Raw genomic sequence first — 54930 nt, forward strand, 5'->3', positions numbered from 1 at the left:
CGGCGCGCGGCTGATAGAAGGCGCCGATCATGTTCTTGCCCAGCGGGTGGTTGATGCCGGTCTTGCCGCCCACCGAGGAATCGACCTGCGCCAGGAGCGTCGTCGGGATCTGCACGAAGGGCACGCCGCGCATATAGCTAGAGGCGGCAAAGCCGGTCAGGTCGCCGATCACGCCGCCGCCCAGCGCCACCAGCGTGGTCTTGCGGTCACATTTATGTTGCAGCAGCGCGTCGTACACCAGGTTCAGCGACTGCCAGTTCTTGTGCTCTTCGCCGTCGGGCAGCACGATCTGTACCACGTCGCGGCCCGCCGCGCGCAGGTGGCCGGCCACCTTGTCCAGGTAGAGCGGCGCCACCGTGGTGTTGGTGACGATGGCGACCTTGCCGCTGCCGATGTGGCGCGCCAGCAGCGCGGCGTCGTCCAGCAAGCCGGGGCCGATCGCGATCGGGTAGCTGCGGTCGCCGAGGTCGACGTTGATGGTGATGCAGTCCTGTTCGTTCATCGATGTCCTTGCATGCCGGCGCGCGCGTGCATTCTCTTGCGCCGCCAGCTGGTCCAATATGGTTTGTACCATCGATTGTACGTTAGGACGGCCGGTGTCGATGACGAGGTCCGCAATCTCGCGGTACAGCGGATCGCGCTCGGCCCACAGCGTCTCGAGCTTCGCGCGCGGGTCGGCCGTCTGCAGCAGCGGGCGGTTCTTGTCGTGGGCGGTGCGCTGCAGGATGCTGCCGATCGAGGCGCGCAGGTAGATCACGGTGCCGCGCTCGGCCAGCAGGGCGCGGCTGTGCGGGTTCAATACGGCGCCGCCGCCGGTGGCCAGCACCAGGCCCTGCTGCCCGGTCAGGTCGCGGATCACGTCCGCTTCGCGGCGCCTGAAGCAAGCCTCGCCCTCGATCTCGAAAATCCAGGGAATGGTGGCGCCGGTGCGCGTCTCGATCTCGTGGTCGGAATCGACGAAGCGGCGATTGAGCTTGCGTGCAAGCAATCGACCGATCGTGGTCTTCCCTGCCCCCATCAGGCCAACAAGGAAGATATTGTCGTTCTTGGGATGTGGCACTACCAAACCCGCTCAAATGAAAAGACGGCCAGTATAGACTGGCCGCCTGTCAATCCGCGAATTTTATGGACAAGTGAAGTTCAGCGAGAACGGCAGCGAACTGACGTCGCCGCGCGGCGTCGTGACGCTCACATTGAAGGTCGCGCGGGCGCCCGCGGTGCAGGGCTTGGCCCCGGTGGCGCTCAGGGTGATCCGGTGCGACGAGCCCTGCGGGCCGGTGCCCGCGCCGGCGAAGATGCTCGGTACCCGGGCCGGGCTGATGTCGACCAGGGTCGCGTTGACCAGGCCGGTGACCGCCACGGTCGAATCGGACGGCAGCGGGTTGCCGTTCAGGTCGGTCAGCTGGACCACGAACACTTTCGGGTCGTTGGCGCTGGCGCTGCCCAGGTTGCCGTTCGATGGTGTTGGGGAATTGTCGACGTAGGCACGGGCCAGGCTTTCGTCGCTGAACGTGATCGTGGTCTTGACGAACTGGGTATTGCTGCCGTCGGTCGTGCTGGCGCAGATCGTCGCCACGCCCGGACGGGTACTGTCCGGGGTCGCGTTCGGGCCGGTATTGCATGGCGTGGCCGGGGTGTTTGGCAGCGCGACGCGCGGCTCTTGCGTGCGGAACGGGACCGAGCAGCCGCCGTTGACGGTAACGCAGCCACCCGAGCTCGAGGTACCGATGGCGCCGATATTGGTCTGGAACACGATCGGCGTGCCATCCGCCACCGGATTGCCGAACTGGTCGGCCAGCAGCACATTGACGGTGGCGGCCGGGGTCGTGGTGCCGCTGTCGAACGACCAGCCGTCCACGTTGCCGCTGGTGGTCGAGATCGAGAACGCGCGCTGGGTCGGCAGGCCGGTGGTCACGACGATCGAATCCGAGGTGGTCGAGATGACGGGCGTGGTCCCCGGCAGCACGGCGTGCACGCGGAACGAGGTCGGCACGGTGCCCGAGTTGACGGTGGTGATCACCTCGCCGTTCTGGTCGGTGCGGTCGGTCCTCTTGTTCAGGGTGACCAGGTTCTCGGGTTCGGCGATGAAGTCGACCTGCTTGTTGGCCAGCGGACGATTGAACAGGTCGAACACGCGGAAGCGCAGGGTCGCGGTCTCGGTGCGGTTGATGCCGCCCTGGCCGCGGATCACGATCGACTTGTCGGTCGGCAGCGCTTCGACGAACTGCACCGACGAGGCGCTCGGCTGGGCGACCGTGAGCGCCCCCGAGGCCGGGGTTGCGACGCCGTCGGCGGTGACGGTGATGACGTCGGTGTTGCCGCAACCCTGGTCGCGATAGACCGTCTCGGCGGTGCCGTTATTGGTGGCGACGACGGCCGCCAGCGTGGCCTTGCCGGCGCTGGCGCAGGCCGAGCTGAAATTGACGTTGGCCTGGCCGGCGTACTTGGCGCCGTTGGCGAGCAGGTCGACCGAGATCCGGCTCGAATCGTAGGCATTGATGCTGGCCGGCTCCAGGCGCAGCGCGCTGAAGGTCAGCGCGGTCGCGTTGACCGAGTAGTTAGCGGCATTGGTGACGGCGGTGCCGGCCACGGTGGCGCTGGCCGTGACGCTGCCCGCGCCGCCGGCCGCCAGGCTGGCCACGCGCATGGTGATGCTGGCGGTGCCTGTGGCATCGGTCAGGGCGGTGCCGGCGCCGGGCGCGAACAGGGCCAGCGTGTCGTCGGTGGTGAAGGTGACCAGCGCATTCGGCACCGGCTGCTTGTTCGCGTCGAGCACCAGGGCGCGCACCGTCAGCGGGGTGGCGCCAGAGAGCGAGCTGCTGGCGCCGCCGCTGGCATTGACCAGGCTGACGCCGACGGTCGGCGCGGCCGGCGCGACCGGCGTGCCGCCATTGCCATTGCCGCCGCTGCCGCCCGGGGTGCCGGGACTGCCGCCGCCGCCGCCGCAGGCCGAGAGGGTCGCGGCCAGGATCAGCGCCAGGCTGCCGTACTTGATGTGCTGGTTGTTCATTTGTTGTTATCGCTTGTTGTTATCAGGGTTGTTGACTGGTCAGCGGGCGCCCGCCACGTTCTCGTTCACGATCTTGGGCGTGATGAAGACCAGCAGTTCGGTCTTGCTGCTCTCGCGGCCGCTGGTCTTGAACAGGTAGCCCAGCAGCGGGACGTCGCCCAGCAGCGGCACCTTGGTCACGTTGTTGCGCTCGGTCTGCTGGTAGATCCCGCCCAGCACCACCGTGCCGCCGTTTTCGACCATCACCTTGGTCTTGACGTGCTGGGTGTTGATCGCAAAGCCGGCGCGGGTTTCCTCGCCCTTCGAATCCTTGTTGACGTCCACTTCGAGCACCACATTGCCGTCCGGGGTGATCTGCGGCGTCACTTCCAGGCGCAGGTTGGCCTTCTTGAAAGAGATCGAGGTGGCGCCGCTGCTGGTCGCCTGTTCGTAGGGCAGTTCGACGCCCTGCTCGATCACGGCGACCTGCTTGTCCTCGGTGACCACGCGCGGGCTCGAGATGATCTTGCCCTTGCCGTCGGCTTCCAGCGCCGACAGTTCCAGGTTCAGGAAGCGGTTCGCGGCCGACGAGAACAGCGAGAACGCCAGCGACGATGCGGGGATGCCGCCGATGCCGGCCGCCGGCAGGTTGACCATGGTGGTGTTGGTATAGGCGTCGCCGTTGTCCGGGGTCTGGCCGGTGACCTGGCCGACGCCGGTCAGGTTGCCGCCGATCGCGACGCGCTCGTTGCCCTTGACCTGCCAGCCCGCGTCGCCGCCACGCAAGTTGCGCAGGTCGGCAAAGCCCAGCTTGGCGCCGAGGTTGCGCGAGAAGCCGTCGTTGGCCTCGACCAGGCGCGCCTCGATCAGCACCTGCTTCGAGGCGATGTCGGTCTTCTGGATCAGTTTGCGGATGTCCTCGATCTTGGACGCGATATCGGTCACGAACAGCTGGTTGGTGCGCGGATCGATGATCGCGCTGCCGCGTCGCGACAGCACGCGGTTGCGGCCACCCGCGTCGCTGCCCGCGGTGGCGCCGCCGGCGTCCAGGCCGAAGACATTGCGGAACGATTCCGCCTTCTGGTAATTGAGCTGGAAGATCTCGGAGCGCAGCGGCTCCAGTTCGGCGATCTGGGCGCGCTGCTCGAGTTCGAGCTTTTCCTTGGTCAGCAGTTCTTCTTTCGGCGCGATCCAGACCACGGTGCCGTTCTTGCGCTGGTCCAGGCCCTTGGCGGTCAGGATCACGTCCAGCGCCTGGTCCCATGGCACGTCCTTCAGGCGCAGGGTCAGCGAGCCGGTGACGGAATCGCTGGCGATGATGTTCAGGCCCGAGATGTCGGCCACCGCCTGCAGCGCGGCGCGCACCTCGACGTCCTGGAATTCGAACGACAGCTTCTCGCCACGGTAGCCCTGCGGGTTGTCGCGCGAGCCGGTGCTGTTGCGGTTCGGGTCCGCTTCGACCTTGCGCACCTCGACCACCAGCTGGGTATCGCTCTGGAAGACGGATTGCTCCCAGTCGCCTTGCGCGTCGACCGTCATGCGCACATTGTCGCCCTGGGCCTGGGTCGAGACGCGCGTGACGGGCGTGCCGAAATCGGTCACGTCCAGGCGCCGCCGCAGCGACTCCGGCAGGCGTGCATTCTGGAAGTCGACGATCACGCCGCTCGCGGTCTGGCGCACGTCGATCGCCACCTGGTTGGCGGGCAGGTCGACCATCACGCGGCCGGCGCCATTGGCGCCGCGGCGAAAGTCCAGGTCGCGCAGCTGCGGACGGGCGGCGCTGGCCACCGGCGCCGGTGCTGGCGCAGTGACGGCCGGCAGGCCGCTGGCGTCGAGCGCGCGCGCCACGCCGCCCGAGCCTTCCACGGTCACGATCACCGACTTGCCGTCGATCGCGGTGGCATAGTTGAGGGCGCGCGCCAGGTTCAGCACCAGGCGGGTACGCTCGCCGGCCTGCACCACGTTCAGGCTGCGCACGTCGCCCAGGTTCATCTCGTGCACCGCCTTGCCGGTGGCATTCGCGGTGGCGCCGAAGTCGAGGGCGATGCGGGACGGATTGGTGATCGCGAAGCCGATCGGCGCGCGCAGAGGCGCCTCGCGCATGGCCACGTTGATGACCACGTTGCTGCCCTGCTGGTTGGCCGTGATCGACTCGATCGCGTTGCCCTGGGCCAGGGCGGCGCCGGCGCACATCATGATCATGAGTGCGGCCGCGGCGCGCGCCAGCCATGCCGGCGGGGCGAAGCGAATCTTGGCGTGTTGGGTCATTTACTGCTCTCCTTATTTGGCTGCAGCGCGTTGCTGCAGCTCGATGTGGGCCATGCGCTCCACCCAGTCACCGGTAGCGTCCTGCACCGATTCCCTGATCTCGACGGCGCCTTCGCTCACTCGCGTGATGCGCCCGTAGTTCTGTCCTATCCTCTGCCCGCTGCGCACCCGGTGCAGGGTGCGCTCGACCTGCAGCAGCGCATACTTGACGCCGCCCTTCTCGATCGTGCCGACCATCCGCATCGTGTCGAGCGGGAAGTTCTCCAGCAATTCCTTGGGCCGCTCCAGGTCGGGCTGGTTGGCATTGCTGGCCTGGGCCATGCGCGCCATCTCGCCCAGCAGCTTGGCCTGGTCGAAGGGATCCTGGGCCTCGCGCGCAGCGTAGCCATACGGCTCGAAGGTCTTCGGCTCGGGCAGCGGCTTGACCTTTGGCGCGGTCTGCTTTTCGACCTGCTTCATCCAGGCCCGGGTCTCGCCTACGCCGCCGTCGCCGCAGCCGGCCAGCAGGCCGCTTGCCAGCGCCAGCACAGTCAATCGCGTGCGCATCATTTCTTGCCTCCGCTCTTGGCCTTGGCTGCGGCCTTCGATCTGGCCGATCCCTTGCCCTTGGCGCCCTTCTTCTTCTCGGCCGCGCGCGCCGCGCGCTGGGCCGCCAGCTCTTCCTGGTCGAGGTAGCGGAAGGTCTTGGCCACCGCCTGCATGCCCAGGCTGCCGTCCTTGGCGACCTGCAGGGCCAGGTTGTTCAGGGTGACGATGCGCGGCAGGTTCGCCATGTCGGCGGCGAACGCGCCCATGTCGTGGTAGTGGCCGTTCACCTTGATGTCGATCGGCAGTTCGGCGTAGTAGTCGCGCACCACTTCCTGGCCCGGCTTGAACAGCTCGAAGCGCAGGCCGCGACCGACGCCGGACTGGTTGATGTCGGACAGCAGCGAATACATCTCTGACTTGCTCGGCAACTGCTTCTCCAGGCGCACCACGTACTGGTCGACCTGGGCCTTCTGCGCCTTCAGGGCTTCGAGGTTGATCGCCTGCGCCATCTTGGTCTTGTATTCCTCGCGCAGCTTGACTTCCTCGCGCGCGCCCTTTTCCTGGGCCGCGAACTGGTCGTTCCAGTAGAAGTAGTAGCCCAGGCCGACGGTCGCCAGCAGCACGCCGGCGGCGCACAGCAGGCGCGGCGCCAGCGGCCACTGGCCGGGCTGGCGGCCCTGCAAATCCTGGAACTGCGCCGCCAGCCGGGCGCCGAGTTCTTTGATATCGATGTTCATGACTTCTCCGCCGCGCGCTTTGCACCGGCCGTGGCCGGCTTGTCGCCGTCGACAGCCTGCTCGCCCTCGTCGCTCAGGCGCGCGCGCTTGATCGACACGCCGAGCGTGAATTCGACCACCTGGCGCGCGGTCTTGCCCTGGGTCAGGGTGGCGGCGCGGACCTCGGTCAGGTCGGGGTTTTCGAGCCACTGCGACTGGCCGGACAGGTTGCGCAGCAGTTCGGCCACCCTTTCCTGCGACTGGGCGTGTCCGCCCAGGATCACGCGCTGGCCGCTTTGCTTGACCGATTTCAGGGACACGCCGTCCGGCGTCTGGCGCACCAGCTCGTCGAGCAGGTGCACCGGCTGGTTGCGGTCGCCCTGCAAATCCTCGACCGCCTGCTGGCGCGCTTGCAGGGCGGCGATTTCTTCCTTCAGGTTGGTGATCGCGCCGATCTTCTGGTCGAGCTCCGCGCTGGCCTTCTTGAGCACCTCGTTGCGCTGGTTCTGCACCGAGACCTGGCTGGCGTTATACGCGCCGACCAGCAGCACGATGGCGGCGCCGACCACGCCGCCCAGCGCCAGCAGGGCGATGAAGGCGGTCTGCTTCTGCTTGCGCTTGGCCTCGCGGTGAGGCAGCAGGTTAATCCGGATCATCAGCCGAACCTCCGCAGCGCCAGGCCGCAGGCGACCAGGTAGGCCGGGCCGTCCTGGCGCAGCTGGTGCTCGCGCACGCCGGCGCCCAGCTGCATGCCCTCGAACGGCGCCGCGAGCAAGGCCGGGATGCGGGTGCGGCCGGCCACGATGTCGAGGATCCCCGGCAGCAGCGCGCAGCCGCCGGCCAGGTATAGCTGGTCGATCCGGGTATACGGGGTGGAAGTGTAGAAGAACTGGATGGCGCGCGTGATTTCCAGCGCCGCGCTCTCGAGGAAGGGCGCGAGGATGTCGGCGCGGTAGTTCTCGGGCAGGTCGCCCGCCTTCTTGCGCGTCTCGGCTTCCTCGAACGCCATGCCGTAGGCGCGCACGATGTCCTGGGTCAGCGCATTGCCGCCGAAGGGCTGCTCGCGCTCGTAGACGGCTTCGCCACCCAGCAGCACCGAGACGTGGGTGGCGTGGGCGCCGATCTGGAACAGGGCCACGATCTGGTCCTGTTTCGGCAGCGCGGCGTGTTCGAGCGCGCCGCGCGCGGCGTACGATTCGATGTCCATCACGGTGGCCGTCAGGCCGGCCGCTTCGGCGATCGCGACCCGGTCCTCGACTTTTTCGCGGCGCGCGGCGGCCAGCATGACTTCCATGTCGTCGACCGAATTGACGGCCGGGCCGATCACGTCGAAGTCGAGGCTGACCTCATCGAGCGCGAACGGGATATACTGGCTGGCCTCGGACTCGACCTGCACTTCGAGCTGGTCTTCCGACAACCCGGCCGGCAGGATGATCTTCTTGGTGATCACGGCGGCGGGCGGCATGCCGAGCGCCACGTGGCGGGCGCGGGTGCCGCTCTTCTTCCAGACCCGGCGCACGGCGTCGGCCACCTGGTCCATGTTTTCGATATTGCCGTCCACCACGGCGCCGCGCGGCAGCGCCTCGGTGGCGTAGCGCTCGAGGCGCACGATACCCTTGCCGGCATCGGCCAGCTCGACCAGGCGAACGCCCGACGTGCTGATATCGAGGCCGACCATCGGCGGACTCGATTGTCCAAACAAGGAACCCAGATTGATCACCAATACACTCCCGTGGCTGTCTTTTGGACAGAATGAGCTTGAGAATTCACCATGAACGACTGTCATGGGTTGCTGTTGCCTTAAATGAAACAGCTATTTACTTCTTATAACTTCCTTTTAAAAATCCGGTACTTACGTGCAGCACCGCCTCGGATCGTAGCAACAAAGGATGACTACGGACAAGAAATTTCTGCACTGGAACACTCTGGGGCGGGGCGTACGCGCCACACTATGACGATTTCATTGCCAGGCCAATATTGCCCTTGAGTTCCGTTAAGCTCCGGCCAGTATCGGGCACCAAACCGCTGCCTTATAATGAGGCGGATCAACAAAGCGAAAGTCAGCATGAAAGAGAAACAAGCAGCATCCTCTTCTTCTTCGAAGTTCAGCCCCAAACGCCTGGTCCTGATGGCCGTCGCCGGCCTGTTCGGCCTGGGCGCCATCGGCGTGCTGGTGGTCGTGTTCGCCCTTGCGATGGCCTACCCCAACCTGCCGGCGCTGGACACGATCACCGACTACCGGCCCAAGATGCCACTGCGCATATTTACAGCAGATAATGTCCTGATCGGCGAATTCGGCGAGGAGCGCCGCACCCTGGTCCACTTCAAGGACATCCCGGACGTCATGAAGAAGGCCGTGCTGTCGATCGAGGACGACCGCTTCTACGAGCACAGCGGCATCGACTACCTGGGCATCATGCGCGCCGCCTTCCGCAACGCCACCGGCGGCGCGCGCCAGGGCGCCTCGACCATTACCCAGCAGGTCGCGCGTAACTTCTTCTTGTCGTCGGAGCAGACCTTCAAGCGCAAGGCCTACGAGGCCCTGCTGGCCTGGAAGATCGAGAAGAACCTGACCAAGGACCAGATCCTCGAGCTGTACATGAACCAGATCTACCTGGGCCAGCGCGCCTTCGGCTTCCAGTCGGCGGCCCAGATCTATTTCGGCAAGGACCTGCGCGACATCACCGTGGCCGAGGCGGCCATGCTGGCCGGCCTGCCGAAAGCGCCGTCGGCCTACAACCCCGTCGTCAATCCGACCCGCGCCCGCACCCGCCAGCAGTACATCCTGCAGCGCATGCACCAGCTCGGCTATATCAACGACGCCCAGTTCGCCCAGGCCAAGGATGAGCCGCTCAAGATCAAGACCGACAGCACCGCCTTCGGCGTGCACGCCGAGTACGTGGCCGAGATGGCGCGCCAGCTGGTCTACGAGCAGTTCAAGGAAGACACCTATACCCGCGGCCTGAACGTGTTTACCACCATCACCAAGGCCGACCAGGACGCCGCCTACCTGGCCCTGCGCCGCGGCGTGATGGACTACGAGCGCCGCCGCCCCTACCGCGGCCCGGAATCGTTCATCGAGATCCCAGCTGCGAAAACGGAAGCCGACGAGGCGATCGAGGCCGAACTGGCCGAGCATCCCGACAGCGACAACATCATCGCCGCTGTTGTTCTCCAGGCCTCCAGCACGCAAGTCCAGGCGACCATCGCCTCGGGCGACACCATCACCATTTCCGGCCAGGGCCTGGCCTTCGCGCGCGCCTGGCTGTCCGACAAGGCGGCCCCGAACCGGCGCCTGCGCCGCGGCGCCGTGATCCGCGTGATGCAGGACGACGAGTCGAAGTGGCTGATCACGCAGATGCCCGAAGTCGAATCGGCGTTTGTCGCGGCCGATACCGAGGACGGCTCGATCCGCGCCCTGGTCGGCGGCTTCGACTTCAACCGCAACAAGTTCAACCACGTGACCCAGGCCTGGCGCCAGCCGGGTTCTTCGTTCAAGCCCTTCATCTACTCGGCCTCGCTCGAGCGCGGCCTGTCGCCGGCGACCATCGTCAACGACGCCCCGATCAGCTTCGACGCCGGCCAGACCGGCGGCCAGGCCTGGGAGCCGAAGAACTACGACAGCAAGTACGAAGGTCCGATGACCATGCGGCGCGGCCTGACCTCGTCGAAGAACATGGTCTCGATCCGCATCCTGAACAAGATCGGCGCGCGCTACGGCCAGGAATTCGCCGCCCGCTTCGGTTTCGAGCCTGAGCGTAATCCCGCCTACCTGACGCTGGCGCTGGGCGCCGGTGCGACCACGCCGCTGCAGATGGCCGGCGCCTACGCGGTCTTCGCCAACGGCGGCTACCGCATCAGCCCCTACCTGATCTCGAAGGTCACCGACAGCGACGGCAAGGTGCTGTCCGAGGCGCGCCCGGCGCGCGCCGGCGACGAAGCGAACCGCGTGATCGACGCCCGCAATGCCTTCCTGATGGACAGCATGCTCAAGGACGTGGTCCGCTACGGCACCGCGAACAAGGCGATGGCGCTCAAGCGCACCGACCTGGCGGGCAAGACCGGCACCACCAACGACTCGATCGACGCCTGGTTCGCCGGCTACCAGCCAAAGGTGGTGGGCATCGCCTGGATGGGCTACGACAAGCCGCGCAACCTGGGCGCACGCGAAACCGGCGGCGGCCTGGCGCTGCCGATCTGGATCGGCTATATGCAGAAGGCGCTCAAGGGCGAGCCGAACGTCGAACGCGAGGTGCCGGCCGGGCTGGTGCAATACGGTTCGGATTACTACTACGCCGAGACGCCACCCGGCAGCGGGGTCGAGACGCTGGACGTCGGCCCGCCGCCGGCGCCGGAGCAGCAGAAGGAACGCGACGCGGTGAGGAACGAGTTGTTCTGATCCGGGTGGTGCAGCAACGACAAAGGCGGCCAGTGGCCGCCTTTGTCGTTGTTCGTTACAGGATCGACGGATCAGGTCAACGACACCGTCGCCCCGCCCTGCTCGCTCGCATACTTCGACAGCGATGCGAAGAACTCGCTGTCGTCGCGCGTATTGCGCCACTCGTCGCCCACGCGCTTGTAGTGGAAGCCGCCCGAGCGCGCCGCCACCCACATCTCTTGCAGCGGCGCCTGGCTGTTGACGATGATCTTGGAGCCGTTGTCGATGAACTCGATCTCCAGCACGTTGCCGCTGCGCTTGCATTCGACGTCGATCACGTCCTCGTCGTTCAGGCGATCGAAGGCTTCCTCGATCTGCTTGAGGGTCAGGTCGGCAAGGTCCAAAAATTCGGTTTCGGTCATGCTACACTCCAAAATCTGCTAATCAAACCGTGATTCTAATCGTGAAGTCCTCTCTCGTGCTTCTCCCGGCCGTTTTGCTCGCCGCCGCCGTGTCGGGCTGCGGCCAGACCGGCGACCTGTACATGCCGACGCCGCCCAACAGGCCAGCGCCGCCGCCGGTCGAACAACCGCTCCAGCCGGTTCCTTCCAACAACGCTTCCACCCCTGCCCCGCACCGCTGATGTCCTATTTTTCGCACCAAGACGGCGTCCTGCACGCCGAAAACGTGTCGCTGTCCGCCATTGCGGAACAATTCGGCACGCCGACCTACGTCTACTCGAAAGCCGCCCTGCTCGACAACTTTAGCGCCTATCACGACGCCTGCCGGGGTCGCGACGCCCTGGTCTGCTACGCGATGAAGGCCAACTCGAACCTGGCCGTGCTCGACCTGCTGGCGCGCCAGGGCGCGGGCTTCGACATCGTCTCGGGCGGCGAACTGCTGCGCGTGATCGCGGCCGGCGGCGATCCGGGCAAGACCATCTTCTCGGGTGTCGGCAAGACCGTCGACGAGATGCAGCTTGCGCTGGAAAAAGGCATCCTGTGCTTCAACGTCGAATCGATCCCCGAACTGCACCGCCTGGACGAAGTCGCCGGCAAGCTCGGCATGCGCGCGCCGGTCTCGCTACGCGTGAACCCGAACGTCGACGCCAAGACCCACCCGTATATCGCGACCGGCCTGAAGGCCAACAAGTTCGGCGTGGCCTTCGACGATGCGCTGGCCACCTACCGCACCGCCGCCAGCCTGCCCAACCTGGACGTGGTCGGCATCGACTGCCATATCGGTTCGCAGCTGCTGGACGACGCCCCGCTGCTCGAAGCGCTCGATAAGCTGATCGAACTGATCGACACCCTGCACGCCGAGGGCATCCACCTGCACCACCTGGACATCGGCGGCGGCCTCGGCGTCGACTACGGCGTGGCCGGCGACGGGCCGCCGGTGCCGGTCGGCGACTATCTGGGCCGCCTGTTCCAGCGCATCGACGCCTGGCGCGCCGCAAAACACGGCGGCCAGCCGATGAAGGTGATCTTCGAGCCGGGCCGCTCGATCGTCGCCAATGCCGGCGTGCTGCTGACCAAGACCGAGTTCCTGAAACCGGGCGCCGAAAAGAATTTCTGCATCGTCGACGCCGCGATGAACGACCTGATGCGTCCGACCCTGTACCAGGCCTGGATGGGCGTGCAGGCCGTGACGCCGCGCGCTGGCGAAAAACTGGTGTGGGACATCGTCGGTCCGGTGTGCGAGTCGGGCGACTGGCTGGCGCGCGAGCGCGAACTGGCGCTCGAGCAGGGCGACCTGCTGGCGATCATGACGGCCGGCGCCTATGGCATGACGATGGCGTCGAACTACAATACCCGCGGCCGCGCGGCCGAGGTGATCGTCGATGGGGATGTTACCCATCTGGTGCGCCGGCGCGAAACGCCGGCCGAGGTGTTCGCGCTGGAAACGATGATCAATACCTGATCGGACCCGGCTAGCTTGCGCTGGAGGCGGCGATATTCGGCATCCGCGTTCGCGTGACGAGCCAGATCCCGCCGCACACCAGCACCAGCGCCACGAGGTTTTTCCATTCGAAGATGGTCTCGCCCAGGAACAGGGCCGACAGTGCGGCGCCGAACACCGGCACCAGGAAGGCAAAGATCGTGATCCTGCCGACCGGATTGTGTTTGAGGAGCAGGCTCCACAAGGTAAAGGCCACCGCCGACAGCAAGGCAAGGTAGGCCAGCAGCACGGTCGATGCCGGCGTCACGGCGCCATAGGCGCCGCCGGTCGCATAACCGCCCGCGAGCAAGGCGAGGCCGCCGATGGCCAGCTGCCAGCCGGTCATCACCATCGCATCCATGCCTGCGGAAACGCGTTTGCCATAGATCGAGGCGGCCGACAGCACGAACGCCGCGATCACGATGAAACCTTCGCCCTGCAGGGACACGGGCGCATCGAGCGGGCCGGCGCCGGCGTTGACGGCCAGTACGCCGGCGAAGCCGAGCAGGCATCCCACGCTCTTGCGCTTGGACAGCTTGTCATTGTGGTACACGAAGTGCGCCAGGAGCACGCTGAAGAAAGTGGTGGTCGCATTCAGGATCGAGGCGCGCACCCCGGTCGTGTAAGCCAGGCCAATGTAGAAGAACACGTATTGCAGGCCGGTCTGCGCCGCGCCGAGTACGGCGAGCTGGCCAAACTGGTGGCGGCTCAGCCGCAGGACGGGTTTTCCCATGATCGCCGCCAGCACCACCAGGCACAGGCCGGCCAGCAGGAAGCGGTAGCCCGCGAAAATCAGCTTGGACGGCACATCTTGCTGGGCAATGCCGAGCATCTCATAGCCGGTCTTGATCGCAGGATAAGAGCTGCCCCACAGGACACAGCACAGCGTCGCCAATACCAGCACCATCCTGGGCTGAGAGAAAAACTGCAGCCCGTAGCGCTGATCTGGTTGGTTCATTGCTTAACTCACTGGAATAGTGGCAAAGCTGACAATGATACTAGGCATTGGACGACTCTGCCGGGGCCCCTCCCGGTCGACCTCAGGCCCGTTGCCTGACATGCCAGTACACCCGCAGCGCCAGCAACACCGCCACGATGCCCCCGAACAAAATCGGCTGCGCGAAGTCGCTCTTGCCCTCTTTCATCCACCAGAAATGCAGGATCGCCAGCGGGCCGATCGCATAGATCAGCCGGTGCAGCCACTGCCAGCCCTTGCCGCCCAGGCGCTTGATCATCGCATTGGTCGATGTCGCCGCCAACGGGATCAAGAGCACGAAAGCGATGAAGCCGACCAGGATGAACGGGCGCTTCACGACATCGGCCAGCATCGCCGCGACATCGAAGAAATGGTCGAACCACAGGAAGGCGATGAAGTGCACCAGTGCATAGAAGAAGGTGAACAGGCCGACCATGCGCCGCAGTTTGATCAGCCAGTTCCAGCCGGACAGGCGCCGCAGCGGCGTGACGGCCAGGGTGATGCACAGAAAGTACAGCGCCCACTCACCGCTGATCCTGGTGATCTCGGCCAGCGGATCGGTGAAGGCGCTGGTCGCCGTACCCCACACCAGGCGCGCGAAAGGCAACAGGGAAAGGATAAAAACAGCGGTCTTTACCCACCCGACCTGCTTATTGGAAAGCTGCAACGCCATCAGTAATAGCGCTTCAGGTCCATGCCGGTGTACAGCGAGGCGACCTGGTCATAGCCGTTGAACATCAACGTTTTCTTCTTCGGCTGGAACAGCCCGGTCTCGCCGATGCGGCGTTCGCTCGCCTGCGACCAGCGCGGATGGTCGACGTTCGGGTTCACGTTCGAATAGAAGCCGTATTCGCGCGGCGCCGAATCGTTCCAGGCGGTGCGCGGCTGGCGCGACACCAGGCGGATGCGCACGATCGACTTGGCCGACTTGAAGCCGTATTTCCAGGGCACGACGAGGCGTACCGGCGCGCCGTTCTGGTTCGGCAGCACCTGGCCGTACATGCCCATCGTCAGCAGGGTCAGCGGATGCATGGCTTCGTCGATGCGCAGGCCCTCGACATAAGGCCAGTCGAGCACGCCGCTGCGTAACCCCGGCATCTGCTTGCGGTCGGCCAGGGTGGTGAATTCGACGAACTTGGCGTTGCCGTTCGGCTCGACCTGCTTGAGCAGGTTCGACAGCGAATAGCCGACCCAGGGAATGACCATCGACCAGCCCTCGACGCAGCGCAGGCGGTAGATGCGCTCCTCTAACGGCGCCAGCTTGAGCAGGCCGTCGATGTCGAGCGTGAGCGGTTTCTTGACTTCGCCCTCGATGCGCACGGTCCACGGACGCGTGACCAGGGTGTGCGCGTTGTCGGCCGGGTCGCCCTTGTCGAGGCCGAACTCGTAGAAGTTGTTGTAGCCGGCAGCGTCCTTGAACGGGGTCTGCTTCTCGTCGGTCGACAAGGCCACGTTGGGGCGCGCCGCCAGTTTCTGGCCGGCGGTTTGGGCGAAGGCTTCGCGGTTGGCCATCTCCCAGATGCCGCTGCCGACTGCCGCCGTGGCCGCCATGCGGGTGATGAATTGACGCCGTCCGGTGTAAACCTCTTGCGGCGTGATTTCGGACGGGAACGGAAGATCGAGTCCGTTCGGATGACGTTTGAACAGCATGGCTGGCCTTGGGAACTGGTGGTGTGCTTACATTACACCAAGTTCCCTTAAGCCAGCGTTAGGGTCGCTTACAGCTCCCCGTACGAATGCAAGCCCGACAGGAACATGTTCACCCCCAGGAAGGCGAAGGTGGTTACCAGCAAGCCCACCACCGCCCACCAGGCCGCCACGCGGCCGCGCAGGCCGGTCATGAGACGCATGTGCAGCCAGGCCGCGTAGTTGAGCCAGACGATCAGGGCCCAGGTCTCTTTCGGATCCCACGACCAGTAGCCGCCCCACGCCTCGGCCGCCCACAGCGCGCCCAGGATGGTGGCGACGGTGAAGAAGGCGAAGCCGATCGAGATCGCCTTGTACATCACGTCGTCCAGCACCTCGAACGACGGCAGGCGGTCGGCCAGGATGCCGTGCGACTTGAGCAGGTAGGCGCTGCCGACCATCGCCGCGAGGGCGAAGGTGCCATAGCCGATGAAGTTGGCCGGGACGTGGATCTTCATCCACCAGCTCTGCAGCGCCGGAACCAGCGGCTGGATCTGGGCGGCGTCGCGCGACACCGTGTACCACAGCAAGAACGCCACGGCGGCGGCGATGATCAGCATCACGAACGGGCCCAGCTGGCGGGTGGCGTAGTGTTCTTCGTAGTACAGGTGGAACATCGCGGTGATGATCGCGAACAGGATGAACACTTCGTACAGGTTCGACACCGGGATGTGGCCGACGTCCGGCCCGATCAGGTAGCTTTCGTACCAGCGCACCATCATGCCGACCGAGCCGATCACGATGGCGGCCCAGCACAGGTTGGCGCCGACGCTGCCGCCGAACTTGCCGCGGCTGAACAGGCCGACCCAATAGAAGACGGTCGAGAACATGAACAGCGCGCTCATCCACAAGATGGCCGAGCCGCTCGACAGCATGTATTTTAGAAAGAATTTCTGCTCGGCCGCCGCCAGGTTGCCGTCGTACATCGAGATTGCGGCCAGCGAGATCACGCCGACCAGCGGCACCAGCCAGCGCATCGGTTTCCAGTACCAGCCCAGCGCCGCGAACACCGGCGCGGTACAGATCAGGATCGCTTCTTCATAGATGTCCATGAAGTGGCCATATTGAACCTGGGCGTACAGGGCCGCGGCCACCAGCGCCAGGCCGTACAGCCAGTCGGCGGCGGTCAGGCGGCGGAAGTAGCCGACCTTCTCCTGGTATTTCTCGGTCGAGCGCAGCGCGCGATCGCTTTTGGTGTGGGACAGTTCCATCATTTTCTCCAGATCGCTGCCAGCTTACGCCGGTTGCGGCAGCTTGACCGACAAGTCTTCGAATTCGCGCTCGAAATCGAGCGTCTTGCGCTGGGTGCTCATCGCCATCAGGGCCTCGGCACCACCATCTACGTCGCGCACCCAGATCCAGACGCGCCGCTCGCGGATATAGAACATCGCGAACACCCCGAGCGTCAGCAGCACGCAGCCGAAGTAGACCACATTCTTGCCCGGCGAGCGCGTCATCTGCAGCACCGAAGCCTTTACTTCGGTAAATTCATCCAGCTGCAAGTAGACCGGCGCGCCGTACAGGAAGCTGTCCGACAGCGCATTGGTGGCCAGTTGCAGGAAGCGTCCGCTGGCTTCGGTCGGCTCGGCCGCCGCGTCGCCATTCCTTTCGCGCGCCACCTGCCACAGCTCCCACAGTGCGCCGTTGAGCATTTTCATGAAGATGCCGGCGGCCTTTTCCTGCTCGGCCTGCGGGATCTGGTCCAGGAAGCGGGCCACGCCGACGAAGCCGCCGCGGCCGTCGCCGCCGGCAAAGATGTCGAGCGTACGGACCGCCGAATCCTTCAGTTGGCCGGCCAGCGCGCTGCCGCCCTGCCCGGCGCTCATGGCGCGCGCGGCGTAGCGGGTGGCCGCTTGCTGGCGCGCGGCCGGATCCGACAGCGCCGCGCGCAGGCGCATCCAGTCGCCTACGCCGTGGCGCTCGTCGGAAGGAATGCGCAGGAAGCTGAAGTTCTCGGACGGGTTCGCGCGCACGCCGGCCAGGTAGACCTGGGCCCCTTCGAGAGTCAGCGGCTGCATATAGTTCATGTACTCGCGCGCCTGGCCCGTGTGGTCGCGCAGCTTGTATTGCACGCTGGGGCCGACATTCTTGAGGTCCTTGTTCGCGTCCGGGTCGGCCGCCGCACCCGAGGCCTTGCCCAGGGTGGCCGACAACTGCGCATTGAGCGAGGTGTTCTTGCTCACCGCGCGCGTGTCGTTGCCCTGGGCGATGTTCTCCACATTGAAGGGACGGAAGCCCGACCACTCGACCGAATACGTGTCCTTGCCGAATTTCAGCTCGGTCTCGCCGTTGACGACACCCTCGATCGCGAAATTCGCCGCGCTGCCACCCGTCATCGGGAAGCCCGTGAGCTTGAGCTTGCTGCCACCATCGTCAAAGCTCGACTGGTAGACGGCGATGCCCTTGTAGATCAGCGGGTGGTTGACCTTGATGGTCGATTCGAATTTGTGGCCATTTTCCAGGTCGTGCACCACGACGTCGCTGGCGAACAGCTTGGGCATGCCGGTCGAATAGAACTCGATATGGAATTTCTTGAGCTCGATCCCGAACGGCAGCTCTTGCACCAGCACGCCCGACGGTTGATTCAGGATCGCGGTATGGCTGGTCTGGCCCTCGGCAATCGCGGTATTGCCGCGGAAGCTGGGGTTGCCGACACCCAGCCGGTGCTGGGCCGGGATCTCGGCGATCACGCCGCTGCCGGTAAACGGAGTTTTGCCAAAGAACCATTGCTGCACGCGCACCGGGAGTTCCGAATCCAGCATGCCGCCCAGCAGGATCACGATGATCGAGGTGTGGGCGAAGATATAGCCGAACTTGTTGCCGGCGCCCTTCTTGGCCGTGACCAGGAGCGCCTGGTCTTTTTCGACGATCTTCGTGGCATAGCCGGCGTGGCGCAGGCGCAACGCGCTCTGCTCGGCCAGCTCGGTGCGCGCCAGCGGCGCCTGCCAGTCGGCCTTGTGGTGGAAATTGCGCAGCGAGTCGACGCGCACGTTCTCGCGCCAGCTGCGCATATCGCGCAGCATCTTGGGGGTGTTGCGCACCACGCACAGGGCGGTGGAGACGATCAGCACCACCAGGATGACCAGGAACCACCAGCTCGAATAGACGTTGTACAGGCCGAGCTTGTCGAAGACCTCGAACCAGAACGGCCCGAACTGGTTCACGTAATTGGGCATCGGCTCGTTCTGCTTGAGCACGGTGCCGATGACGGAGGCGATCGAGATGATGGTGAGCAGGCTGATCGCGAAGCGCATCGACGAGATCAGCTCGACCGCCTCGGCCAGCCAGCGGCGGCGGGTATTCAGTTCAATTCCGGTGGTACTCATACTCTACAACTTTCATCCGGCGCAGGGGCTGGCCCGCGCGTGGAAAAAAGGGCGCCAGCTCGACGCTGCCGCCCTCTTCCGTTCATCTCATGTCCGTGCGTGGCGCTAAAGACACACTTTTAGCGCAGGCCGGCAATATAGTCGGCCACCGCACGCATCTCTTCCGGCGACATCCGCTGCGACAGCAAGGTCATCGGCGCGCTGTTGGCGCGGGCGCCGGTCTTGAACGCCTCGAGCTGGGCGGTGGTGTAATCCTGGTGCTGGCCGGCCAGGCGCGGGTATTGCGCCGGGATACCATTCGCGGTGGCGCCATGACAGCTGGCGCAGGCCGCCACGCCCTTCTCGGCGATGCCGCCACGGTAGATCTTGCGGCCCAGCTCGACCGTTTCCTTGTTTTTCGCCGCGCCAGGCTTGTGTGCCTGCGTCGCCAGCCAGGCTGATATATCCTTCTTCTCCTGCGCCGTCAGCATCTTGGCATAGGTCGTCATGATCGGCTGCTGGCGGTGCGCCGTCGTAAAGTCAACCAATTGCTTGTGCGTATAGGTCGCGAACTGCCCGGACAGCTTGGGATTGATCGCGATCGACGAATTGCCGGCCGCGCCATGGCAAGACAGGCAAGATGGCAGGCCGCGTGCGGGGTCGCCGTTTTCGTACAGGGCGCCGCCCTTGGCTGGATCGGCTTTGACCGCAGGCGCGGTTGCGGCGGACGCCGCCATCGCCGCCGGTAATCCCCCAAAGACAGTTAGCGAGGTAACCAACAGTGTTTTGAGCAGGGGGGACGACAAGCGATTCATAAACGCACCTTGAAAAAGTTAAGAAGTTCAGTGCAGCGCCTCTAGATCGTGACCGCCGGTGGCGGAGCAGCAATCAACCCCTTATTGTACAATAGCTTTGTTTCCCAAACGCCATTTCGTAGCCTCTTATCCCTCTCCCCAATGTCCAGATTATGGCAAGCCCGGTTCTTCACGACCGTTAACCAGCTGCGCGATTTGCCCGGCACGCAAGTACCGGAAATCGCTTTCGCCGGGCGTTCGAACGCCGGCAAGTCGACAGCGATCAATATCCTGACCAACCAGAAGGGTCTGGCTTTCGCTTCCAAGACGCCGGGCCGTACCCAGCACATCAATTATTTCTCGATCGGCGGCGCCCACGTGGGCCAGCACCGCAAGGATGCCGTGCGGGTCGACGAGATCGAAGCGCTGCTGGTCGACTTGCCGGGCTATGGCTATGCCGAGGTCTCGGGCACCGCCAAGCTGCACTGGCAAAAGCTGCTGGGCGACTACGTCCAGCGCCGCGACCAGCTGGCGGCGCTCATCCTGATCATGGATTCGCGCCGGCCGTTCACCGACCTCGACGTGCAGATGCTGGAATGGTTCGCCCCGACCGGCAAGCCGATCCACTGCATCCTGACCAAGGCCGACAAGCTCAATCGCAACGAGTCGACCAATGCGCTGCGCGAAGCGCGCGCCGTGCTCGACAGCTATGTGGATGAGGACGGCAATGGCTTCCCGTTCACGGTGCAGCTGTTCTCGGCGCTCAAGCGCATCGGCATCGAAGAGGCGGACGCCAAGATCCTGGAGCTGGCCGGACTGACTGGTGGCGATGAAGAAGAACCAGGGGAAGACACCGGCAACGAAGAACCTGCTGCGCCGTCGGCGGACGACGATAACCCTGTCGCCTGATCTAGCAAGGACCTGAACGATGACCATCATCACCTCCGCCTATCCGGCGGCCCGCCCGCGCCGCATGCGCCGCGACCCATTCTCGCGCGCCATGATGCGCGAAAACACCATCACCTCGGCCGACCTGATCTACCCGGTGTTCGTGCTCGAAGGACAAAACCAGCGCCAGCAAGTCGCGTCGATGCCGGGCGTCGAACGTGTCTCGCTCGACCTGCTGCTGAAGGTCGCCGAAGAATGCGTGCAGCTGGGTATCCCGGCCATGGCGCTGTTTCCGCTGGTCGACCAGTCGGTCAAGACCTATGACGGCATCGAGGCGACCAACCCGGACGGCCTGGTGCCGCGCGTGGTCCGCGAGCTGAAGAAGAATTTCCCTGGGCTGGGCGTGATCACCGACGTCGCGCTCGACCCTTACACCACCCACGGCCAGGACGGGCTGCCGGACGAGAACGGCTACATCGTCAACGAAAAGACGATCGAGATGCTGGTCAAGCAGGCGCTCACGCACGCCGACGCCGGCGTCGACATCGTGGCGCCGTCGGACATGATGGATGGCCGCATCGGGGCGATCCGCAACGCCTTCGAGGCGCAGGGCCATATCCATACCCGCATCATGGCCTACTCGGCCAAGTACGCCTCGGCCTTCTACGGTCCGTTCCGCGATGCAGTGGGCTCGTCGGCCAACCTCGGCAAGGCCGATAAAAACACCTACCAGATGGATCCGGCCAACAGCGACGAGGCGCTGCGCGAAGTGGCGCTCGACCTGGCCGAAGGCGCCGACATGGTGATGGTCAAGCCGGGCATGCCCTACCTGGACATCGTGCGCCGCGTGAAAGACGAGTTCAAGGTGCCGACCTTTGCCTACCAGGTCAGCGGCGAATACGCGATGCTGAAGGCGGCGGCGCAGAATGGCTGGCTCGATCACGACAAGGTCATGATGGAATCGATGATGGCGTTCAAGCGCGCCGGGGCGGATGGGGTGTTGACCTATTTCGCGCTGGATATCGCACGCAAGCTGAAAGCGGGCTGACTGCTCCAGGCCATTAAATTCGTGTCATGACACACATGCCGTTCAGTGCAAGCTGAGCGGCATTTTTATTTTGTGCTCGCCCGTGCTTCCTGGCGACATAGCGCAGATTCAGAACATGACAGGATGAAAAAATTGTTGCGTCACTCTCCGACTTAACCTATATTTTGTATAGGTAGCACAGATGAAGCAACCTCGAAAAATCACCGCGTTATCGACGCCTCAATTGCAGGCGCACATACGTGCTGCCGCACAGGACTCGATCAACGTGGCATTTTCCGTCCATGTACGACTGCGGATGCGTGAGCGAAAAATAACAATGCCGTGTGTGCTGGCGACGTTGAGACATGGCGCCATCCGGCGCCAACCCGAGCCGAATACGTACTACGGAACGCTCGAGTGTCGAATGGAGTTCTACACCGCCGGACACAACATCGGCATCGTCGTCGCACTGGGTAATGATGACCCCACGATGGTGGTGGTCACGGCAATGCATCTCTAGGAGAAATCATGTACCGCTTCACCGACGGCGGCCTGCGCAATGTGTGGTTGAAGAACGGCTACATCGAGCGCAACACGCCGTATGGCAAGGCCGTATCTTTTCACGATCTGGACGGACTCGTTCTAGCTATCTGTAACGCCTTGATCAACAAACCAGGCAAGCTGACCGGCGCCGAGTTTCGCTACGTCCGAAACGCTCTACTGCTTTCACAAAAATCGCTGGGGCAAGCCGTGGGTTACACTGAGCAGGCCGTTGCCAAGTGGGAGAAAAGCGGCAAGGTGCCAAAGGCCATCGATCTGATGCTGAGAATGCTGTTTGCACGCAAATACAGCGGGGACAAGGCCGTGTCCTCCCTGCTGGACATGCTCAATACACTAGACCGCATCGGTCACGCCAGGATCATCGTTTCTGAATCACGCTCGAAATGGAAATCCGAAATCGAGCTCGATGAAGGAAAGGACGCGGTCGCAGCCTGATTACCGTCCCGGAATCGGCCTGTAATCCGGGAACATCTCCTTGTACAGGAATTCCACCAGCTGATCGGTATCCTGCGGCCGTGCGCTGAGCTTGACCACGCGCCCGAGCCGATGCGAATCCCATTCGAAATCGCCCTTCTTCTCGCGCCGGATCAGCTCGATCATCTTCTTGATCACCGCCGTCTCGATATCGCGCTCGCTGCCCTGCTCCACCGTCACCGCCGTCAGCCAGCGCCGCTTGAAGCTCGGGTTCCAGCCGCGGAACTTGAGGTCCATGGTGTTGAAGGTCTTGTTCGAGACCGAGAAGATGCCGCCGGTCTCGTTGCTGTCGTCGGTGCCGCGGCCGTTGATGGCGGCGATGTTCGCCAGCGCGTTGCGGGTGCCGCGCGCGGCGTCGCTTTCGGGGGCCTGCACTTCGCTGCCGGTCGGCGCGCCGCGGCGCTCGCGCTGGGCCTTCACATAGGCCGCCATGTCCATGTCGGGCGGCACTTCGGTCGGCGGCTGCTGGCGCTGCGGTTGCGGCGGGCTCGGGGGCGCCGGACGCTCATCGGGAATCGTGATGGTGTCCGGCAGGCGCTGGACGATGATGCGTTCCTGCTCGACGCGCGGCACCGGCGGCGCCGGCAGCGGGCGCGGCGTCGGACGCGGGGTCGACTCTACCGGCGAGGTCTCTTGCAGCGGCGCCACATAGACTACCTGGCTGTCGCCCTGGTCCTCGGACGCCGGACGCGCCGTGCGTTGCTCCTGCTCCTTCGGCTCGTAGAACCACAGCAGCACCAGCAGCAAGTGGACGGCGATCGTGCCGGCCACGCCGAAGCGGCTCGGTCCCTTGCGACCGTAAGTCCTCCCCAGCCCATAGCGCGGCCCCGAGGGCGGCAACGGCTGCCCGCAGTGGGAACACACTTCACTGTCCTGGTCGTAGGTGTGGGAATGGTCACGCAAGATGGATCGATTTCCTGGAAGCTACGTCTAAAAAAACGGCAGAGAGCCGCAGTCTAACCGTTTTGCGGCGCAACCGCATCACGCTAGCCATCCGGTTACCCCGTTCGATCGGTTGATGGTTGTTACCAAATGTTTCCGGCCGCCAGCATCGGAACATGCTTGCTCCGTTACTGGCGGCCGGATAGCTCGCTACCGGTGTTCCCGGGTCAGGCCGGATGCACGGGCGCCGGGTGGGCCGGATGCGCCACGTGGTCCGCGTCCGCCCGGGCGATCTGCTCGTCGGTCATCGGGCCGGTGCCGCTGTAGCGGTCCAGGTACAGGTAGATCACCGGGGTGATGTACAGGGTGATCACTTGCGAGAAGATCAGGCCGCCACACACCGCCAGGCCCAGCGGCTGGCGCAGTTCGGCGCCGGCGCCGATGCCCAGCGCGATCGGCAGCGCGCCCATCAGCGCCGCCAGGGTCGTCATCAGGATCGGGCGGAAACGCAGGATGCAGGCTTCGCGGATCGCTTCCTGCGGGCTCATGCCCAGGTTGCGCTGGGCGTCGAGCGCGAAGTCGATCATCATGATCGCATTCTTCTTGACGATACCGATCAGCATCAGGATGCCGATCATGGCGATCAGGGTCAGGTCCTTGTCGAAGATCCACAAGGTGACCAGGGCGCCGACGGCGGCCGACGGCAGGCCGGCCAGGATGGTCAAGGGGTGGATATAACTTTCATACAGCACACCCAGCAGCACATAGATGACGCCGACTGCCGTGATGATCAGGATCAGCTGGCTCGACTGCGTATCCTGGAACACGGCGGCGTCGCCGCCATAGGTGGCGATGACCGAGGCCGGCAGTTTCATGGCGCGGCCCATCTCGTCGATGGCGGAGGTGGCGTCGCCCAGCGATACGCCCGGGGCCAGGTTGAACGACAGGGTAATTGCCTGCAACTGGCCCTGGTGGTTGACCTGCAGCGGGCCGACCGTGCGGCGCACGCTGGCGATGCTCGACAGCTTCACCAGCTCGCCCGACTTGGAACGTACCGAGACCCGCGACAGCGCCTCGTCGTAGTAGCGGTCGCTCGCGGCGGCTTCCAGGATCACGTAATAGCTGGCCGCCGTCGAATAGATGGTCGACACCTGGCGTTCGCCGAAGGAGGCGTACATCACGGTGCGGATATCGTCCATCTCCACGCCCAGCAGCGCCGCCTTGTCGCGGTCGATGTCCACGGTCGCCTGCAGCGCCTTGTTCTGCGAATCGCTGTTGACGTCGCGGAAGCGCTCGTCCTTGCGCATGCCTTCCAGGAATTGCTCAGCCCAGCCGCCGATCTCGCCGCCCGACACGCTCTGCAGGGTGTACTGGTAGCGCGCCTTGCTCTGGCGCCCGCCCAGCTGCAGGTTCTGCTGGGGCGACATGAAGACCTGCACGCCCGGCACGGCGCGGGTGGCCTTGCGCAGGTCGTCGATCACCAGGTCCATCGGCGGCCGTTCGCCGCGGTCTTTCAGCACCAGGAACATGCGGCCGGTATTGCCGCCGCCGCTGAACGAGGTCGTGTCCTTCACATACGGGTTGGCGCGCACGATGTCGACCACCTTGCCCTGCAGCTCGGCCAGCGCCATCGACGAGGTGTCTTCCGAGGCTTCCACGGTCACGCGGATCTGGCCGATGTCTTCTTCAGGGAAGAAGCCCTTGGGCATCGTGCTGTACAGCACGCCGGTCAGCACGAACGTGCCCGCCGCCAGCATCAGCACCACGAAGCGGAAGCGCAGCGCCAGGTCGAGGGTACGACCATAGCCGTTACGTAATCTCGTAAAACCGGCCTCGAAGCGGCGGCCGATCCACGACATGTCCTTCGGGTCGACGTGGCCGCCATCCTTGAGCAGGCGCGAGCACAGCATCGGCACCAGGGTCAGCGAGACCAGGGCCGAGACCAGTACCGCCAGGCCGACCACGACCGCGAATTCGCGGAACAGCAAGCCGATCACGCCCGGCATGAAGAAGATCGGGATGAACACCGCCACCAGCGAGATCGAGATCGAGATGATGGTAAAGCCCACTTCGCGCGCGCCGATCAGGGCCGCCGCCATCGGCTTCTTGCCCATCTCCATATGACGGACGATGTTTTCCAGCACCACGATCGCATCGTCGACCACCAGGCCGACCGCCAGAGTGATGCCCAGCAAGGAGATGTTATCGAGGCTGTAGCCGAACCAGTACAGCAGCGACAGCGCGCCGAGCAGCGAGATCGGCACCGTCACCGCCGGGATGAAGGTCGCGGCTGCGCGGTGCAGGAACAGGAAGATCACCAGGATCACCAGCAGCACGGTGCCGGCCAGGGTCAGGTTGACGTCGTGGATCGCCTCGCGGATCGACAGCGAGCGGTCGTTCACCAGCTCGATCTTGATCGAGGCCGGCAGCTGCCCCTCGAAGCGCGGGATCAGCGCGCGCACGGCATCGACCACCTGCACCGTGTTCGCATTCGGCTGGCGCTGCACCATCAGCGAGATCGAGCGCTCGCCATTCAGGCTGCCCATGGCCTTGACCGACTGGTAGCTGTCCTGGACCTCGGCGATGTCCTTCAGGCGTACCGGCAGGCCGTCGCGGGTGGCGATGATCAGGTTGGCGAAGTCGGCCGCCCGCATCAGCTGGCCGCCGCCCTGGATGGTCAGGGCCTGGGTCGGACCGTCGAGGATGCCCAAGGGGGTGTTCGAGTTGGCCGCGCGCAGGGCGGCCGCCAGCTCGTCCATCGAGATATTACGGGCGTTCATCAGGTCGGAACGGGCCCGCACGCGCACGGCGAAACGCTTGCCGCCGTTGATCGAGACTTGCGACACGCCTTGCACGGTCGATATCGCCGGCGAGATCAGGTTTTCGGCGTAGTCGTTCAGCTCCGACAAGTCCATCGACGGCGAGGTCAGGTGCATGAACAGGATCGGGGCGTCGGCCGGGTTGACCTTGCGGTAGGCCGGCAGTTCGGTCATTTCCAGCGGCAGCCGGCGCTGGGCCACCAGCAGCGCGGCCTGGACGTCCACCGCCGCCTTGTCGACGTCGATCTCGTTGTCGAATTCGAGCGTGATATTGGTGTCGCCCTGGGTATTGCTCGAGGTGATCAGCTTGATGCCGGCAATGGTCGAGAACTGCTTCTCGAGCGGCAGCGCGACCGAGGACGCCATCGTCTCCGGGCTGGCGCCGGGCAGGTTGGCCGAGACGTTGATGACCGGCGTGTTATAGCTGGGCAGCGCGGCGACCGGGATCTTCATGTACGACAGGATGCCCACCAGCACCAGGCTGAGCGACAGCAGCACCACCATCACCGGACGGCGGATACACAGTTCGGACAGATTCATGCCTGGTCGTCCTGCTTGGTCGGTGCCGGCGCGGCCGGCTTGCTGCCCTGGCCGGCAAGGCGCACCTTGCCGCCCGGACGCAGGTTCTGCTTGCCTTCGGTGATGACTTGCTCGTCACCCTTCAGGCCGGTCACCGCCGCCCGGTCGCCGAAGGCGTAGACGCGCTGCACCGGCACCTGGCGCGCCGCATTGCCTTCGCCCAGCACGTAGACGAAGGTGCCGTTGGTCGCCGTGATGATGGCGGTCTGCGGAATGACCACCGCATTTTTCAGGGTCTGCACCACGACGTTAGCGGTCACATACTGGCCCGGCCACAGGGTGGTGTCGCGGTTGGCGAACTCGCCCTTCACGCGGATGGTGCCGGCCTGCGGGTCGACCGCATTATCGATGAAGCTCAGGCGGCCGACGACCGGTTGGGCTTGCTGGTCGCCGTCGCCCCCCCGGCTGCCCGGGTTGACCCGTACCTCGACATTGCCCTTTTTCTGGGCCGCCAGCAGCGCGCCGAGGGTCGATTCCGGCAGCGTGAACGAGACATTGATCGGGTCGAGCTGGGTGATCGTGGTGAGCGAGGTGGTCATCTGCACCAGGGCGCCCGGATGGACGTCGATGGCGCCGACCCGGCCCGTCATCGGCGCCCGGATCGTGGTGTAGCTGGCGCTCACTTGCGTGGCGCGGGCCGCGGCCTGGTTCGACTGCACCAGCGCGCGCTGGGCTTCGACCTGGCTGAGCAGGGAGTCGAGGGCGCTCTGGGCCAGGAAGTTCTGGGCCACCAGTTCCTGGCTGCGTTTATATTGGCGCTCGAGGTCGGACAGGGTGGCCGAGTCGCGCGCCACCTGCGCTTCGGCGCGGGCGACGTTGGCCAGGTCGGCGCGGTCGTCGAGCGAGAACATCAGCTGGCCTTCCTTGACGAACTGGCCTTCGCGGATATGGACCTGGCGGATCGTGGTGACGGTCTGCGGATGCAGGTTGACTGTTTTTACTGGGGTCACGCTGCCGTTGGCGAACAGCTCGACGCCGACATCGCGCCGCTCGGGCGCGATCACGTTGACGGTGACCGGCGGCGGCCCGCCCGCGCCCGGCCCTTGCCCTCCAGGCCCCTCGGCCTTGGCCCCGTTGCCCTGGTTCAGGTACCAGCCGCCAGCCACGACCAGCGCCGCAATTGTGGCGATGACGCCGACATTCTTCTTTTTCATTCTCGTCCCTTGCCGCCCGTTGCCGGCGACTCCTTCATTGATCGTGGTGGCCTTGCCGGCCCCAGGTAGGGGCGCCGCATTGTCCCACGGTGTTATGACCGGTTCATGTACGGTCTTGCTTGCTTATTTACCAGTTCGCTTACTTGTTCGGGTAATACGCCGGCAGCATCAGGGTCACTTCGAGGCCGCCCTCGGGGTGGTTGACCAGGCTGATGCTGCCGCCGTGCTGCTCGGTGATATTGCGCGCGATCGTCAGGCCGAGGCCGGTGCCGCCCGACTCGCGCGAGCGCGAGGTCTCGACCCGGTAGAAGGGATCGAACACCCGTCCCAGTTCGCTCCTCGGAATGCCCGGCCCGCTGTCGCGGATGCGTACCCGCGCAGTGCCGTTGATACGGTCGACGCAGACGTGCGCATCGCGGCCGTACTTGACGGCATTGTCGATCAGGTTGCCCAGGCAGCGGCGCAGGTCCATCGGCCGGCCCAGCACCGCCATCGTTGCCTTGCCCTGCAGCGTGACCGGCTGGCCGGCGTCGCTGGCGTCGGCGCACACGGCCTCGAGCAGCGAATCGAGGTCCAGCATCTGCATCGTCTCGGTGGTGTCCATGCTGCGCGCCAGCACCAGGCCTTCGCGCACCATTTCCTGCATCGCCGACAGGTCGCCGATCAGGCGTTCCTGCAGCTCGGCATCCGATACTTTTTCGAGCCGCAGGCGCATGCGCGTAAGCGGCGTCTGCAGGTCGTGGGTGATCGCGGCCAGCATCTGCGTACGCTGGAAGATGTACTGGCGGATGCGCGCCTGCATCGCGTTGAAGGCGGCGCTGGCCTGGCGGATCTCGGTCGTGCCGAGCAGGTCGAGCGGCGGGCGGTTGATGTCCTGGCCGAGGTCTTGCGCGGCCTGGGCCAACTGCCGGAACGGACGCGCGGTCATGCGTGCCACCAGGTAGGCCAGCACCGCAATGCTGAACAGGAACAGGGCGACCACGGCACGCATATCGGCGTCGGTGGAAATCAGTGGCGAGCGCGGCGGCAGCACCGACAGGCGCAATTCGCCGCCATCGCGCAGGCGCACGTGCAGCGACTCGCAGGTGCCGCCCCACTTCAGGCTGAGCAGGCCATACATCATCGGCTGGTATTGGGCGATGCCGCAGGCGGCCGGCCGGATGGTGGCCGCCTCGACCGTGTAGCCCTTGCCCAGGCGCGAGGCCAGGGCCTGCGAGAACGGGGTGGCGGGCCTGTGCTGGTCCGGCGTGTCGGTGGCCTCGAGTTCCAGGCCGGGACGGTTGGCAACGTCGAGATAGATCGAGCGCGCCGAGGCAGGGACGATCTCGGTGGCCATGATCAGCTGTTCGGCGCGTTCCAGCAGATTCTGGTCGCGCTGGCGCTCGAAGTCGCGCAGGCGCTGGTAGTCGGCCGCCAGCTGGGTCAGCGCGGCCGTGATCAGGGTGCCCAGCAGCAGCGTCAGGAACACCCGGCCGGTCATCGACCCGAAGAAGTCCTTCACGCCGTCGGCTCCACCGCCACTTGGCCGGCCAGCACATAGCCGCCATTACGCACCGTCTTGATGATCTGGGGCATGCGCGCGTCCTCGCCCAGCTTCTGGCGCAGGCGGCTGATCTGGATGTCGATCGAGCGGTCGAACGGGTCGGCGTCGCGGCCTTGCGTGAGGTTGAGCAACTGGTCGCGGTTGAGCACGCGGTTGGGGTGTTCGAGGAAGACGCGCAGCAGGCGGAACTCGGCGCCCGACAGCATGATCACGATGCCGTCCGGGTTCAGCAGGTGGCGCGCGGTGAGATCCAGCGTCCAGCCCGAGAAGCGCATCTGCTGCACGTTCTCGGAAGGCGTGTTCGACGGCATGGCGTGCGAGCGGCGCAGCACGCTGCGGATGCGCGCCAGCAGCTCGCGCGGCTCGAAGGGCTTGGGCAGGTAGTCGTCGGCGCCCATCTCGAGGCCGAGGATGCGGTCGAGCGGTTCGTTGCGGGCGGTCAGCATGATCACCGGCAGGGTCGACGTGGCGCGCAGCTTGCGGCACAGCGTCAGCCCGTCGTCGCCGGGCATGTTCAGGTCGAGCACGATCAGGTCGGGACGCGTTTCTTCGAGCGCCTTCCACATCGCATTGCCGTCGGCGGCGGCCAGCGTCCGGTAGCCGTTCGACTCGAGGTAGTCGGCCAGCAGGGTCCGGATGTCGCGGTCGTCGTCGACGATCAGAATCGTAGAGGGATTGTCCATGACCTCAATTATCCGAGTTTATGACTAGGCCGGAAAAGCATTTTGTATCGCTGTGTATAAGCCTATAGGCCCGAAACATATTGATACAATGTACGAGACAAGGGAAACCCTGTGGTTACAGTTTGTGCGCAAGATGGGAACCGTGCAGCGAGCGTTTCGGATGCACGGACAACCAGACTCTCACAAAGGAAGAACCATGAATACCCTCCGCAAGAACCTCGTGATTGCCCTCGCCGCCGCCGGCCTGCTCGGCGCCTCCATCGGCGCCCAGGCCCAGACCGCCGCACCGGCGGAAGGCCGTCCAGCCTTGACTGCAGAACAACGCCTGGCCAAGAAAGCCGAATGGCAGGCCAAGGCCGGCGAGCGCCGCGCAAAAATGGAACAGCAGCGCGCCGAGCGCCAGGCCAAGCTGCGCGATGCGCTCAAGCTCAACGCCCAGCAGCAGCCGGCCTGGGACGCCTTCGTGGCCAGCCAGGCGCCGCACAAGAAGGGTGAGCGCGCCGCACGCCCCGACCGCGCCGCCTGGGCCAGCTTGAGCGCGCCGCAGCGCATGGAACAGCATATCGCGATGCAGAAGGAGCGCACCGCCCGCATGGAAGCGCGCCTGGGCGCCCTGAACAGCTTCTATGCACAGCTGACGCCCGAGCAGCGCAAGACCTTCGACGACCAGGCCAAGCACCGCAAGGGCCCGCGTCATCATGGCCAGCACGGCAAGCGCGCGCACGCATAAGCAGCGCCGAAAGAACGGTGGACGGGCAAGCCGTCCACCGGGGAATCAGTTTCCGAGCCGCTGCAGCGACGCCAGGAACTTCTCCGCATTCTGGAAGCCGATCACCCGGCTATCCGCAATCTCCTGCCCCTGTCCATCGAACAGGATGATCCCCGGCGGGCCGAACAGGCCGAAGCGCTTGAGCATGGCCTTGTCGTCGGCATCGTTGGCCGTCACGTCGACCTGCAGCAGCACCGTATCGGCCAGCTTTTGCTGGACTTGCGGGTCGACGAAGGTGAACTTCTCCATCTCCTTGCACGACACGCACCAGTCGGCATAAAAATCGAGCATCACGGTCTTGCCGGCATTGGCCGCCAGCGCCGCGTCGAGCTGGTCGACGGTCTTGACGCGGCTGAACGTGAGCCCGTGCTGCTGTGGCGCGCCGCCGAGGTGGGCCAGCGGCGCCCAGGCGTCGCGGCCGCCGCTGGCCAGGCCGACCAGCTGTGTCGCGCCGAGCACGGCAAAGGCCGCGCCGAAGGCCATCGCGGCCCAGTGGCGAGTACGACGCAGCAGGTAGAAACCGTAACCCAGCAGCAGCGCGGCCCACAGCAGCATCTGGACGACCGGCGGCAGCACCGGCGACACCAGCCAGATCGCCATCGCCAGCATCAGCACGCCGAACAGGCGTTTCACCGCTTCCATCCACGGCCCCACGCGCGGCAGCAGCGAGCCGGCCGACAGGCCTACCAGCAGCAGCGGGATGCTCATCCCGACCGCCATCGAGAACAGCGCCGCGCCGCCGATGAAGACGTCGCGTGTCTGGCTGATGTAGACCAGGGCGCCGGCCAGCGGTGCAGCCACGCAGGGACCCACGATCAGGGCCGAAATGGCGCCCATCACGAACACGCCGGCCAGCCTGCCGCCCTGCTGCTTGTTGGATGCCTGCGTCAAACGGGTCTGCAAGGTGTTAGGAAGTTGTAACTCATAGAAACCGAACATCGACAGCGCCATGGCCACGATCAGCACGCCAAAGGTACCCAGCACCCAGGGGTTCTGCAGCGCCGCGGCCAGGCCTTCGCCGGCCAGGCCGGCAGCGATTCCCAGCAGGGTGTAGACGATGGCCATGCCCAGCGAATAGGCCACCGACAGCACCAAGCCGCGCGAGCGGCCCGTGCCCTTGCCTTCGCCGACGATGATCGAGGACAGGATCGGCACCATCGGCAGCACGCAGGGCGTGAACGCCAGGCCCAGGCCGAGCAGGATGAAGGCCGGCACGATGGCCAGCAGGCTGCCGCCGCCGAGCAGGCTGGCGAGGTTCGACAGGTCGGATGCCGGCGCTGCCGTGGCCGTGGCGGGTGCGCTGTCCGTCACCGGGGTCGACGACAGCGGGGTCGACATGCCGCCCTGGGCCGCGCCGGCCCCGATCGGCAAGCCGGACGCGGGCGCCGCACCGCCGGCGCCCAGGTTCACGCTGTGTTCCTGCGGAGGGTAGCACAGGCCGGCATCGGCGCAGCCCTGGCTGGTGGCGGTGAGCGTGAACGGGCCGCTGCCCTCGACCGGGATCCGGATCGTCAGGGTGCCGGTGTGGGTCTCGAGATCCTTTTCGAAGGTCGGGTCATATTTCACCTTGCCCTGCGGGACCTGCGGCTCGCCCAGGATGATGCCGGCGCCGCTGGCCTTGAAGGCGAAGCGCTCGCGGTACATATAGTAGGCGGGGGCGATCACGTAGGTGATCTCGGCGGTCTGCGGGTCGGCCATGCGCGCCTCGAACTTGAAGGCGATGGCGGGATCCAGGAAATCCTGCTGGGCACGGGCTGGCGTGGCGGTGGACAGGAAGAAGACGGCGAACAGCGTCAGGCAGGCCTGCAGCAGGCCACGAGCGGAGAATCGAAGCATGGTGTCGAAGAGTTTGTGAAGCGCACCGCAAATGGTACACCCGGCTACTGTTTCACGCCGGAACTCATTTTGAATAGACGAAAAAAAAACCAGGCCGGGGGCCTGGTCTTTTCTAGCGGCGACTGTCGATTACTCGGCGGTCGGTGCTTCTTCAGCCGAAGTGACTTCTGGACGGTCCAGCAGTTCGACGTAAGCCATCGGTGCATTGTCGCCAACGCGGAAACCCATTTTCAGGATACGCAGGTAGCCACCGTTACGGTTGGCGTAGCGTGGGCCCAGTTCAGCGAACAGCTTCTGGACCATTTCGCGGTCGCGCAGGCGAGCGAAGGCCAGGCGCTTGTTTGCCAGGGTGTCGGTCTTGCCCAGGGTCAGGATCGGCTCGATGACGCGGCGCAGTTCCTTGGCTTTAGGCACGGTGGTTTTGATGGCTTCATGACGCAGCAGCGAGACGGTCATGTTGCGCAGCATTGCCAGGCGGTGGGACGAAGTACGGTTCAGTTTACGAAGGCCGTGACGGTGACGCATGGTATTTCCTTTCGGGTGTTTTCAAATCCAGTTCTTCGATCGTTCATGCTTGCACATGACCGCGGACCGGTTCTGTTTAGGTTGTTTACTACGCTTTTTCCTCCAAAAAGGATCTGGCTCTGCCAGTCCTTTTGGGCTGTTTCCACCCGAAAGTAGGTGTGTACTTTCGGGTGACTATCTTATTTTTCCAGGCCGGCAGGCGGCCAGTTTTCCAGCTTCATGCCCAGGGTCAAGCCACGCGAAGCAAGGACTTCCTTGATCTCGTTGAGCGACTTGCGGCCCAGGTTCGGCGTCTTGAGCAGTTCGTTTTCCGAACGCTGGATCAGGTCGCCGATGTAGTAGATGTTTTCTGCTTTCAGGCAGTTGGCCGAACGGACGGTCAGTTCCAGGTCGTCGACTGGACGCAGCAGGATCGGATCGACCAGCGGTGCGCGCGATGGTGCTTCGGCAGCGGCTTCGGTGCCTTCCAGGGCGGCGAACACGTTCAGCTGGTCGACCAGCACGCGGGCCGACTGGCGGATCGCTTCTTCAGGCGTGATGACGCCGTTGGTCTCGATGTTGATGATCAGCTTGTCCAGGTCGGTACGCTGTTCGACACGGGCCGATTCCACGGCGTACGACACGCGGCGCACTGGCGAGAACGAGGCGTCCAGGATGATGCGGCCGATGGTCTTGTTGGTGTCTTCCGACAGTCGGCGGACGTTGCCCGGCACGTAGCCGCGGCCCTTCTCGACCTTGATCTGCATGTCCAGCTTGCCGCCTGCGGTCAGGTGGGCGATGACATGGTCAGGGTTGATCAGTTCGACGTCGTGCGGCAGGTCGATGTCAGATGCCAGGACGGCGCCTTCGCCTTCCTTCTTCAGGGTCAGGGTGACGGAATCGCGGTTGTGGACCTTGAAGACCACGCCCTTCAGGTTCAGCAGCAGGTCGACGACGTCTTCCTGCACGCCATCCAGCGACGAGTATTCATGCACGACACCAGCGATCGTCACTTCGGTCGGCGCATAGCCCACCATCGACGACAGCAGCACGCGGCGCAGGGCGTTGCCGAGGGTGTGGCCATAGCCACGCTCGAACGGCTCCATCACGACTTTCGCGTGGCCGGCGCCCAGTGCTTCGACGTCGATGATACGTGGCTTCAACAAACTATTTTGCATGAATGAGTCCTTTTCAATACCCTCGGCTCGTTACACCGATAAGGCTGATGGCTTTAAAGAGAACGCCCGCGCGGTGGCAGGCGGTAAAACGAATGCTTGCGGCGGGAATGACAGGAGCTTTGAGCCCGCTGCGGCGCCAACCCGGGGTTGCTGCGGCCGCACTGTCTTTCCCGCCGGGATGACAAAGGGGACGGCAAGCCGCCCCCTTCGAACATCGATTAACGCGAGTACAGTTCGACGATCAGCGCTTCGTTGACGTCAGCAGCGATTTCGTTACGCTCTGGGAACGAACGGAAGGTGCCTTCCAGCTTCTTCGCGTCGACCGAGACCCAGCTCGGGAAACCGACTTGTTCAGCCAGCGACAGCGCTTCAGCGATACGCACTTGCTTCTTGGCTTTTTCGCGAACAGCGATCACGTCGCCGGTCTTGACCTGGTACGAAGCGATGTTCACGACGTTGCCATTGACGGTGAAGGCCTTGTGGCTCACCAGCTGACGCGCTTCCGAGCGGGTCGAACCGAAGCCCATGCGGTAAGCGACGTTGTCGAGACGCGCTTCCAGCAGCTTCAGCAGGGTTTCGCCGGTGTTGCCTTTGCGGCGGTTCGCTTCAGCGAAGTAGCGGCGGAACTGACGCTCCAGCACGCCGTACATGCGTTTGACTTTTTGCTTTTCGCGCAGCTGGTTGCCGTAGTCCGAGGTGCGGGCACCCGACTTGACGCCGTGCTGGCCTGGCTTGACGTCCAGTTTGCACTTCGAATCGAGCGAACGACGTGCGCTCTTGAGGAACAGGTCGGTGCCTTCACGGCGCGACAGTTTTGCTTTTGGTCCGATATAACGTGCCACGTTAGATTTCCTTTAATATTTGATCACGCCCCAGAAGCGCATATGCGAACCATATGCACCCAGGCGCTAGTCCAGCTCTGCATTCAGGCCGGACGTGGCTTACAACATCGCCCGCCATCATGGATGGCAGGCGACAAGAGCCGGGCAGTATAACCCATTTCTGGGCAACTGCACCGGCTATTCTCTAAACACAACGGAGCTATTCGCCCCGTGCGTCGACATCAGGGTGTTGGCGAGGCGGCTGACCGCCCTGCCCGGCACCTTAGATGCGGCGACGCTTCGGCGGACGGCAGCCGTTGTGTGGAACTGGGGTGACGTCCTGGATCTCGGTGATCTTGATGCCGAGGTTGTTCAGTGCGCGCACAGCCGATTCACGGCCTGGGCCTGGGCCCTTGATACGCACTTCCAGGTTCTTGACGCCCGATTCCTGAGCGACCTTGCCTGCAGCTTCGGCAGCGACCTGAGCCGCGAACGGGGTCGATTTGCGCGAACCCTTGAAGCCGGCGCCACCGGAGGTTGCCCACGACAGGGCGTTGCCCTGGCGGTCGGTGATGGTGATGATCGTGTTGTTGAACGAAGCGTGCACGTGGGCGATGCCCTCGGCAACGTTCTTCTTCACTTTCTTGCGCACGCGTGCTGCTGCTGCGCTGCTTTGTTGCTTGGCCATAGTCGGTTCCTAGATTATTTCTTGAGCGATTGAGCTGCCTTGCGCGGACCTTTACGGGTACGAGCATTGGTGCGGGTACGCTGACCGCGGACCGGCAGGCCCTTACGGTGACGCATGCCGCGGTAGCAACCCAGGTCCATCAGACGCTTGATGTTCATGGACAGTTCGCGGCGCAGGTCGCCTTCCACGACAAACTTCGCGACTTCGTCACGCAGCTTCTCGAGTTCGTTATCGTCCAGGTCCTTGACTTTTTTGTTGGTCGCGATACCGGTTGCGTCGCAGATTTTTTGCGAACGCGGACGGCCAACACCGTAGATCGCCGTCAGGCCGATAACAGTGTGCTGATGATTTGGGATGTTTACCCCTGCAATACGTGCCATTCGTTATTCCTCGATTAACCTTGACGCTGCTTGTGACGCGGCTCGACGCAGATCACACGGACCACGCCTTTGCGCTTGATGATCTTGCAGTTGCGGCAGATCCGCTTGACTGAAGCGTTAACTTTCATTTTGCACTCTCTTCGGTTCGTTTACTTGATGATGTTTTTACTTGGTGCGGAACACGATGCGGGCCCGGGACAGGTCATACGGGGTCAACTCCACCGTCACCTTGTCACCCGGGAGGATGCGGATATAGTTCATCCGCATTTTACCCGAGATATGCCCCAGGACCACATGGCCGTTTTCCAGCTTTACGCGGAACGTCGCGTTTGGGAGATTCTCGAGGATCTCCCCCTGCATTTGGATGACGTCGTCTTTTGCCATTCGCTCTATGCAACCGGCGCTTATCGCGTCGGCACTCCACCCTTGAAGTTGGCCTTCCGCAACAGTGAATCATATTGTTGCGACATGACGTAGTTCTGCACTTGTGCCATGAAGTCCATCGTCACCACCACGATGATCAGGAGCGACGTGCCACCGAAGTAGAAGGGAACCTTCCACTGGGCGGTCATGAACTCCGGCACCAGGCACACCAGGGTGATATAGACTGCACCGGCCAGGGTCAGGCGCATCAGGATCTTGTCGATGTAGCGTGCGGTCTGCTCGCCCGGACGGATGCCCGGAACAAACGCGCCGCTCTTCTTCAAGTTATCCGCCGTTTCCTTGCTGTTGAATACCAGCGCGGTGTAGAAGAAGCAGAAGAACACGATCGCCACCGCATACAGCAAAGCGTGGATTGGCTCGCCTGGCGCCATCGACGCCGCCAGATCCTTCAGGAACCCGATCACCGGGCCGGACGAATCCTTGCCGCGAGTGAACCAGTCGACAATCGTCGCCGGGAACAGAATGATCGACGATGCGAAGATCGGCGGGATCACGCCTGCCATGTTCAGCTTCAAGGGCAGGTGGCTGGTTTGGCCACCGTAGATCTTGTTGCCGACCTGGCGTTTCGCGTAATTGACCAGGATCTTGCGCTGCCCGCGTTCCACGAACACCACCGCATACGTCACCGCAGCCACCAGGACCACGATCAGGATGGCCGAGAAGCTGCCGATCGAACCGTTCGAGACCAGGGTGAACAAGCCGCCCAGGGCCGAAGGCAGACCTGCTGCGATACCGGCAAAGATGATGATCGAAATGCCGTTGCCAAGACCACGTTCAGTGATCTGCTCGCCCAGCCACATGAGGAACATGGTGCCGGTCAGGAGGGTAACGACGGTCACGAAGCGGAAACCGAGACCCGGGTCGATGACCAGGCCAGGTTGCGCCTCGAGCGCGACTGCGATGCCGAACGCCTGGAACAACGCCAGTGCCACCGTGAAGTAACGGGTGTACTGGGTGATCTTGCGGCGGCCGGCTTCGCCCTCTTTCTTCAACGCCTCGAGTTGCGGCGAGACGATCGATGCAAGCTGCATGATGATCGAAGCCGAAATGTAAGGCATGATGCCGAGCGCGAACACGGTAAAGCGGGACAAGGCGCCACCCGAGAACATGTTGAACATGCCAAGGATGCCGCCCTCGTTCTGCTTGAACAGCGCAGCGAGCTGCACCGGGTCAATCCCGGGAACCGGGATGTGAGCACCGATGCGGTACACGACCAATGCGCCAAGCAAAAACCACAGCCGGCCCCAGGGGAATCCGGAAGCGGCGCTTTTACCAAGTTGTGAATTAGTCGCCAATTTTTGCTCCGATCAGGCAGCGGTCGCTTTACGCGACCGAGCCGCCAGCTGCTTCGATCGCTGCTTTCGCGCCAGCGGTCGCTTTCAGGCCCTTGAGGTTCACCGCCTTGGTGATCTCGCCGGACAGGATGACGCGCACGTCGCGTGCCACGACCGACAGGATGCCTGCCTGCTTGAGCACCAGGATGTCGACGTCGCCGACAGCCAGGTTGTTCAGGTCGGACAGGCGAACTTCTGCCTTGAAGGTCGCGTTCAGCGATTTGAAGCCACGCTTCGGCAGACGGCGCTGCAGAGGCATCTGACCGCCTTCGAAGCCGACTTTGTGGAAGCCGCCCGAACGCGATTTCTGACCCTTGTGACCACGGCCGGCAGTCTTGCCCAGGCCGGAGCCAATGCCGCGACCAACGCGACGCTTGTAGTGCTTGGCGCCGTCAGCTGGTTGAATGGTATTGAGTTCCATTGATTTCTCCGTTCACAAGCCCGAAGGCTTACGAAACAACTTTCACGAGGTACGAGACTTTGTTGATCATGCCACGCACGGATGGGGTGTCTTGCAGCTCGGAGACCGAGTTGACGCGACGCAGGCCCAGGCCGCGCACGGTGGCACGGTGGTCTTGACGGGTACCGATCAGGCCCTTGACGAGCTGAACTTTAACGGTGTTTGCCATGTTATTTCCCCTTAACCGACGATGTCTTCGACCGACTTGCCGCGCTTGGCAGCGATGTCAGCCGCGGTGCTCATCTTCGACAGACCGTCGAGAGTTGCGCGCACCAGGTTGTAAGGATTCGACGAACCGGTCGACTTGGCGACCACGTCGGTCACGCCCATCACTTCGAAGATAGCGCGCATTGCGCCACCAGCGATCACGCCGGTACCAGGTTTCGCTGGCATCATCATGACGCGCGAGGCGCCGTGACGACCGGACACGGTGTGATGCAGGGTACCGTTCTTGAGTGGCACCTTGATCAGGTTGCGGCGGGCTTCTTCCATCGCTTTTTGCACGCCGACTGGAACTTCCTTCGACTTGCCCTTGCCCATGCCGATGCGGCCATCGCCGTCACCGACAACGGTCAGCGCTGCAAAACCCATGATACGACCACCCTTGACCACTTTGGTCACGCGGTTGATCGCGATCATTTTTTCGCGCATGCCATCATCCGGCTTGTCGCTTGCCATTTTCGCTTGCATTTTTGCCATGACGATTCTTCCTTAGAACTTCAGACCGGCTTCACGCGCGGCTTCCGCCAGCGCCTTCACCCGACCGTGGTAACGGAAACCCGAGCGATCGAACGCAACTTCGGTGATTCCTGCTTTCAGTGCTTTCTCTGCGACGCGCTTGCCAACCAGGGCAGCTGCTGCAGCGTTGCCGCCGGCGCCGGTCTGGCCAGCCAGTTCGGCGCGCACTTCTGCTTCCAGGGTCGAAGCCGACACCAGTACTTTTGCGTCCGGGCTGATCAGGTTCGCGTAGATGTGCAGGTTGGTGCGGTGAACCGACAGACGGTTCACGCCCAGCTGGGCAATCTTGATGCGGGTCTGACGGCCACGACGCAGACGGGATTGTTTCTTGTCCATGTCTGCTCCGATTATTTCTTCTTGGTTTCTTTAAGCTTGACCACTTCGTCCGAATAACGGACGCCCTTGCCTTTGTAAGGCTCAGGGGAGCGGTAAGCGCGCACTTCAGCGGCGACCTGGCCGACCTTTTGACGATCGATACCCTTGATCAGGATCTCGGTCGGGGTCGGGGTCACTGCGGTGACGCCTTCAGGCATCGCGTGCAGCACCGGGTGCGAGAAGCCCAGCGACAGGTTCAGGGCGTTGCCCTGCACTGCTGCCTTGTAGCCCACGCCCACCAGGTTCAGCTTGCGCTCGAAACCCTTGGTGACACCGGTAACCATATTGTTGACCAGGGCGCGCAGGGTGCCCGACATGGCGTTCGATTCACGCGAATCGTCGATCACGTCGAAGGTCAGCGTGCCATTGTTGTTTTCTACTTTGACCAGGCCGTTCAGGGCTTGGGTCAGGGTGCCCAGCGGGCCCTTGACGGTGATCGACGACGCGTTGATCGCGACTTCGGCACCGGCAGGGACGGCGATTGGCATCTTAGCTACTCGAGACATCGTCTACTCCTTAAGCCACGTAGCAAATCACTTCGCCACCGACACCGGTAGCGCGTGCTTTGCGATCAGTCATGACGCCTTGCGGAGTCGACACGATTGCCACGCCCAGGCCGTTCATGACGGTTGGGATCTCGTCCTTGCCCTTGTAGATACGCAGGCCTGGACGGGACACGCGCTCGAGGCGCTCGATGACCGGACGGCCAGTGTAATACTTCAAACCGATTTTCAGTTCCGATTTGCCGTCAGCCGACGACACTGCGAAATCTTCAATGTAACCCTCGTCCTTCAGGACGTTGGCAATGGCAACCTTGACTTTCGACGACGGCATTGCGACCGTGGTTTTCTGGACGACTTGTGCGTTGCGAATGCGGGTCAGCATATCGGCGATAGGATCGCTCATACTCATTGCATATTCTCCTATTACCAGCTTGCTTTGGTCATACCCGGAATTTCGCCCTTCATGGCGAATTCGCGGAGTTTGGTACGTGCCAGACCGAATTTACGGAAAGTGCCACGTGGACGGCCAGTGATGGCGCAGCGGTTACGCTGACGGGTCGGTGCCGAGTTACGCGGCAGCGCTTGCAGCTTCAGGCGCGCTTCGTAACGTTCTTCTTCCGACTTCGACTGGTCGTCGATGATTGCTTTCAGAGCGGCACGCTTCGGGGCGAATTTCTCCACCAGGTCTGCACGCTTCTGTTCGCGGTTAATCAGTGCAAGTTTTGCCATGCTCTTAGTTCCTGAACGGGAATTTGAAGGCGGCGAGCAGCGCTTTGGCTTCTTCGTCGGTCTTAGCAGTCGTGGTGATCGAGATGTTCATGCCGCGCAGTGCATCGATCTTGTCGTAGTCGATCTCTGGGAAGATGATCTGCTCTTTGACACCGATGTTGTAGTTGCCGCGACCATCGAACGATTTGCCATTGACACCGCGGAAGTCACGCACGCGCGGCAGGGCCACGGTGATGAAACGGTCCAGGAATTCGTACATGCGGGCGCCGCGCAGGGTCACCATCGTGCCGATCGGGTAGCCTTCGCGGATCTTGAAACCAGCGATTGCCTTGCGTGCCTTGGTGATTACTGGCTTCTGGCCGGCGATCTTGGTCAGGTCGCCAGTAGCGTGCTCGATGATCTTCTTGTCGGCGACTGCTTCCGAGAGACCCATGTTCAGGGTGATCTTGGTCAGGCGTGGCACTTCCATCACCGATTTGTAACCGAATTTCTCGGTCAGCTCGGCGACGACTTTTTCTTTATAAATTGCTTGGAGACGGGCCATTTCTTCTTACCCTTTCACTACTTCGCCGCTCGACTTGAAGACGCGGACTTTTTTGCCGTCCTGGTCTTTGAAGCCAACGCGATCTGCCTTGCCGGTCGCTGCGTTGAACAGCGCGACGTTCGACACGTGAATCGGCATGGTCTTGTCGACGATACCACCAGTAACACCGGTCATCGGGTTAGGCTTGGTCGCTTTCTTAGCGACGTTGACGCCTTCGACGATGACGTGTTCAGCGTCTACACGCTTCTGAACGACGCCACGCTTGCCCTTGTCCTTACCGGCCAGAACGATGACTTCGTCGTTTTTACGAATCTTATCCATGTCGAATCCTTACAGAACTTCAGGTGCCAGCGACACGATCTTCATGAACTTTTCAGTGCGCAGTTCGCGCGTGACTGGTCCGAAGATACGGGTACCGATTGGCTCCAGCTTGGCGTTCAGCAGGACAGCGGCATTGCCGTCGAACTTGACCAGGGAACCATCCTGGCGGCGCACACCTTTGGCGGTACGCACAACCACGGCATTGTAAATTTCACCCTTTTTGACGCGGCCACGTGGGGCTGCGACTTTGACGGTGACCTTGATGATGTCGCCAATGCTCGCGTAACGGCGCTTCGAGCCGCCCAACACCTTGATGCACAGAACTTCCTTGGCACCGGTGTTGTCGGCTACTTCGAGCCGGCTTTCGGTTTGAATCATAGTAGTTTCTTTCCCAACTTAAGCCGTAGAAAACCCCACGGAGAACCGTGGGCCTGCGGTCAGTCTTGGTCCCGCCATGACGCCCCTGCTGGAGCCCCATGTTTGGGTGATGGACTTTCCAAAAACACTTTCGTTACAGGCCGCTGTACCGCGGGGGATAACTGCGGCAACACATGAACGAAGCCCGCTAGTATCTCAGATACCAGCGGGCCACGCAAGACAAATTTTATGGGTACTTACAGTACCTGTGCGACTTGCAACACTTTGGTCACAGTCCACGCTTTCGTCTTCGAGATCGGACGACCTTCTGCGATCTCGACGGTGTCACCGATTTTCGCTTCGTTCGCTTCGTCGTGCGCGTGATACTTGTTCGAGCGCACGATGATCTTGCCGTACAGCGGGTGCTTGACGTGACGTTCGATCAGGACGGTTACCGTCTTGTCCATTTTATCGGACACGACTTTGCCGACCAGCGTACGCTTCAGCGCCGTTTTGATGGTGGTGTCGGTCATTTGGCTTCCTTCGTGTTCATCACAGTCTTCACACGCGCGATATCGCGACGTACTTTCTTCAGCTGCGAAGTGTTACCGAGCTGCTGGGTGGCGACTTGCATGCGCAGACCGAATTGGGCCTTGAGCAGCTCGTTCAGCTCCTTCTGCAGCGCTTCCTGGTCTTTGCCGCGGAGTTCCGATGCTTTCATATTCAACTCCTGTTATTGGCCAACTTGGCGAACCACGAAAGTGGTAGCCAGTGGCAGTTTGGCAGCGGCCAGGCGGAACGCTTCGCGCGCCAGTTCTTCTGCGACGCCGTCCATCTCGTACAGGACTTTGCCTGGCTGGATTTCAGCGACGTAGTACTCTGGATTACCCTTACCGTTACCCATACGGACTTCGGCCGGCTTGTTCGAAATCGGCTTGTCCGGGAAGATACGGATCCAGATACGACCGCCACGCTTGATGTGACGGGTCATGGCGCGACGTGCCGCTTCGATCTGGCGTGCGGTGATACGGCCGCGGGCAACTGCCTTCAGACCGAATTCACCGAACGAGACCGCGGTGCCGCGGGTGTGCGAAATGCCGGTGTTACGGCCTTTCTGCTCTTTACGATACTTCCTGCGCGATGGTTGCAGCATGCTTATTCTCCTGCTTTCTCAGCGGGTGCAGCGGCAGCCGGGGTCGCCAGCTTGACAGCTGGGCGAGCGCGCACGGTTGGCGCGGCAGCTGGACGTGCACCGCCGGCTGGACGTGGACCGCGCGATGGCTTGCCGTCGTCACGACGTGGGCCGCGTGGCTTCTTCTCATCTGGCGGGGTGTCGATGACTGGTGCTTCGCCGGTGACCGAACGGTCGCCCTTGTAGACCCAGACCTTGACGCCGATGATGCCGTAGGTGGTCGATGCTTCGCTGGTGCCGTAGTCGATATCGGCGCGCAGGGTGTGCAGTGGCACACGGCCTTCGCGGTACCATTCGGTACGTGCGATTTCGATGCCGTTCAGGCGGCCCGACGACATGATCTTGATGCCGACGGCGCCCAGGCGCATTGCGTTTTGCATTGCGCGCTTCATGGCGCGACGGAACATGATGCGCTTTTCGAGCTGCTGCGAGATCGAGTCGGCGATCAGCTGCGAATCGATCTCTGGCTTGCGGATCTCTTCGATGTTGACGTGCACGGGCACGCCCATGATCTTCGCCAGCGACGTTTTCAGCACTTCGATGTCTTCGCCTTTTTTACCGATCACGACACCAGGACGCGACGAGTAAATGGTGAAGCGTGCGTTCTTGGCAGGACGCTCGATGACGATACGGCCGACCGAAGCGTTCTTCAGCTTCTTTTTCAGGAAAGCGCGGGCTTCCAGGTCTTCCTGCAGCATCGAAGCGAAGTTGCCGTTACCAGCATACCAACGCGACGCCCAGTTACGGGTGACCGCCAGGCGGAAGCCGGTTGGGTGGATTTTCTGACCCATCGTATGACTCCTTAGTTACCGACAGTCACGTAAACGTGACAGGATTGTTTGGAAATGCGATCGCCGCGGCCTTTTGCACGTGCAGTAAAGCGCTTGAGGATCGGGCCCTTTTCGACATAGATCTGAACCACTTTCAGTTCGTCGATGTCGGCGCCATCGTTGTGTTCCGCGTTGGCGATAGCCGACTCGAGAACCTTCTTGATGATGGTCGCGCCTTTTTTCGGGCTGAATTGCAGAATGTTGAGTGCTGCGTCAACTTTCTTGCCACGAATCAGATCGGCGACCAGGCGGCCTTTTTGTTCCGAAAGGCGCACGCCTTTGAGGATTGCTTTAGTTTCCATTATCGTTTCGCCTTCTTGTCAGCGGCGTGGCCCTTGAACGTACGGGTCAGCGCGAATTCGCCGAGCTTGTGGCCGACCATGTTCTCCGACACGTACACAGGCACGTGCACTTTGCCGTTGTGCACGGCGATCGTCAGACCGATGAAGTCTGGCGAGATCGTCGAGCGGCGCGACCAGGTTTTGACTGGCTTCTTGTCTTTGGTCGCTTGCGCGGCTTCGACTTTTTTCACCAGGTGGGCGTCAATGAACGGCCCTTTTTTCAATGAACGAGTCATTTTTTATCCTTATTTCTTGCCGCGGCGCGAAACGATCATCGACGACGTGCGCTTGTTCGAACGCGTACGCTTGCCCTTGGTCTGCTGGCCCCATGGCGACACTGGGTGACGGCCGGCTGCAGTTTTACCTTCACCACCACCGTGCGGGTGATCGACCGGGTTCATGACCACACCGCGGACGGTAGGACGAACACCGCGCCAGCGCATCGCGCCAGCCTTACCGATCTTGCGCAGGCTGTGTTCGGCATTGCCGACTTCGCCAACGGTAGCGCGGCACTCGATGTGCACGCGACGCACTTCACCCGAGCGCAGGCGAACCTGGGCGTAGGTGCCTTCACGGGCCATCAGCACGACGCCGGCGCCGGCGGTACGGGCCATCTGGGCACCCTTACCTGGCAGCATTTCGACGCAGTTCATCACGGTACCGACCGGGATGTTGCGGATTGGCAGGCAGTTACCCGACTTGATCGGAGCTTCCGCGCCGTTCATGATCGCGTCGCCGACAGCCATGCCCTTGGTGGCGATGATGTACTGACGCTCGCCGTCCGCGTAGCACAGCAGTGCGATGTGCGCGGTACGGTTCGGGTCGTATTCGATACGCTCGACCTTGGCAGGAATGCCGTCCTTCTGGCGCTTGAAGTCGACCAGACGGTAGTGCTGCTTGTGACCACCGCCTTTATGACGGGTGGTGATGTGACCGTTGTTGTTACGGCCGGCAGTTTTCGATTTCTTTTCAACCAGGGCTGCGAGCGGACGACCTTTGTACAGGCCTTCGGTCACAACTTTCACCATGCCGCGACGGCCTGGGGAGGTTGGCTTCATCTTTACGAGTGCCATTATTTAGCCTCCTCGACAAAATTGATTTCCTGGCCTGGCTTCAGGCACACGAAAGCACGCTTGGTGTGGTTGCGACGACCGGTGAAACGGCCCGAACGCTTTTGCTTGCCTTCGCGGTTCACGGTTTGCACCGATTCCACTTCGACCTTGAACAGCATCTCGACGGCAGCCTTGATTTCTGGCTTGGTCGCGTCAGGCAGGACCTTGAACACGATCTGCTCGTTCTTTTCCGCGACGAAGGTAGCCTTCTCGGAAATGATCGGAGCCAGCAGCACCTTCATCAGGCGCTCTTCGCTGAATTTGATTGCGGCGCTCATGCGTACATCTCCTCGATCTTGGCCAGAGCAGCTTTCGTGACCAGGACTTTTTTGTAGAACACCAGCGACATCGGATCAGCGTGCTTCGGCTCGACGACCAGCACGTGCGGCAGGTTGCGCGAAGCCAGTTCGAGGTTCTCATCGATGGTGTCGGTGATCACCAGGACCGATTCCAGGCCCATGGTCTGCAGTTTTTGCGACAGCAGCTTGGTCTTTGGAGCTTCGATCGACAGGTTCTCGACCACGTTCAGGCGGCCTTCGCGAGCCAGTTGCGAGAAGATCGAGCAGATACCTGCACGGAACATCTTCTTGTTAACTTTGTGCGAGAAGTTCTCGTCAGGGGTGTTCGGGAAGATACGACCACCGCCACGCCACAGAGGCGACGACGACATACCAGCACGAGCGCGGCCGGTACCTTTTTGGCGCCATGGCTTCTTGGTCGTGTGGTGGACTTCTTCACGGTCCTTCTGCTTGCGGTTGCCGCTACGTGCGTTGGCAGCGTAGGCGACGACGATCTGGTGAATCAGGGCTTCGTTGTATTCGCGACCGAACACTTCGTCGGTTGCTGCAACGTTGGCGCCAGCTTGACCTTGCTCATTCAGGAGCTTCAGTTCCATGCTTACGCTCCTTTCTTGGCTTTGGTTTTGACAGCTGGCTTGACGACCACTTGGCCGTTCTTCGCGCCAGGAACGGCACCCTTGATCAGCAGCAGCTGACGTTCGGTGTCGATGCGAGCCACTTCCAGGTTCTGGGTGGTGACGGTAACGTCGCCCATGTGACCGGTCATGCGCTTGCCTGGGAACACGCGGCCTGGATCCTGGGCCATACCGATCGAGCCAGGAACGTTGTGCGAACGCGAGTTACCGTGGGTCTGGCGACCCGAGGCGAAGTTGTGACGCTTGATGGTACCGGCGTAGCCCTTACCGATCGAGGTGCCTTGCACGTCGATTTTCTGGCCCACTTCGAACAGCGAAGCATCGATGGTGTCACCGGCTTTGAGTTCGGCGGCTTTGGTGGAATCGATGCGGAATTCTTTCAGCATCGTACCGGCTTCGACGCCAGCTTTGGCGAAGTGACCGGCAGCAGCTTTGGTCACGCGCGAAGCGCGACGTTGGCCGTAGACGACCTGAACTGCGGTGTAGCCATCAGTTTCAGGGGTTTTGATTTGCGCGACACGGTTGTTCGACACATCCAGCACAGTGACAGGGATCGAATCGCCGTCATCCGTGAAGATACGCATCATGCCAACCTTGCGACCGAGAAGGCCCAAGCTCATTTTTTCTCCATTCCCACCTACGATTGGGCGGGGGTAGTTGAACTACTAAATAATATGGGTAATAAAAGAGGCACCCATACCGAAGCCGGCTAGTATAACGCGCAAAAGGCTTCGGCGCAACAGGAAAAATCGGAGTCAAGACCGGCCTGTTGCGCTTTTCGCAGTAACTGGAGAAAGAAGAATCCGTTCGAGCTGAACGGCACAGAAAAGGCACACCGCTGCGCCTTTTCTCTACAGGCTACGACCATTGCTGGGAGCCTGCGATCTGGAAGTCTGGTGGGCGGTGCAGGATTCGAACCTGCGACCCCTTGGATGTCGACCAAGTATTCTAACCAGCTGAACTAACCGCCCGGGGAGCCGAATTATACGAGCCCTGCTCGCAGTTTTGCAATAGCTTTTTTCACATAGCTTTTTTCACCTGTGCATCGATTTGCCGCGCGTTGACGACGACCGGCGGTTTGCGGCGCTGCGAAATCGCGGGTTGTCGATGCCGCCGTGAAATGCTATTGTACAAATGCACTTCGAGGTAGGAAATGTCGCGCGCACCTGGCGCACGTGATTCCGGCATCCATGCCGGCGTTTCCTGTCCTCTTCCGCCTGGCGATAAGCCGGTGTGTCGATCGCGTATCCATATAGAGCACTGCGTAGAACATCGCGCCGATCCGCACCGCCCGCCTTTCTCCGGCCCGCGCGCCTCCCCGGCGAGCATCGTGGGCCCAGACCCGGTCCGCCACCCAACCCCGGCTGTATGGGGCGGACGCATCGCTGCAAAGGATGAAGAATGACCGTCATTGAATCCCGCCACTGGCCACGCCAGCTCGATCCCTCACGCCTGGTGCTGGCCACCGACCTCGATGGCACGCTGCTGGCCGGCACCCACGAGGCACGGCGCCATATCCGCGAACTGTTTTCGGGCGCCCTGCCAGACGCCAGGCTGGTGTTCGTCACCGGCCGCGGCCTGGAAACCGTCATTCCCCTGCTGTCCGATCCCACCGTTCCCCGGCCCCATTACATCATCGCCGACGTCGGCGCCACGATCGTCGATGCCGACCTGCGGCCGGTCGAACCGCTGGCGCAGAAAATCGCGTCGCGCTGGCCGGGCAGCCAGGCGGTATTGAAGGCGCTGGCCGGCTTCCCCGAACTGGTGCGCCAGTCGGTGCCGCAGGAACGCCGCGTCTCCTTCTATGCCACCGAGGACGCCATCACGCCCGCATTGCGCGCTGCGGTGGACGCCCTCGACTGCGACCTGCTGTTCTCGGCCGGCCGCTATCTCGACGTGCTGCCGCGCGGCGTCGGCAAGGGCGTGGCGGTGCGCCGCCTGGCCGAAGTGGCCGGCTTCGATCCGGCCCATATCGTGGTCGCCGGCGACACCCTCAACGACCTGTCGATGTTCGAGGCGGGCTTTCGCGGCGTGGTGGTCGGCGCCGCCGAGCCGGCGCTGGTGCAGGCGGTGCGCAAGATGCCGCGCGTGGTGGTGGCCGACGCCGCCGGCTGCGGCGGCATCCTGCAAGCCTTCGCCCGCCACGGCCTGCGCCTCGATGGCGACGCCGCATCCAACGAGGCGACGTCGTATGGCGAGGCCGAGCTGGTCATGGTCTATCACCGCCTGCCCTACGACGAAGTGGTGGAAAACGGCGTGACCTGCCAGCGCCGTCCGAAAAGCCCGAACGGCATCATGCCGACCCTGCTCAGCTTTTTCGCGGGCGGGCGCAAGGGTTCGTGGGTGGCCTGGTCGCAGCAGGCAAGCCGCACGCCAACCGGCTTCATCCCGCACGTCGCGGTCGATGCCCAGCGCTATCCGCAACTGAAGGCGGCGCGGATCCCCCTGACCGAAGACGACATCGACCAGTTCTATAAAAAATTCTCGAAGGAGGCGTTCTGGCCGATCATCTTCTCCTTCCCCGACAAGGCCGAATTCCGCCAGGACCACTGGGAACGCTTTCTCGAGGTGAACCGCCTGTTCGCCGAGCAGACCGCACGCGAGGCGGCGCCCGGCGCCACCGCCTGGATCCACGACTACAACCTGTGGATGGTGCCGGCCTTCCTGCGACCGCTGCGGCCCGACCTGACGATCGCCTTCTTCCACCATACGGCGTTTCCATCGTCCGACGTGTTCAACATCCTGCCGTGGCGCAACGACATCATCGGCAGCTTGCTGCAGTGCGACTACGTGGGCTTCCACATTCCGCGCTATGTCGAGAACTTCGTCGACGCCGCACGCTCCTGCGCGCCGGTCGAGGTGGGCGGCGCGGTGCCGTGCGCGCCGCGCTACCTGACCTTCGGTTGCGCGCTCGGGGTCGACCGCATGCACACCGTGCTCGAAGTGGGCGGGCGCCGCGTGACCCTCGGCGCCCATCCGGTGGGCACCAATGCGGGCCTGATCGAAGACCTGGCAAAGACCGCCGACGTCCAGCGCCAGCTCGAGGAATGGGATACCTACCTCGATGGCCGCACCGGCATCATCTCGATCGAGCGCCTCGACTACGTGAAGGGTTCGCTGGAAAAACTGCAGGCCTATGAAAGGATGCTGGAACAGCATCCCGAACTGCTGGGCAAGGTCATGCTGATCAACATCATCACGCCGGCGGCCTCGGGCATGGATATCTATGACAGCCTGCGCGAAGAACTGGACCGCGTGGTCGGTCGCATCAACGGCCGCTTCTCGACCCTGGACTGGGTGCCGGTGCGCTACTTCTACCGTTCGCTGCCCTTCGAAGAGGTGGTGGCCCACTACGCCGCCTGCGACGTCGCCTGGATCACGCCGCTGCGCGACGGCCTGAACCTGGTGGCCAAGGAATACGTCGCCACCCGCCACGCCATCGGGCGTCCGGGCACGCTGGTGCTGTCCGAATTCGCCGGCGCCGCGGTCGAGCTGCACGGGGCGCTGCTGGTCAATCCCTATGACCGCAATGCGATGAGCGCGACCCTGTACCACGCGCTGACCATGGGCGCCGACGAAGTGGCCTACCGCTCCGGACGCATGGCCGCGATCGTGAACGACCGCGACGTGACGCGCTGGGGCGACGACTTCCTGGCCACGCTGGCGGCCCTGCCGGCCGCTGGCGCCGACGATGCGGCGGACGAACGTTCCGCCGCCTGACAAACAACTGAAAAGGGAAATACGACAGTGATGGAATACCTCATCCTGAAAAATCCGGTCGCCGACTGGCTGGTCGCACTGGTCGTGGTGGCCGCCGTCGCGGCCGGACTCGACGCCGTCAAATCGATCCTGGCGCGGCGCCTGGCAGTTCTCGCTGCGAGCACCGACGCCAAATGGGACGATATCGCGGTGGCGGCGCTGCGTTCGACCAAGCTGCTGGTGCTGCTCATCGTCGGGCTCTATGCCGGCGCCAGCTTCCTGGCCTTGTCCGACAAGGCGCAACTGTTCATGAGCCGGGTCGCCATCACGGCAGTCCTGGTCCAGGTCGCGATCTGGGGCGACCACGCGCTGCGCACCTGGCTCAAGGCCAAGCGCGCCGAGCGCAGCGAAGACCCGGACCGCATCACCTCGTCGGCCGCGATCACCTTCCTGGTGCGGGTGCTGCTGTGGGCGGTGGTGGCGCTGATGATCCTGGACAACCTGGGCGTGAACATCACCACCCTGGTGGCCAGCCTGGGCATCGGCGGCATCGCCATCGCGCTGGCGGTGCAGAGCATCCTGGGCGACCTGTTCGCCTCGCTCTCGATCGTGCTCGACAAGCCGTTCGTGGTCGGCGACTTCATCATCGTCGGCACCATGCTGGGCACGGTCGAAAAGATCGGCCTCAAGACCACCCGGGTGCGCAGCCTCTCGGGCGAGCAGATCGTGTTCTCGAACAACGACCTGCTCACCAGCCGCGTGCAGAACCTGCGCCGGATGGAATCGCGCCGCGTCGTGTTCCAGTTCGCAGTGAGCCACCTGACGCCGGCGCCGGTGCTGCGCGAACTGTCGGAGATGATCAAGGAGATCGTCAGCGCCCAGCCTCAGGTGCGCTTCGACCGCGCCCACCTCTCCAGCATCGCCGCCCCCAGCTTCAACTATGAAACAGTGTACTACGTCGACAACACCGACTATGCCGTCTACATGACGACGCAGCAGGAAATCTACCTGGCCATCCTGGACGGCCTGGAACAGCGCGGCGTGGCGCTGGCGCTGCCGGTGCAGACGGTGACGCTGGCGCGCGCGGCCACCCCGGCGCAGCCGGAGCCGGGGCCGGTGACGTCGCTGCACAAGTCCGACGCCGGCGACGCCAGGGCCGCCTAGGATGGTCTACACTGGCGCACATGAAGAGCGAACTTCTCGACATCGTGCTGCGCCATGCGAACCACCACGCCGACCGCGACGGCGTGGCGCACACGCCGATCCCCGGCCTGGTGGCGATCCGTTCGTCCGAACGGTCGGCGCTGGCCTACCAGATCGCGCGTCCACTGGCCTGCCTGGTCCTGCAGGGCAGCAAGCAGGTCGCCATGGGCAGCGCCTCGTTCACCTTCAATGCGGGGGATTCCTTGCTGGTCATGGCCGACGTGCCTACTGTCAGCCAGGTGACAGAGGCCAGCGCCGCCGCGCCCTATTGCTCGCTGGTGCTGGACCTGGATCCGGCCGTGATCGCCGGCCTCTCGACCGAGATGGCCGCGCTCGATGAAGGCGACGCGGCGCCGGTGCGCAACGAACCGACCGACGCCCACCTGCACGACACCGCCCTGCGCCTGATGCGCCTGATCGAGCGGCCGGCCTCGATCCCGGTGCTGCAAGATGCCTTGATCCGCGAATTCCACTATTGGCTGCTGGCGGGCCGCCATGGCGCCGCGATCGGCCGCCTCGGCCTGCCCGACAGCCATGTGCGGCGCGTGGCGCGCGCGGTCGCTGTCCTGCGCCGCGACTATGCGCAGCGGCTGCCGGTCGAAAGCCTGGCGGCGCTGGCCGGCATGAGTCCCTCGTCCTTCCACCATCACTTTCGCGCGGTGACCTCGCTCACGCCGCTGCAATTCCAGAAGCAGCTGCGCCTGATCGAGGCGCGCCGCCTGATGCTTGCCGAGGGCGCCGGCGCCAGCCAGGCCGCGCATGCCGTGGGCTATGAAAGCGTGCAGCAGTTCACGCGTGAGTACGGGCGCATGTTCGGGCTGCCGCCGGTACGCGAGGTCAACGCCGTCCAGGGGCGCTTGCAGGCCGCCTGAATCAGATTGTCTGCCCACCCGACACCTCGATCCGCTGGCCATTGACCCAGCGGTTCTCGTCCCCCAGCAGGCTCGCGATCATGGGGCCGATATCGTCCGGCACCCCGACCCGTCCGAGCGCAGTCATGCCGGCGAAGACACCGTTCAGGTCCGGCGTGTCGCGCACCGCGCCGCCCAGGAAGTCGGTTTCGATGGCGCCCGGCGCCACCGTGTTGACGGCGATGCCGCGGCCACCCAATTCCTTCGCCAGATAAACGCTCAACACCTCGACCGCGCCCTTCACCGCCGCATAGGCGCCGAAGCCGGGGAAGGAGACGCGGGTCAGGCCGGTCGACAGGTTGACGATGCGCCCGCCGTCGGCCAGCAGCGGCAGCAGGGCTTGCGTGAGGAAGAACACGCCCTTGAAATGGACGTCGACCAGGCGGTCGAACTGGGCCTCGGTGGTGTCGAGGAAGGGCGCCATGTCGCCGTGGCCGGCGTTGTTGACCAGGTGGTCGAAGCTGTCGCGGCCCCAGGTGTCGCGCAGGCCGGCGCGCAGCAGGTCGGCGAAGGCCGCGAAACTGCCGATATTGCCGACGTCGAGCCGCAGCGCCAGCGCCTTGCGGCCCATGGCGCGGATTTCATCGACTACGGCCTGGGCGTCCTGCTCGCGGCTCTGGTAGGTGACGATCACATCGCCGCCCTTCCTGGCGATGTGCATTGCGGTGTTGCGGCCGAGGCCGCGGCTGGCGCCGGTGACGAGTGCGATCCTGTTCATGGTGTGCTCCTTCGGGTGGGGTGGAAGAGCAGCCAGTATCGGGTTCGCCCATGCTCTCCCGTTGCCGGAAGCTGGGCACTTTTTGCCTGATCCTCCAAACCAGGAAATGTGACATTCCGGGACCTTTCCGCGGCGTAAGTACGTACATACCTCTATGAAAAATGTTGAAAACCGGCCAGTCCAGCCCCATGTACAATTGATCAATTACCGCCTATATTGGCGGATGCATCCCCGATGGCGGCACGAACATCGCCGTCCATTTCATCCCTCAACGGAAAAGGAGTTCGCATGGCAATCAGTCTGCAAAAAGGCGGCAACGTCAACCTGAGCAAGGAAGCACCGGGCCTCACCAAGGTCATCATCGGCCTGGGCTGGGATCCACGCTCGACCGACGGTTCCGCCTTCGACCTGGACGGCAGCGCCTTCCTGCTGAAGGCCGACGCCAAGGTCCGCGGCGATACCGACTTCATCTTCTACAACAACCTCAAATCGAGCGACGGGTCGGTGACCCACGCCGGCGACAACACCGACGGCCAGGGCGAGGGCGACGACGAGAAGCTGACGGTCGACCTGGCGCGCGTGCCGGCCGACATCGACAAGGTCTCGTTCTGCGTCACCATCCACGACGCCGATGCGCGCCGCCAGAACTTCGGCCAGGTGGGCAAGGCCTATATCCGCTGCCTGAACGCCGCCGGCGAAGCCGAGATCGCGCGCTACGACCTGTCCGAAGACAGCTCGACCGAGACCGCGATGATCTTCGGTGAGCTGTACCGCGCCGGCAGCGAATGGAAGTTCCGCGCCGTCGGCCAGGGCTTCAAGGGCGGCCTCGGTCCGCTGGCCCGCTCGTTCGGCGTCAACGTCTAAGCGTTCAACCAGGGATCTTCCCTGACGGTCCGCGCCGCCTGGCGCGGACCAGCAATGCCACGCCAGTGGCCGATCATTCATCAAGAGAGCCCACATGCGCGTCTGGTACAACAGGACGTTTTCGTCCGTGAACGCGGCGATCAAGCTGATCCGCGAGGCCGATACCGAAGGCCGTTTCACCATCATCCACAGCAACGCCAACCGCCATGCACCGGCCGCGCGCCTGGCCCATGAATTCCATGTCGAGCCCACCGGCCTGAAAGGCGACGCCTACGTCGACTGGTGCCTTACGTTCTGCCGCGACCACGGGATCGACGTGTTCGTGCCGGGCCGCGAAGCGACCACCCTCGCCGCCGAACACGCGCGCTTCGCCGACGTGGGCACCCGCGTGCTCAGCGCCGCCCCGCCGGCGCAACTGAAACGCATCCACGACAAGGCCGACTTCTACGCAGCGACGGTGCTGCCGGACGCGCCGGTGGCCGCCTTCCGTCCCTTCGAGAACCTGGAACAGTTCGACGCCGCCTATGCCGAATTGCGCCCGCATTACAAGAAACTGTGCATCAAGCCGGCGCACGGCATCTATGGCCTGGGCTTCGCCATCGTCGACGAGGAGCGCAGCAGCGCTGCGCTGCTGATGAAAGGTGTCGAGTACCACATCGGTTACCAGGACCTGCGCCGCGGGCTGGCCGATATGGACACCTTTCCCACCATGCTGCTGATGGAATTCCTGGATGGTCCCGAGTACAGCGTCGACTGCGTGGGCGACCATGGGCGCCTGGTCAGCGCCGTGGTGCGCCGCAAGCTGCCGCAGGCCGGCAGCGGCCAGCTGATCGACATGCGCCAGGACATCCTGGACGCGACGGCGACCCTAGCCGCCGACTACCAGCTCAATGGCGTCTTCAACGCCCAGTTCCGCGAAGGCGGCGGACGTCCGCGCCTGCTGGAAATCAATCC

General features: G+C 63.5%; 62 protein-coding genes and 1 tRNA gene (2 of these 63 cut by a window edge). 13 read left to right on the forward strand and 50 right to left on the reverse strand.

From position 1 onward, the window contains the following. The 7 genes from aroKB to E8M83_RS05155 all read right to left on the reverse strand — a co-directional run. On the reverse strand, positions 1-1018 hold the 5' portion of the coding sequence (aroKB, locus tag E8M83_RS05125) for a bifunctional shikimate kinase/3-dehydroquinate synthase AroKB (RefSeq protein ID WP_229491425.1). The gene continues 593 nt to the left of window position 1, outside the view; the window shows 1018 of its 1611 coding nt (coding positions 1-1018); the start codon lies at positions 1016-1018; the stop codon falls past the left edge of the window. 105 nt (positions 1019-1123) lie between these two features. Beyond that, positions 1124-3010 (reverse strand): Ig-like domain-containing protein, encoded by a 1887-nt coding sequence (locus E8M83_RS05130; protein WP_137172308.1) that lies wholly within the window; start codon positions 3008-3010, stop codon positions 1124-1126. A gap of 39 nt (positions 3011-3049) precedes the next feature. Beyond that, the gene (locus tag E8M83_RS05135) at positions 3050-5257 is read right to left on the reverse strand and encodes a type IV pilus secretin PilQ (protein ID WP_137172309.1); all 2208 of its coding nucleotides are present in this window, start codon (positions 5255-5257) and stop codon (positions 3050-3052) included. Positions 5258-5269: 12 nt separating this feature from the next. Beyond that, on the reverse strand, positions 5270-5806 hold the full coding sequence (locus E8M83_RS05140) for a pilus assembly protein PilP (RefSeq protein WP_137172310.1): 537 nt from the start codon (positions 5804-5806) through the stop codon (positions 5270-5272). Next, positions 5803-6522 (reverse strand): type 4a pilus biogenesis protein PilO, encoded by a 720-nt coding sequence (locus E8M83_RS05145; protein WP_137172311.1) that lies wholly within the window; start codon positions 6520-6522, stop codon positions 5803-5805. Before E8M83_RS05145 ends, E8M83_RS05140 begins: the two co-directional genes overlap by 4 nt. Continuing rightward, positions 6519-7157: a PilN domain-containing protein gene (locus E8M83_RS05150; RefSeq protein ID WP_137172312.1), complete on the reverse strand. Its 639-nt coding sequence runs from the start codon at positions 7155-7157 to the stop codon at positions 6519-6521. The genes E8M83_RS05145 and E8M83_RS05150 overlap by 4 nt, the downstream gene beginning before the upstream one ends. After that, entirely contained in the window at positions 7157-8179 is a 1023-nt protein-coding gene (locus E8M83_RS05155; protein WP_373995030.1) for a pilus assembly protein PilM, read from the reverse strand. Before E8M83_RS05155 ends, E8M83_RS05150 begins: the two co-directional genes overlap by 1 nt. Positions 8180-8566: 387 nt before the next feature. Between E8M83_RS05155 and E8M83_RS05160 the strand changes: the two genes are divergently transcribed. Next, the gene (locus E8M83_RS05160) at positions 8567-10900 is read left to right on the forward strand and encodes a penicillin-binding protein 1A (protein ID WP_137172314.1); all 2334 of its coding nucleotides are present in this window, start codon (positions 8567-8569) and stop codon (positions 10898-10900) included. Positions 10901-10971: 71 nt separating this feature from the next. On the opposite strand, the gene cyaY is transcribed toward E8M83_RS05160, so the two are convergent. Further along, positions 10972-11301: an iron donor protein CyaY gene (gene cyaY, locus E8M83_RS05165; RefSeq protein ID WP_137172315.1), complete on the reverse strand. Its 330-nt coding sequence runs from the start codon at positions 11299-11301 to the stop codon at positions 10972-10974. A 41-nt stretch (positions 11302-11342) separates the two neighbouring features. Between cyaY and E8M83_RS05170 the strand changes: the two genes are divergently transcribed. Then, a complete protein-coding gene (locus tag E8M83_RS05170; protein WP_170976699.1) occupies positions 11343-11522 on the forward strand; it encodes a lipoprotein in 180 nt (59 codons plus the stop codon). Next, the gene (lysA, locus tag E8M83_RS05175; protein ID WP_137172317.1) at positions 11522-12802 is read left to right on the forward strand and encodes a diaminopimelate decarboxylase; all 1281 of its coding nucleotides are present in this window, start codon (positions 11522-11524) and stop codon (positions 12800-12802) included. The genes E8M83_RS05170 and lysA overlap by 1 nt, the downstream gene beginning before the upstream one ends. 10 nt (positions 12803-12812) lie before the next feature. Here the strand turns inward: lysA and E8M83_RS05180 are convergent, their stop codons facing one another. From E8M83_RS05180 to E8M83_RS05205, 6 genes are all read right to left on the reverse strand, one after another. Then, complete coding sequence (locus E8M83_RS05180) at positions 12813-13778, reverse strand: DMT family transporter (protein WP_137172318.1); 966 nt, start codon at positions 13776-13778, stop codon at positions 12813-12815. Positions 13779-13860: 82 nt separating this feature from the next. Beyond that, complete coding sequence (locus E8M83_RS05185; protein WP_137172319.1) at positions 13861-14469, reverse strand: sulfite oxidase heme-binding subunit YedZ; 609 nt, start codon at positions 14467-14469, stop codon at positions 13861-13863. Continuing rightward, on the reverse strand, positions 14469-15446 hold the full coding sequence (msrP, locus tag E8M83_RS05190) for a protein-methionine-sulfoxide reductase catalytic subunit MsrP (protein ID WP_137172320.1): 978 nt from the start codon (positions 15444-15446) through the stop codon (positions 14469-14471). The genes E8M83_RS05185 and msrP overlap by 1 nt, the downstream gene beginning before the upstream one ends. 68 nt (positions 15447-15514) lie before the next feature. Next, positions 15515-16693, reverse strand: coding sequence for a c-type cytochrome biogenesis protein CcsB (ccsB, locus tag E8M83_RS05195; RefSeq protein ID WP_137172368.1), 1179 nt, complete (start codon positions 16691-16693; stop codon positions 15515-15517). Between the two features lie 24 nt (positions 16694-16717). After that, entirely contained in the window at positions 16718-18808 is a 2091-nt protein-coding gene (locus E8M83_RS05200; RefSeq protein WP_137172321.1) for a cytochrome c biogenesis protein ResB, read from the reverse strand. A gap of 119 nt (positions 18809-18927) precedes the next feature. Then, on the reverse strand, positions 18928-19602 hold the full coding sequence (locus tag E8M83_RS05205) for a c-type cytochrome (RefSeq protein ID WP_137172322.1): 675 nt from the start codon (positions 19600-19602) through the stop codon (positions 18928-18930). Between the two features lie 141 nt (positions 19603-19743). On the opposite strand from E8M83_RS05205, the gene yihA reads away from it, so the two are divergent. The 4 genes from yihA to E8M83_RS05225 all read left to right on the forward strand — a co-directional run bounded on the left by yihA (position 19744) and on the right by E8M83_RS05225 (position 22492). After that, positions 19744-20490: a ribosome biogenesis GTP-binding protein YihA/YsxC gene (gene yihA / locus E8M83_RS05210; RefSeq protein ID WP_137172323.1), complete on the forward strand. Its 747-nt coding sequence runs from the start codon at positions 19744-19746 to the stop codon at positions 20488-20490. Positions 20491-20509: 19 nt separating this feature from the next. Further along, the gene (hemB, locus tag E8M83_RS05215; RefSeq protein WP_137172324.1) at positions 20510-21517 is read left to right on the forward strand and encodes a porphobilinogen synthase; all 1008 of its coding nucleotides are present in this window, start codon (positions 20510-20512) and stop codon (positions 21515-21517) included. Between the two features lie 181 nt (positions 21518-21698). After that, on the forward strand, positions 21699-22016 hold the full coding sequence (locus E8M83_RS05220; protein WP_137172325.1) for a DUF4258 domain-containing protein: 318 nt from the start codon (positions 21699-21701) through the stop codon (positions 22014-22016). A gap of 8 nt (positions 22017-22024) precedes the next feature. Then, positions 22025-22492 (forward strand): hypothetical protein, encoded by a 468-nt coding sequence (locus E8M83_RS05225; protein ID WP_137172326.1) that lies wholly within the window; start codon positions 22025-22027, stop codon positions 22490-22492. Here E8M83_RS05225 and E8M83_RS05230 read toward each other — a convergent pair whose 3' ends face one another. From E8M83_RS05230 to E8M83_RS05250, 5 genes are all read right to left on the reverse strand, one after another. Next, complete coding sequence (locus E8M83_RS05230; RefSeq protein WP_137172327.1) at positions 22493-23434, reverse strand: hypothetical protein; 942 nt, start codon at positions 23432-23434, stop codon at positions 22493-22495. Between the two features lie 206 nt (positions 23435-23640). Continuing rightward, positions 23641-26772: an efflux RND transporter permease subunit gene (locus E8M83_RS05235; RefSeq protein WP_137172328.1), complete on the reverse strand. Its 3132-nt coding sequence runs from the start codon at positions 26770-26772 to the stop codon at positions 23641-23643. Beyond that, on the reverse strand, positions 26769-27965 hold the full coding sequence (locus E8M83_RS05240) for an efflux RND transporter periplasmic adaptor subunit (protein WP_137172329.1): 1197 nt from the start codon (positions 27963-27965) through the stop codon (positions 26769-26771). The genes E8M83_RS05235 and E8M83_RS05240 overlap by 4 nt, the downstream gene beginning before the upstream one ends. A gap of 139 nt (positions 27966-28104) precedes the next feature. Beyond that, entirely contained in the window at positions 28105-29466 is a 1362-nt protein-coding gene (locus E8M83_RS05245; RefSeq protein WP_137172330.1) for an ATP-binding protein, read from the reverse strand. Then, positions 29463-30191 (reverse strand): response regulator, encoded by a 729-nt coding sequence (locus E8M83_RS05250; RefSeq protein ID WP_137172331.1) that lies wholly within the window; start codon positions 30189-30191, stop codon positions 29463-29465. Before E8M83_RS05250 ends, E8M83_RS05245 begins: the two co-directional genes overlap by 4 nt. A gap of 196 nt (positions 30192-30387) precedes the next feature. On the opposite strand from E8M83_RS05250, the gene E8M83_RS05255 reads away from it, so the two are divergent. Further along, positions 30388-30921: a Spy/CpxP family protein refolding chaperone gene (locus E8M83_RS05255; protein WP_137172332.1), complete on the forward strand. Its 534-nt coding sequence runs from the start codon at positions 30388-30390 to the stop codon at positions 30919-30921. A gap of 45 nt (positions 30922-30966) precedes the next feature. On the opposite strand, the gene dsbD is transcribed toward E8M83_RS05255, so the two are convergent. The 30 genes from dsbD to E8M83_RS05405 all read right to left on the reverse strand — a co-directional run bounded on the left by dsbD (position 30967) and on the right by E8M83_RS05405 (position 47552). Beyond that, entirely contained in the window at positions 30967-32796 is a 1830-nt protein-coding gene (gene dsbD, locus E8M83_RS05260; RefSeq protein ID WP_137172333.1) for a protein-disulfide reductase DsbD, read from the reverse strand. A gap of 129 nt (positions 32797-32925) precedes the next feature. Then, positions 32926-33321: a 50S ribosomal protein L17 gene (rplQ, locus tag E8M83_RS05265; RefSeq protein WP_005663400.1), complete on the reverse strand. Its 396-nt coding sequence runs from the start codon at positions 33319-33321 to the stop codon at positions 32926-32928. A 179-nt stretch (positions 33322-33500) separates the two neighbouring features. After that, positions 33501-34478 (reverse strand): DNA-directed RNA polymerase subunit alpha, encoded by a 978-nt coding sequence (locus E8M83_RS05270; RefSeq protein ID WP_005663401.1) that lies wholly within the window; start codon positions 34476-34478, stop codon positions 33501-33503. 218 nt (positions 34479-34696) lie between these two features. Continuing rightward, positions 34697-35320: a 30S ribosomal protein S4 gene (rpsD, locus tag E8M83_RS05275; RefSeq protein ID WP_137172334.1), complete on the reverse strand. Its 624-nt coding sequence runs from the start codon at positions 35318-35320 to the stop codon at positions 34697-34699. Positions 35321-35582: 262 nt separating this feature from the next. Beyond that, positions 35583-35987 carry a 30S ribosomal protein S11 gene (rpsK, locus tag E8M83_RS05280; protein ID WP_005663404.1) on the reverse strand — a complete coding sequence of 135 codons (405 nt, stop codon included), beginning with the start codon at positions 35985-35987 and terminating at the stop codon, positions 35583-35585. Between the two features lie 14 nt (positions 35988-36001). After that, positions 36002-36367 carry a 30S ribosomal protein S13 gene (gene rpsM / locus E8M83_RS05285; protein WP_056337616.1) on the reverse strand — a complete coding sequence of 122 codons (366 nt, stop codon included), beginning with the start codon at positions 36365-36367 and terminating at the stop codon, positions 36002-36004. 14 nt (positions 36368-36381) lie between these two features. Then, positions 36382-36495 carry a 50S ribosomal protein L36 gene (gene rpmJ, locus E8M83_RS05290; protein WP_005663407.1) on the reverse strand — a complete coding sequence of 38 codons (114 nt, stop codon included), beginning with the start codon at positions 36493-36495 and terminating at the stop codon, positions 36382-36384. 37 nt (positions 36496-36532) lie between these two features. Next, positions 36533-36751, reverse strand: a complete 219-nt coding sequence (gene infA, locus E8M83_RS05295) for a translation initiation factor IF-1 (protein ID WP_005663428.1) — start codon at positions 36749-36751, stop codon at positions 36533-36535. 20 nt (positions 36752-36771) lie between these two features. Further along, the gene (gene secY, locus E8M83_RS05300) at positions 36772-38106 is read right to left on the reverse strand and encodes a preprotein translocase subunit SecY (protein WP_005663430.1); all 1335 of its coding nucleotides are present in this window, start codon (positions 38104-38106) and stop codon (positions 36772-36774) included. 28 nt (positions 38107-38134) lie between these two features. Then, positions 38135-38566: a 50S ribosomal protein L15 gene (rplO, locus tag E8M83_RS05305; protein ID WP_137172335.1), complete on the reverse strand. Its 432-nt coding sequence runs from the start codon at positions 38564-38566 to the stop codon at positions 38135-38137. Between the two features lie 28 nt (positions 38567-38594). Then, entirely contained in the window at positions 38595-38774 is a 180-nt protein-coding gene (rpmD, locus tag E8M83_RS05310) for a 50S ribosomal protein L30 (protein WP_123069947.1), read from the reverse strand. Between the two features lie 11 nt (positions 38775-38785). Further along, on the reverse strand, positions 38786-39304 hold the full coding sequence (rpsE, locus tag E8M83_RS05315; protein WP_005663437.1) for a 30S ribosomal protein S5: 519 nt from the start codon (positions 39302-39304) through the stop codon (positions 38786-38788). Between the two features lie 12 nt (positions 39305-39316). After that, positions 39317-39679, reverse strand: coding sequence for a 50S ribosomal protein L18 (gene rplR, locus E8M83_RS05320; RefSeq protein WP_123069946.1), 363 nt, complete (start codon positions 39677-39679; stop codon positions 39317-39319). A gap of 11 nt (positions 39680-39690) precedes the next feature. Beyond that, a complete protein-coding gene (gene rplF / locus E8M83_RS05325; protein WP_137172336.1) occupies positions 39691-40224 on the reverse strand; it encodes a 50S ribosomal protein L6 in 534 nt (177 codons plus the stop codon). A 10-nt stretch (positions 40225-40234) separates the two neighbouring features. Beyond that, positions 40235-40630, reverse strand: a complete 396-nt coding sequence (rpsH, locus tag E8M83_RS05330) for a 30S ribosomal protein S8 (RefSeq protein ID WP_123069944.1) — start codon at positions 40628-40630, stop codon at positions 40235-40237. A gap of 14 nt (positions 40631-40644) precedes the next feature. Further along, entirely contained in the window at positions 40645-40950 is a 306-nt protein-coding gene (gene rpsN, locus E8M83_RS05335; RefSeq protein WP_123069943.1) for a 30S ribosomal protein S14, read from the reverse strand. Positions 40951-40954: 4 nt separating this feature from the next. Next, complete coding sequence (rplE, locus tag E8M83_RS05340) at positions 40955-41494, reverse strand: 50S ribosomal protein L5 (RefSeq protein WP_123069942.1); 540 nt, start codon at positions 41492-41494, stop codon at positions 40955-40957. Positions 41495-41500: 6 nt separating this feature from the next. Then, a complete protein-coding gene (gene rplX, locus E8M83_RS05345; RefSeq protein WP_091877211.1) occupies positions 41501-41815 on the reverse strand; it encodes a 50S ribosomal protein L24 in 315 nt (104 codons plus the stop codon). A gap of 9 nt (positions 41816-41824) precedes the next feature. Continuing rightward, positions 41825-42193, reverse strand: coding sequence for a 50S ribosomal protein L14 (rplN, locus tag E8M83_RS05350; protein ID WP_005663451.1), 369 nt, complete (start codon positions 42191-42193; stop codon positions 41825-41827). A 236-nt stretch (positions 42194-42429) separates the two neighbouring features. Further along, positions 42430-42705: a 30S ribosomal protein S17 gene (gene rpsQ / locus E8M83_RS05355; protein ID WP_123069941.1), complete on the reverse strand. Its 276-nt coding sequence runs from the start codon at positions 42703-42705 to the stop codon at positions 42430-42432. Next, the gene (rpmC, locus tag E8M83_RS05360; protein ID WP_123069940.1) at positions 42702-42893 is read right to left on the reverse strand and encodes a 50S ribosomal protein L29; all 192 of its coding nucleotides are present in this window, start codon (positions 42891-42893) and stop codon (positions 42702-42704) included. Before rpmC ends, rpsQ begins: the two co-directional genes overlap by 4 nt. 12 nt (positions 42894-42905) lie before the next feature. After that, complete coding sequence (rplP, locus tag E8M83_RS05365; protein ID WP_005663456.1) at positions 42906-43325, reverse strand: 50S ribosomal protein L16; 420 nt, start codon at positions 43323-43325, stop codon at positions 42906-42908. A 2-nt stretch (positions 43326-43327) separates the two neighbouring features. Next, the gene (rpsC, locus tag E8M83_RS05370; protein ID WP_123069939.1) at positions 43328-44155 is read right to left on the reverse strand and encodes a 30S ribosomal protein S3; all 828 of its coding nucleotides are present in this window, start codon (positions 44153-44155) and stop codon (positions 43328-43330) included. Between the two features lie 11 nt (positions 44156-44166). Further along, positions 44167-44499, reverse strand: a complete 333-nt coding sequence (gene rplV, locus E8M83_RS05375; RefSeq protein ID WP_170976705.1) for a 50S ribosomal protein L22 — start codon at positions 44497-44499, stop codon at positions 44167-44169. Beyond that, the gene (gene rpsS / locus E8M83_RS05380) at positions 44496-44771 is read right to left on the reverse strand and encodes a 30S ribosomal protein S19 (RefSeq protein WP_137172337.1); all 276 of its coding nucleotides are present in this window, start codon (positions 44769-44771) and stop codon (positions 44496-44498) included. The genes rplV and rpsS overlap by 4 nt, the downstream gene beginning before the upstream one ends. Before the next feature lie 9 nt (positions 44772-44780). Then, the gene (rplB, locus tag E8M83_RS05385; protein ID WP_137172338.1) at positions 44781-45608 is read right to left on the reverse strand and encodes a 50S ribosomal protein L2; all 828 of its coding nucleotides are present in this window, start codon (positions 45606-45608) and stop codon (positions 44781-44783) included. Next, positions 45608-45925: a 50S ribosomal protein L23 gene (rplW, locus tag E8M83_RS05390; RefSeq protein ID WP_123069936.1), complete on the reverse strand. Its 318-nt coding sequence runs from the start codon at positions 45923-45925 to the stop codon at positions 45608-45610. The genes rplB and rplW overlap by 1 nt, the downstream gene beginning before the upstream one ends. Next, positions 45922-46542, reverse strand: a complete 621-nt coding sequence (rplD, locus tag E8M83_RS05395; protein ID WP_005663467.1) for a 50S ribosomal protein L4 — start codon at positions 46540-46542, stop codon at positions 45922-45924. Before rplD ends, rplW begins: the two co-directional genes overlap by 4 nt. A 2-nt stretch (positions 46543-46544) precedes the next feature. Beyond that, on the reverse strand, positions 46545-47201 hold the full coding sequence (rplC, locus tag E8M83_RS05400) for a 50S ribosomal protein L3 (RefSeq protein WP_137172339.1): 657 nt from the start codon (positions 47199-47201) through the stop codon (positions 46545-46547). 274 nt (positions 47202-47475) lie between these two features. After that, a tRNA-Val gene (locus E8M83_RS05405) sits at positions 47476-47552 on the reverse strand. A 430-nt stretch (positions 47553-47982) separates the two neighbouring features. Here E8M83_RS05405 and ggpS point away from each other — a divergent pair. The 3 genes from ggpS to E8M83_RS05420 are packed head-to-tail and all read left to right on the forward strand — an operon-like array spanning position 47983 to position 52355. Then, a complete protein-coding gene (ggpS, locus tag E8M83_RS05410; protein ID WP_137172340.1) occupies positions 47983-50301 on the forward strand; it encodes a glucosylglycerol-phosphate synthase in 2319 nt (772 codons plus the stop codon). A 30-nt stretch (positions 50302-50331) separates the two neighbouring features. Continuing rightward, on the forward strand, positions 50332-51444 hold the full coding sequence (locus E8M83_RS05415; protein WP_137172341.1) for a mechanosensitive ion channel family protein: 1113 nt from the start codon (positions 50332-50334) through the stop codon (positions 51442-51444). A 20-nt stretch (positions 51445-51464) separates the two neighbouring features. Next, positions 51465-52355, forward strand: coding sequence for an AraC family transcriptional regulator (locus E8M83_RS05420; RefSeq protein ID WP_137172342.1), 891 nt, complete (start codon positions 51465-51467; stop codon positions 52353-52355). A 1-nt stretch (position 52356) separates the two neighbouring features. Here E8M83_RS05420 and E8M83_RS05425 read toward each other — a convergent pair whose 3' ends face one another. Beyond that, positions 52357-53112 carry an SDR family NAD(P)-dependent oxidoreductase gene (locus tag E8M83_RS05425; protein WP_137172343.1) on the reverse strand — a complete coding sequence of 252 codons (756 nt, stop codon included), beginning with the start codon at positions 53110-53112 and terminating at the stop codon, positions 52357-52359. Positions 53113-53400: 288 nt separating this feature from the next. Between E8M83_RS05425 and E8M83_RS05430 the strand changes: the two genes are divergently transcribed. Together E8M83_RS05430 and E8M83_RS05435 are read left to right on the forward strand one after the other, a co-directional pair. After that, the gene (locus tag E8M83_RS05430) at positions 53401-53976 is read left to right on the forward strand and encodes a TerD family protein (protein WP_137172344.1); all 576 of its coding nucleotides are present in this window, start codon (positions 53401-53403) and stop codon (positions 53974-53976) included. A 94-nt stretch (positions 53977-54070) separates the two neighbouring features. Continuing rightward, a protein-coding gene (locus tag E8M83_RS05435) for an ATP-grasp domain-containing protein (RefSeq protein ID WP_137172345.1) crosses the window boundary here: on the forward strand, positions 54071-54930 show its 5' portion. 160 nt of this gene lie beyond the right edge of the window; 860 of the gene's 1020 nt are visible here — the first part of the coding sequence; the start codon lies at positions 54071-54073; its stop codon lies off the right edge, out of view.

This window comes from Massilia sp. HP4, from assembly GCF_005222695.1.
GTDB lineage: Bacteria > Pseudomonadota > Gammaproteobacteria > Burkholderiales > Burkholderiaceae_D > Telluria.

Excerpts from the sequence above, each read along its gene's own strand:
- ccsB (WP_137172368.1), bottom strand. The coding sequence starts at position 16,693 with ATGGAACTGTCCCACACCAAAAGCGATCGCGCGCTGCGCTCGACCGAG.
- rplO (WP_137172335.1), bottom strand. The coding sequence starts at position 38,566 with ATGGAACTCAATACCATTCAACCAGCTGACGGCGCCAAGCACTACAAG.
- infA (WP_005663428.1), bottom strand. The coding sequence starts at position 36,751 with ATGGCAAAAGACGACGTCATCCAAATGCAGGGGGAGATCCTCGAGAAT.
- lysA (WP_137172317.1), top strand. The coding sequence starts at position 11,522 with ATGTCCTATTTTTCGCACCAAGACGGCGTCCTGCACGCCGAAAACGTG.
- rpsS (WP_137172337.1), bottom strand. The coding sequence starts at position 44,771 with ATGACTCGTTCATTGAAAAAAGGGCCGTTCATTGACGCCCACCTGGTG.
- rplC (WP_137172339.1), bottom strand. The coding sequence starts at position 47,201 with ATGAGCTTGGGCCTTCTCGGTCGCAAGGTTGGCATGATGCGTATCTTC.
- E8M83_RS05160 (WP_137172314.1), top strand. The coding sequence starts at position 8,567 with ATGAAAGAGAAACAAGCAGCATCCTCTTCTTCTTCGAAGTTCAGCCCC.
- dsbD (WP_137172333.1), bottom strand. The coding sequence starts at position 32,796 with ATGCTTCGATTCTCCGCTCGTGGCCTGCTGCAGGCCTGCCTGACGCTG.
- rplF (WP_137172336.1), bottom strand. The coding sequence starts at position 40,224 with ATGTCTCGAGTAGCTAAGATGCCAATCGCCGTCCCTGCCGGTGCCGAA.
- ggpS (WP_137172340.1), top strand. The coding sequence starts at position 47,983 with ATGACCGTCATTGAATCCCGCCACTGGCCACGCCAGCTCGATCCCTCA.
- rplX (WP_091877211.1), bottom strand. The coding sequence starts at position 41,815 with ATGGATAAGATTCGTAAAAACGACGAAGTCATCGTTCTGGCCGGTAAG.
- E8M83_RS05145 (WP_137172311.1), bottom strand. The coding sequence starts at position 6,522 with ATGAACATCGATATCAAAGAACTCGGCGCCCGGCTGGCGGCGCAGTTC.
- E8M83_RS05425 (WP_137172343.1), bottom strand. The coding sequence starts at position 53,112 with ATGAACAGGATCGCACTCGTCACCGGCGCCAGCCGCGGCCTCGGCCGC.
- E8M83_RS05250 (WP_137172331.1), bottom strand. The coding sequence starts at position 30,191 with ATGGACAATCCCTCTACGATTCTGATCGTCGACGACGACCGCGACATC.
- E8M83_RS05150 (WP_137172312.1), bottom strand. The coding sequence starts at position 7,157 with ATGATCCGGATTAACCTGCTGCCTCACCGCGAGGCCAAGCGCAAGCAG.
- rpsQ (WP_123069941.1), bottom strand. The coding sequence starts at position 42,705 with ATGACCGACACCACCATCAAAACGGCGCTGAAGCGTACGCTGGTCGGC.
- rplQ (WP_005663400.1), bottom strand. The coding sequence starts at position 33,321 with ATGCGTCACCGTCACGGCCTTCGTAAACTGAACCGTACTTCGTCCCAC.
- rpmC (WP_123069940.1), bottom strand. The coding sequence starts at position 42,893 with ATGAAAGCATCGGAACTCCGCGGCAAAGACCAGGAAGCGCTGCAGAAG.
- cyaY (WP_137172315.1), bottom strand. The coding sequence starts at position 11,301 with ATGACCGAAACCGAATTTTTGGACCTTGCCGACCTGACCCTCAAGCAG.
- rplE (WP_123069942.1), bottom strand. The coding sequence starts at position 41,494 with ATGGCCCGTCTCCAAGCAATTTATAAAGAAAAAGTCGTCGCCGAGCTG.
- rpmD (WP_123069947.1), bottom strand. The coding sequence starts at position 38,774 with ATGGCAAACACCGTTAAAGTTCAGCTCGTCAAGGGCCTGATCGGTACC.
- msrP (WP_137172320.1), bottom strand. The coding sequence starts at position 15,446 with ATGCTGTTCAAACGTCATCCGAACGGACTCGATCTTCCGTTCCCGTCC.
- rplR (WP_123069946.1), bottom strand. The coding sequence starts at position 39,679 with ATGGACAAGAAACAATCCCGTCTGCGTCGTGGCCGTCAGACCCGCATC.
- E8M83_RS05240 (WP_137172329.1), bottom strand. The coding sequence starts at position 27,965 with ATGAAAAAGAAGAATGTCGGCGTCATCGCCACAATTGCGGCGCTGGTC.
- E8M83_RS05420 (WP_137172342.1), top strand. The coding sequence starts at position 51,465 with ATGAAGAGCGAACTTCTCGACATCGTGCTGCGCCATGCGAACCACCAC.
- E8M83_RS05130 (WP_137172308.1), bottom strand. The coding sequence starts at position 3,010 with ATGAACAACCAGCACATCAAGTACGGCAGCCTGGCGCTGATCCTGGCC.
- E8M83_RS05140 (WP_137172310.1), bottom strand. The coding sequence starts at position 5,806 with ATGATGCGCACGCGATTGACTGTGCTGGCGCTGGCAAGCGGCCTGCTG.
- E8M83_RS05180 (WP_137172318.1), bottom strand. The coding sequence starts at position 13,778 with ATGAACCAACCAGATCAGCGCTACGGGCTGCAGTTTTTCTCTCAGCCC.
- hemB (WP_137172324.1), top strand. The coding sequence starts at position 20,510 with ATGACCATCATCACCTCCGCCTATCCGGCGGCCCGCCCGCGCCGCATG.
- E8M83_RS05270 (WP_005663401.1), bottom strand. The coding sequence starts at position 34,478 with ATGCAAAATAGTTTGTTGAAGCCACGTATCATCGACGTCGAAGCACTG.
- rplB (WP_137172338.1), bottom strand. The coding sequence starts at position 45,608 with ATGGCACTCGTAAAGATGAAGCCAACCTCCCCAGGCCGTCGCGGCATG.
- rplN (WP_005663451.1), bottom strand. The coding sequence starts at position 42,193 with ATGATTCAAACCGAAAGCCGGCTCGAAGTAGCCGACAACACCGGTGCC.
- rpsM (WP_056337616.1), bottom strand. The coding sequence starts at position 36,367 with ATGGCACGTATTGCAGGGGTAAACATCCCAAATCATCAGCACACTGTT.
- rpsC (WP_123069939.1), bottom strand. The coding sequence starts at position 44,155 with ATGGGTCAGAAAATCCACCCAACCGGCTTCCGCCTGGCGGTCACCCGT.
- E8M83_RS05255 (WP_137172332.1), top strand. The coding sequence starts at position 30,388 with ATGAATACCCTCCGCAAGAACCTCGTGATTGCCCTCGCCGCCGCCGGC.
- E8M83_RS05200 (WP_137172321.1), bottom strand. The coding sequence starts at position 18,808 with ATGAGTACCACCGGAATTGAACTGAATACCCGCCGCCGCTGGCTGGCC.
- rpsE (WP_005663437.1), bottom strand. The coding sequence starts at position 39,304 with ATGGCAAAAATGCAAGCGAAAATGGCAAGCGACAAGCCGGATGATGGC.
- E8M83_RS05185 (WP_137172319.1), bottom strand. The coding sequence starts at position 14,469 with ATGGCGTTGCAGCTTTCCAATAAGCAGGTCGGGTGGGTAAAGACCGCT.
- rplP (WP_005663456.1), bottom strand. The coding sequence starts at position 43,325 with ATGCTGCAACCATCGCGCAGGAAGTATCGTAAAGAGCAGAAAGGCCGT.
- rplD (WP_005663467.1), bottom strand. The coding sequence starts at position 46,542 with ATGGAACTGAAGCTCCTGAATGAGCAAGGTCAAGCTGGCGCCAACGTT.
- rpsK (WP_005663404.1), bottom strand. The coding sequence starts at position 35,987 with ATGGCCAAGCAACAAAGCAGCGCAGCAGCAGCACGCGTGCGCAAGAAA.
- E8M83_RS05225 (WP_137172326.1), top strand. The coding sequence starts at position 22,025 with ATGTACCGCTTCACCGACGGCGGCCTGCGCAATGTGTGGTTGAAGAAC.
- E8M83_RS05205 (WP_137172322.1), bottom strand. The coding sequence starts at position 19,602 with ATGAATCGCTTGTCGTCCCCCCTGCTCAAAACACTGTTGGTTACCTCG.
- rpsH (WP_123069944.1), bottom strand. The coding sequence starts at position 40,630 with ATGAGTATGAGCGATCCTATCGCCGATATGCTGACCCGCATTCGCAAC.
- rpsN (WP_123069943.1), bottom strand. The coding sequence starts at position 40,950 with ATGGCAAAACTTGCACTGATTAACCGCGAACAGAAGCGTGCAGACCTG.
- E8M83_RS05430 (WP_137172344.1), top strand. The coding sequence starts at position 53,401 with ATGGCAATCAGTCTGCAAAAAGGCGGCAACGTCAACCTGAGCAAGGAA.
- rplW (WP_123069936.1), bottom strand. The coding sequence starts at position 45,925 with ATGAGCGCCGCAATCAAATTCAGCGAAGAGCGCCTGATGAAGGTGCTG.
- yihA (WP_137172323.1), top strand. The coding sequence starts at position 19,744 with ATGTCCAGATTATGGCAAGCCCGGTTCTTCACGACCGTTAACCAGCTG.
- E8M83_RS05135 (WP_137172309.1), bottom strand. The coding sequence starts at position 5,257 with ATGACCCAACACGCCAAGATTCGCTTCGCCCCGCCGGCATGGCTGGCG.
- E8M83_RS05220 (WP_137172325.1), top strand. The coding sequence starts at position 21,699 with ATGAAGCAACCTCGAAAAATCACCGCGTTATCGACGCCTCAATTGCAG.
- E8M83_RS05155 (WP_373995030.1), bottom strand. The coding sequence starts at position 8,179 with ATGGTCGGCCTCGATATCAGCACGTCGGGCGTTCGCCTGGTCGAGCTG.
- E8M83_RS05415 (WP_137172341.1), top strand. The coding sequence starts at position 50,332 with ATGGAATACCTCATCCTGAAAAATCCGGTCGCCGACTGGCTGGTCGCA.
- E8M83_RS05235 (WP_137172328.1), bottom strand. The coding sequence starts at position 26,772 with ATGAATCTGTCCGAACTGTGTATCCGCCGTCCGGTGATGGTGGTGCTG.
- rpmJ (WP_005663407.1), bottom strand. The coding sequence starts at position 36,495 with ATGAAAGTTAACGCTTCAGTCAAGCGGATCTGCCGCAACTGCAAGATC.